This window comes from Alcanivorax sp. (assembly GCF_002733835.1).
Classification (GTDB): Bacteria; Pseudomonadota; Gammaproteobacteria; order Pseudomonadales; family Alcanivoracaceae; genus Alcanivorax.
Map to the genome: position 1 here is coordinate 1 of NZ_NVWY01000036.1, position 53586 is coordinate 53586.

The 53586-nt window shown below is 59.2% G+C and carries 47 protein-coding genes; 17 read left to right on the top strand and 30 right to left on the bottom strand.

Annotated elements, in window-relative coordinates; all coding sequences use genetic code 11:
* Positions 1 to 130: 130 nt before the first annotated feature.
* The 12 genes from COA55_RS13425 to COA55_RS13480 all read right to left on the bottom strand — a co-directional run bounded on the left by COA55_RS13425 (position 131) and on the right by COA55_RS13480 (position 16563).
* Complete coding sequence (locus COA55_RS13425; RefSeq protein ID WP_290502573.1) at positions 131 to 910, bottom strand: pilin; 780 nt, start codon at positions 908 to 910, stop codon at positions 131 to 133.
* Positions 911 to 1039: 129 nt separating this feature from the next.
* Complete coding sequence (gene hemE, locus COA55_RS13430; RefSeq protein WP_063519328.1) at positions 1040 to 2101, bottom strand: uroporphyrinogen decarboxylase; 1062 nt, start codon at positions 2099 to 2101, stop codon at positions 1040 to 1042.
* Between the two features lie 161 nt (positions 2102 to 2262).
* The gene (locus COA55_RS13435; protein ID WP_063519327.1) at positions 2263 to 3684 is read right to left on the bottom strand and encodes an FAD-dependent oxidoreductase; all 1422 of its coding nucleotides are present in this window, start codon (positions 3682 to 3684) and stop codon (positions 2263 to 2265) included.
* Between the two features lie 11 nt (positions 3685 to 3695).
* Positions 3696 to 8159 (bottom strand): glutamate synthase large subunit, encoded by a 4464-nt coding sequence (gltB, locus tag COA55_RS13440; RefSeq protein ID WP_063539115.1) that lies wholly within the window; start codon positions 8157 to 8159, stop codon positions 3696 to 3698.
* A gap of 143 nt (positions 8160 to 8302) precedes the next feature.
* Complete coding sequence (locus COA55_RS13445; RefSeq protein ID WP_290502574.1) at positions 8303 to 9856, bottom strand: SPOR domain-containing protein; 1554 nt, start codon at positions 9854 to 9856, stop codon at positions 8303 to 8305.
* Positions 9846 to 10925: a 3-dehydroquinate synthase gene (aroB, locus tag COA55_RS13450; protein ID WP_290502575.1), complete on the bottom strand. Its 1080-nt coding sequence runs from the start codon at positions 10923 to 10925 to the stop codon at positions 9846 to 9848. Before aroB ends, COA55_RS13445 begins: the two co-directional genes overlap by 11 nt.
* 63 nt (positions 10926 to 10988) lie before the next feature.
* Positions 10989 to 11525 carry a shikimate kinase AroK gene (gene aroK / locus COA55_RS13455; RefSeq protein WP_363970633.1) on the bottom strand — a complete coding sequence of 179 codons (537 nt, stop codon included), beginning with the start codon at positions 11523 to 11525 and terminating at the stop codon, positions 10989 to 10991.
* Entirely contained in the window at positions 11522 to 13546 is a 2025-nt protein-coding gene (locus COA55_RS13460; protein ID WP_363970636.1) for a type IV pilus secretin PilQ family protein, read from the bottom strand. Before COA55_RS13460 ends, aroK begins: the two co-directional genes overlap by 4 nt.
* A gap of 167 nt (positions 13547 to 13713) precedes the next feature.
* Positions 13714 to 14241, bottom strand: coding sequence for a pilus assembly protein PilP (locus COA55_RS13465; protein WP_290502577.1), 528 nt, complete (start codon positions 14239 to 14241; stop codon positions 13714 to 13716).
* 14 nt (positions 14242 to 14255) lie between these two features.
* The gene (locus COA55_RS13470) at positions 14256 to 14933 is read right to left on the bottom strand and encodes a type 4a pilus biogenesis protein PilO (RefSeq protein WP_290502578.1); all 678 of its coding nucleotides are present in this window, start codon (positions 14931 to 14933) and stop codon (positions 14256 to 14258) included.
* On the bottom strand, positions 14930 to 15499 hold the full coding sequence (locus COA55_RS13475; protein WP_290502579.1) for a PilN domain-containing protein: 570 nt from the start codon (positions 15497 to 15499) through the stop codon (positions 14930 to 14932). Before COA55_RS13475 ends, COA55_RS13470 begins: the two co-directional genes overlap by 4 nt.
* A complete protein-coding gene (locus COA55_RS13480) occupies positions 15496 to 16563 on the bottom strand; it encodes a pilus assembly protein PilM (protein WP_007148723.1) in 1068 nt (355 codons plus the stop codon). Before COA55_RS13480 ends, COA55_RS13475 begins: the two co-directional genes overlap by 4 nt.
* A gap of 199 nt (positions 16564 to 16762) precedes the next feature.
* Between COA55_RS13480 and COA55_RS13485 the strand changes: the two genes are divergently transcribed.
* On the top strand, positions 16763 to 19327 hold the full coding sequence (locus COA55_RS13485) for a penicillin-binding protein 1A (protein ID WP_290502580.1): 2565 nt from the start codon (positions 16763 to 16765) through the stop codon (positions 19325 to 19327).
* 118 nt (positions 19328 to 19445) lie between these two features.
* Here the strand turns inward: COA55_RS13485 and COA55_RS13490 are convergent, their stop codons facing one another.
* Together COA55_RS13490 and rpmE are read right to left on the bottom strand one after the other, a co-directional pair.
* A complete protein-coding gene (locus COA55_RS13490; protein WP_063520784.1) occupies positions 19446 to 20720 on the bottom strand; it encodes a malic enzyme-like NAD(P)-binding protein in 1275 nt (424 codons plus the stop codon).
* 107 nt (positions 20721 to 20827) lie between these two features.
* Positions 20828 to 21046 carry a 50S ribosomal protein L31 gene (rpmE, locus tag COA55_RS13495; RefSeq protein ID WP_063520783.1) on the bottom strand — a complete coding sequence of 73 codons (219 nt, stop codon included), beginning with the start codon at positions 21044 to 21046 and terminating at the stop codon, positions 20828 to 20830.
* Between the two features lie 137 nt (positions 21047 to 21183).
* On the opposite strand from rpmE, the gene COA55_RS13500 reads away from it, so the two are divergent.
* The 13 genes from COA55_RS13500 (at position 21184) to tatC (ending at position 33714) form a co-directional block, all read left to right on the top strand.
* Positions 21184 to 23358 carry a primosomal protein N' gene (locus COA55_RS13500; protein WP_063539109.1) on the top strand — a complete coding sequence of 725 codons (2175 nt, stop codon included), beginning with the start codon at positions 21184 to 21186 and terminating at the stop codon, positions 23356 to 23358.
* A 142-nt stretch (positions 23359 to 23500) separates the two neighbouring features.
* The gene (gene argS, locus COA55_RS13505) at positions 23501 to 25255 is read left to right on the top strand and encodes an arginine--tRNA ligase (protein WP_290502581.1); all 1755 of its coding nucleotides are present in this window, start codon (positions 23501 to 23503) and stop codon (positions 25253 to 25255) included.
* Entirely contained in the window at positions 25255 to 25890 is a 636-nt protein-coding gene (locus COA55_RS13510; protein WP_290502582.1) for an SPOR domain-containing protein, read from the top strand. Before argS ends, COA55_RS13510 begins: the two co-directional genes overlap by 1 nt.
* A gap of 134 nt (positions 25891 to 26024) precedes the next feature.
* Complete coding sequence (hslV, locus tag COA55_RS13515; protein WP_007150844.1) at positions 26025 to 26567, top strand: ATP-dependent protease subunit HslV; 543 nt, start codon at positions 26025 to 26027, stop codon at positions 26565 to 26567.
* A 2-nt stretch (positions 26568 to 26569) separates the two neighbouring features.
* On the top strand, positions 26570 to 27913 hold the full coding sequence (gene hslU, locus COA55_RS13520) for an ATP-dependent protease ATPase subunit HslU (RefSeq protein ID WP_063537233.1): 1344 nt from the start codon (positions 26570 to 26572) through the stop codon (positions 27911 to 27913).
* Between the two features lie 104 nt (positions 27914 to 28017).
* On the top strand, positions 28018 to 28713 hold the full coding sequence (locus COA55_RS13525; RefSeq protein WP_290502583.1) for a hypothetical protein: 696 nt from the start codon (positions 28018 to 28020) through the stop codon (positions 28711 to 28713).
* Between the two features lies 1 nt (position 28714).
* Positions 28715 to 29467 (top strand): bifunctional demethylmenaquinone methyltransferase/2-methoxy-6-polyprenyl-1,4-benzoquinol methylase UbiE, encoded by a 753-nt coding sequence (ubiE, locus tag COA55_RS13530; protein ID WP_290502584.1) that lies wholly within the window; start codon positions 28715 to 28717, stop codon positions 29465 to 29467.
* A complete protein-coding gene (locus COA55_RS13535) occupies positions 29464 to 30159 on the top strand; it encodes an SCP2 sterol-binding domain-containing protein (RefSeq protein ID WP_290502585.1) in 696 nt (231 codons plus the stop codon). The genes ubiE and COA55_RS13535 overlap by 4 nt, the downstream gene beginning before the upstream one ends.
* Positions 30159 to 31766 carry an AarF/UbiB family protein gene (locus COA55_RS13540; RefSeq protein ID WP_290502586.1) on the top strand — a complete coding sequence of 536 codons (1608 nt, stop codon included), beginning with the start codon at positions 30159 to 30161 and terminating at the stop codon, positions 31764 to 31766. The genes COA55_RS13535 and COA55_RS13540 overlap by 1 nt, the downstream gene beginning before the upstream one ends.
* A gap of 129 nt (positions 31767 to 31895) precedes the next feature.
* On the top strand, positions 31896 to 32231 hold the full coding sequence (locus COA55_RS13545; RefSeq protein WP_063521325.1) for a phosphoribosyl-ATP diphosphatase: 336 nt from the start codon (positions 31896 to 31898) through the stop codon (positions 32229 to 32231).
* Between the two features lie 53 nt (positions 32232 to 32284).
* On the top strand, positions 32285 to 32530 hold the full coding sequence (gene tatA / locus COA55_RS13550; protein ID WP_063518808.1) for a Sec-independent protein translocase subunit TatA: 246 nt from the start codon (positions 32285 to 32287) through the stop codon (positions 32528 to 32530).
* Between the two features lie 58 nt (positions 32531 to 32588).
* Positions 32589 to 32975 carry a Sec-independent protein translocase protein TatB gene (gene tatB / locus COA55_RS13555; RefSeq protein ID WP_290502587.1) on the top strand — a complete coding sequence of 129 codons (387 nt, stop codon included), beginning with the start codon at positions 32589 to 32591 and terminating at the stop codon, positions 32973 to 32975.
* Positions 32968 to 33714, top strand: a complete 747-nt coding sequence (gene tatC, locus COA55_RS13560) for a twin-arginine translocase subunit TatC (RefSeq protein ID WP_290502588.1) — start codon at positions 32968 to 32970, stop codon at positions 33712 to 33714. Before tatB ends, tatC begins: the two co-directional genes overlap by 8 nt.
* 128 nt (positions 33715 to 33842) lie before the next feature.
* Here tatC and COA55_RS13565 read toward each other — a convergent pair whose 3' ends face one another.
* The 5 genes from COA55_RS13565 to pip all read right to left on the bottom strand — a co-directional run bounded on the left by COA55_RS13565 (position 33843) and on the right by pip (position 38720).
* Positions 33843 to 34805: an alpha/beta fold hydrolase gene (locus COA55_RS13565; protein WP_231880789.1), complete on the bottom strand. Its 963-nt coding sequence runs from the start codon at positions 34803 to 34805 to the stop codon at positions 33843 to 33845.
* Positions 34784 to 36607: a DUF4105 domain-containing protein gene (locus COA55_RS13570; RefSeq protein ID WP_290502589.1), complete on the bottom strand. Its 1824-nt coding sequence runs from the start codon at positions 36605 to 36607 to the stop codon at positions 34784 to 34786. The genes COA55_RS13565 and COA55_RS13570 overlap by 22 nt, the downstream gene beginning before the upstream one ends.
* Before the next feature lie 105 nt (positions 36608 to 36712).
* Positions 36713 to 37195 (bottom strand): DUF3015 domain-containing protein, encoded by a 483-nt coding sequence (locus COA55_RS13575; protein WP_063518791.1) that lies wholly within the window; start codon positions 37193 to 37195, stop codon positions 36713 to 36715.
* 167 nt (positions 37196 to 37362) lie between these two features.
* A complete protein-coding gene (gene dtd / locus COA55_RS13580) occupies positions 37363 to 37800 on the bottom strand; it encodes a D-aminoacyl-tRNA deacylase (protein ID WP_290502590.1) in 438 nt (145 codons plus the stop codon).
* On the bottom strand, positions 37797 to 38720 hold the full coding sequence (pip, locus tag COA55_RS13585) for a prolyl aminopeptidase (RefSeq protein ID WP_290502591.1): 924 nt from the start codon (positions 38718 to 38720) through the stop codon (positions 37797 to 37799). The genes dtd and pip overlap by 4 nt, the downstream gene beginning before the upstream one ends.
* Here pip and COA55_RS13590 point away from each other — a divergent pair.
* Entirely contained in the window at positions 38719 to 39171 is a 453-nt protein-coding gene (locus tag COA55_RS13590) for a hypothetical protein (RefSeq protein WP_063518794.1), read from the top strand. The two genes, pip and COA55_RS13590, sit on opposite strands and share 2 nt — an antisense overlap.
* Before the next feature lie 135 nt (positions 39172 to 39306).
* Here COA55_RS13590 and glnG read toward each other — a convergent pair whose 3' ends face one another.
* The 6 genes from glnG to COA55_RS13620 all read right to left on the bottom strand — a co-directional run bounded on the left by glnG (position 39307) and on the right by COA55_RS13620 (position 45962).
* Entirely contained in the window at positions 39307 to 40740 is a 1434-nt protein-coding gene (glnG, locus tag COA55_RS13595) for a nitrogen regulation protein NR(I) (protein WP_063538964.1), read from the bottom strand.
* Positions 40741 to 40827: 87 nt separating this feature from the next.
* Complete coding sequence (gene glnL, locus COA55_RS13600; protein WP_290502592.1) at positions 40828 to 41934, bottom strand: nitrogen regulation protein NR(II); 1107 nt, start codon at positions 41932 to 41934, stop codon at positions 40828 to 40830.
* A gap of 141 nt (positions 41935 to 42075) precedes the next feature.
* Complete coding sequence (locus tag COA55_RS13605) at positions 42076 to 42837, bottom strand: DUF4124 domain-containing protein (RefSeq protein WP_290502593.1); 762 nt, start codon at positions 42835 to 42837, stop codon at positions 42076 to 42078.
* Positions 42838 to 42981: 144 nt separating this feature from the next.
* A complete protein-coding gene (glnA, locus tag COA55_RS13610; RefSeq protein WP_063518710.1) occupies positions 42982 to 44388 on the bottom strand; it encodes a glutamate--ammonia ligase in 1407 nt (468 codons plus the stop codon).
* A gap of 229 nt (positions 44389 to 44617) precedes the next feature.
* On the bottom strand, positions 44618 to 44869 hold the full coding sequence (locus COA55_RS13615; RefSeq protein ID WP_063518709.1) for a sulfurtransferase TusA family protein: 252 nt from the start codon (positions 44867 to 44869) through the stop codon (positions 44618 to 44620).
* A gap of 7 nt (positions 44870 to 44876) precedes the next feature.
* Positions 44877 to 45962, bottom strand: a complete 1086-nt coding sequence (locus COA55_RS13620; protein ID WP_063518708.1) for a tRNA (5-methylaminomethyl-2-thiouridylate)-methyltransferase — start codon at positions 45960 to 45962, stop codon at positions 44877 to 44879.
* A 170-nt stretch (positions 45963 to 46132) separates the two neighbouring features.
* Here COA55_RS13620 and COA55_RS13625 point away from each other — a divergent pair, with 170 nt between their 5' ends.
* Entirely contained in the window at positions 46133 to 47080 is a 948-nt protein-coding gene (locus COA55_RS13625; protein WP_290502594.1) for a metallophosphoesterase, read from the top strand.
* Positions 47081 to 47128: 48 nt separating this feature from the next.
* Here the strand turns inward: COA55_RS13625 and COA55_RS13630 are convergent, their stop codons facing one another.
* The 3 genes from COA55_RS13630 to COA55_RS13640 are packed head-to-tail and all read right to left on the bottom strand — an operon-like array spanning position 47129 to position 50267.
* Positions 47129 to 48115: an alpha-L-glutamate ligase-like protein gene (locus COA55_RS13630; RefSeq protein ID WP_063518706.1), complete on the bottom strand. Its 987-nt coding sequence runs from the start codon at positions 48113 to 48115 to the stop codon at positions 47129 to 47131.
* Positions 48115 to 49650, bottom strand: coding sequence for an inactive transglutaminase family protein (locus COA55_RS13635; RefSeq protein ID WP_290502595.1), 1536 nt, complete (start codon positions 49648 to 49650; stop codon positions 48115 to 48117). Before COA55_RS13635 ends, COA55_RS13630 begins: the two co-directional genes overlap by 1 nt.
* Complete coding sequence (locus tag COA55_RS13640; RefSeq protein WP_290502596.1) at positions 49650 to 50267, bottom strand: RimK/LysX family protein; 618 nt, start codon at positions 50265 to 50267, stop codon at positions 49650 to 49652. Before COA55_RS13640 ends, COA55_RS13635 begins: the two co-directional genes overlap by 1 nt.
* Before the next feature lie 265 nt (positions 50268 to 50532).
* On the opposite strand from COA55_RS13640, the gene typA reads away from it, so the two are divergent.
* Complete coding sequence (gene typA / locus COA55_RS13645) at positions 50533 to 52341, top strand: translational GTPase TypA (protein WP_290502597.1); 1809 nt, start codon at positions 50533 to 50535, stop codon at positions 52339 to 52341.
* Between the two features lie 410 nt (positions 52342 to 52751).
* On the opposite strand, the gene COA55_RS13650 is transcribed toward typA, so the two are convergent.
* Both COA55_RS13650 and COA55_RS13655 read right to left on the bottom strand, forming a co-directional pair.
* Complete coding sequence (locus COA55_RS13650) at positions 52752 to 53087, bottom strand: DUF2007 domain-containing protein (protein ID WP_082872493.1); 336 nt, start codon at positions 53085 to 53087, stop codon at positions 52752 to 52754.
* A gap of 13 nt (positions 53088 to 53100) precedes the next feature.
* A complete protein-coding gene (locus COA55_RS13655) occupies positions 53101 to 53436 on the bottom strand; it encodes a DUF4377 domain-containing protein (RefSeq protein WP_197468575.1) in 336 nt (111 codons plus the stop codon).
* Positions 53437 to 53586 lie beyond the last annotated feature (150 nt).

Consider the following 53586-nt stretch of genomic DNA (forward strand, 5'->3'; position numbering starts at 1 on the left):
GGCCTCGCGTTTGAAATCATCGCTGAAGTAGCGCTTGGCTTTGTATTTCATGACACCTTCTCTCCAAATGAAGGTGTCTACTTTTTCCGGGGCATTCCATTTTCGTAGCTCGTAGCTCGTAGCTCGTAGCTCACTCAGCGTAGGTACAAAACCCCTGCGCCCCCAGGTTCACCGTGGTAGAGCACTCCCACTCAATACGCTGCATGCCCCCTTCCACCGGCCAGGTGGTTAGCTGATGGCCATCCAGACGGCCCGCCAGCTCCAGTTTCAACATGCCACCATCCAGTAGATACGCCCGCTTTATGCGTTTGCCGATCACCTGCTCCTGGGCCACCCCCATATCCGTCAGGCTGTCTGGCCAGGTGCCACCGGACAGATAGTATTCCGTCATATGCATGCGCAAGGCATTGACCGTGCTGAAGGTCTGGGCCAGTTCGGAACGATCCCGGCTGCTGCTGAATAACTCCCAGGTTTTCGGGTCAATCCCAGGCGGCGGCGCATCCCTGGGTTCACTGGGTGATGCCGGGGTTTCAGGAATGGCGACACGCCGGGCAAGGGCATCGATGTCCCCTTCGTAGCGGGCGCGCAGGGAACAGCGACTGCCCGTCCAGCGTTGCCCCTGCAGGGACGGCGTCTCGGTTTGCAGCTGGCTCAGGTAAGCGTCCCGGAGCAATGATTCCGGCCTGTCCTGTTTCTTGTAGGCCTGCTGGCGCTGCCGGTATTCATCCGTGGCCGCGATCACACTGAGCAAGCTGACGTGAAGCTCTTCGGTCATCAACTGTAGGGCACGGCCACAGACTTGCTGCTCGGTTTCTCCCTGCCCGGCCCGCTCCACCTTGGCAAGGGCCAGTGACATGGCCATGACCGGCGCCCCCAGCACCAGTAACATAGCCGCAATAACAATACGCATCCCTTCCCCCCTTTGCTTCCCTTACAAAGCTGTCTAGCAAGACCAAGCAACCCCGAAGCAGCACCAGCATGGCGACGCGCTATTTTTTGTTTTTAGCGTCCGCCGTCATGCGCCTGGCATCCAGCGTTTCTATTTCTGGCTCAACTCCACCACCGCCTCAATAAAGACCCTGGCGTGCTCCGGATCCACCTGCGGTGTAATACCATGCCCCAGATTGAAAATATGCCCGGGATGATCACCAAAATCATCGAGGATACGTTTTACTTCAGCCCGGATCGCCTCAGGCGAGGCGTAAAGCACGGCCGGATCCATGTTGCCCTGCAGGGCGACCTTGTCCCCCACGCGCCGACGCGCGTCTCCAATATTGATAGTCCAGTCCAGCCCCAGTGCATCACAGCCGGTGGCCGCCATGGATTCGAGCCACAAGCCGCCGTTCTTGGTAAACAGGATAACGGGCACCTTCCGGCCCTCGTTGTCACGGATCAGGCCGTCCACAATCTGCTGCATGTAACGCAGGGAGAATTCTTTATAGGCTTCTGCCGACAGCGCTCCGCCCCAGGTATCAAAAATCTGTACAACCTGGGCGCCATGACGAATTTGCGCGTTCAGGTAAGACGTCACTGACTGGGCCAGCTTGTTCAGCAGGGCATGGGCCACGTCAGGCTGACTGTAGACCATGGCCTTGAGATGGCGGAAATCCTTGCTGGAGCCGCCTTCCACCATGTAGGTGGCCAGCGTCCAGGGGCTACCGGAAAAGCCGATCAGAGGAACGCGGCCGTTCAGGGCTCCACGAATGGTGCTCACCGCCTTCATCACGTAACCCAGATCGGTTTCCGCATCGGGAATCGGCAAGGCGGCCACATCCGCCTCAGTGCGCACCACCTTCCTGAATTTCGGCCCTTCCCCGGTTTCGAAGTACAAACCCAGCCCCATGGCATCGGGGATGGTCAGGATGTCGGAGAACAGGATCGCCGCGTCCAGCGGGTAACGCTCCAGCGGCTGCAGCGTCACTTCACAGGCCAGATCCGCATTCCTGCACAGATCCATGAAGGACCCGGCATGTTCACGGGCAGCCCGGTATTCCGGCAGATAGCGACCCGCCTGGCGCATCATCCAGATGGGGGTGCGGTCTACCGACTCACGGTTCAAGGCACGGAGGAAGCGATCGTTTTGCAGGGGAGCGAAAGTCATTGTCAGTCCTAAATCCTGGCGGGACGCCCTATGCCTGAGGCCGGACGCTCAACCCGCTTCTGATAGCATTGCGGCTCCGCAAAGAGTCTCTGCGGAGCCGCAACATTTCTGGCACTACTGTTTTAAAGCGTCTGACGTCAGGCGTCCAGCCTTAGGCGTGATTAAACATCCAGGTAATCAAGGATCCCTTTGGCCGCTTCACGGCCTTCCCAGATGGCCGTCACCACCAAGTCGGAACCACGCACCATGTCACCACCGGCAAAGATCTTCTCATTGCTGGTCTGGAACGGGAATGCCTGCTCCTCGATCGCCATAACGCGGCCGGAATCATCGGTGTTGATGCTCTTCGCATCAAACCAGTCCGCCGGGCTGGGGCGGAAGCCGAACGCCACGATCACCGCATCCGCCGGCAGAATTTCTTCACTGCCCGGGATCGGCTCAGGGCGGCGGCGACCATTGTTATCCGCCTCACCCAGCCGGGTTTCCACTACCTTGACGCCAACAACCTTGCCATCTTCACCCACCACTTCAATGGGCTGACGATTGAACAGGAATTGCACGCCCTCTTCCTTGGCATTGGCCACTTCCTTGCGAGAACCCGGCATGTTTTCTTCATCACGACGGTAGGCACAGCTGACACTTTCCGCCTGCTGGCGGATAGAGGTGCGGTTGCAGTCCATGGCGGTATCACCACCACCCAGCACCACCACACGCTTGCCCTGCATATTGATGAAGTCGGCTTCGTCTTTTTCAAAGCCCAGGTTACGGTTGGCATTGGAAATCAGGAACGGCAGCGCTTCAAACACGCCGTCCAGCTCTTCACCCGGGAAGCCGCCTTTCATGTAGGTATAAGTACCCATGCCCATGAAGACCGCATCGTATTCGTCGAGCAGCTCATCGATGGTGATATCCTTGCCCACTTCTACGCCCAGGCGGAATTCCACACCCATGCCTTCAAACACTTCACGGCGCTTGGCCATGACCGGTTTTTCCAGCTTGAACTCGGGAATGCCGAAGGTGAGCAGGCCGCCAATTTCTTCATAGCGGTCGAACACTACCGGCTTCACACCGCTACGTACCAGCACATCAGCACAGCCAATGCCGGCAGGGCCTGCACCGATCACCGCCACTTTCTTGTCGGTCCACACCACCTTGGACATGTCTGGGCGCCAGCCCATGGCCAGCGCCGTATCGGTGATGTACTTCTCGGTGGCACCAATGGTCACTGCACCAAAACCGTCGTTCAGGGTACAAGCCCCTTCACACAGACGATCCTGAGGACATACCCGGCCACAGACTTCCGGCAGGGAGTTGGTCTGGTGACTCAGCTCCACCGCTTCCAACAGGTTGCCTTCGCTGATCAGCTTCAACCAGTTGGGAATGTAGTTATGGACCGGACACTTCCATTCACAGTACGGGTTACCGCAATGCAGGCAGCGGTGTGCCTGATGCTCTACTTCCCGGGTTTCAAACGGGTAGTAAATTTCTTCGTACTTGTGTTTGCGGTCTTCAATGTCCTTTTTCTTCGGATCGTGCCGGGGCACGTCGAGAAACTGGAAATTATTGCTCAAACGTTCAGCCATGGTATCCCCCGTTATGCCGGATTGGCGCGCGTGCTCTGCAGCAGGTTTTCCAGGCTTGCGGCCTTGGGCTTAACCAGCCAGAACTTGCGGCTCATGGCATCAAAGTTGTCCAGAATGTACTGGCCCCATTCGCTACCAGTCTCTTCCACGTAATCTGCGATTACGCCGCGCAGGTGACTGCGGTGAGACTCGGTGGCTTCGGAACTGATGCGATGCAATTCGATCAGCTCCGGGTTGATGCGGTCGAAGAAATCATTGTCTTCGTCCAGAACGAAGGCGAAACCGCCGGTCATGCCCGCACCAAAGTTGTGGCCAGTGCGGCCCAGCACGGTGATGGAGCCACCGGTCATGTATTCGCAGCAGTGATCGCCAGCGCCTTCCACGATGGCGTGTGCCCCGGAGTTACGCACCCCGAAACGCTCGCCCGCGGTGCCGGCAGCGTACAGCTTGCCGCCGGTGGCACCGTAGAGGCAGGTATTGCCGATGATGGCGGTTTCCTGGCTCTTGAACGGGCTGCCATTGGGCGGACGAATCACCAGCTTGCCGCCGGCCATGCCTTTGCCCACGTAGTCGTTGGCGTCGCCTTCAATATACATATGCAGGCCGCCGGCGTTGAACACACCGAAGCTCTGCCCGGCGGTACCGGTAAAGCGAACCTTGATCGGCGCGGTCTCCATGCCCAGATTGCCGTGCTGCTTGGCAATCTCACCGGACACACGGGCGCCCACGGAGCGATCACAGTTGGTGATCTCGTAATGGAACGAGCCACCAGATTTACTCTCGATGGCGGTGCCCATGTCAGCCACCATCTTCTGGCTCAGCACAGCCTTGTCGAACGGCTCGTTGCGGGTCACCTGACAATGGGTGGGCTTGTCTGCCGGCACCAGGTCATTGCGCAGAATCGGGGTCAGGTCCAGCTTGCCCTGGCGCGCGGTTTCGCCTTCCAGCACTTTCAGCAGGTCGGTACGGCCGATCAGCTCGGGGATGCTCTTCACACCCAGCAGCGCCAGCAATTCACGCACTTCCTGAGCCACAAAGGTGAAGTAGTTGATCAGCAGTTCCGGCGCACCAATGAAGTGCTCCTTGCGCAGATCTTCACGCTGGGTAGCCACACCGGTAGCGCAGTTGTTCAGGTGACAGATCCGCAGGTACTTACAGCCCAGCACGATCATCGGCACGGTACCGAAACCGAAGGACTCGGCCCCCAGAATCGCCGCCTTGATCACGTCCAGGCCGGTCTTCAGACCGCCGTCTGTCTGCAGGCGAATCTTGTCGCGCAGGTCGTTACCCCGCAGCGCCTGATGCGCTTCCGCCAGGCCCAGCTCCCAGGGGGAACCGGCGTAGCGGATGGAGGTCAGCGGGCTCGCCGCGGTGCCACCGTCGTAACCGGAAATAGTGATCAGATCCGCGTAGGCTTTCGCGACACCGGACGCCACCGTACCGACACCGGGTTCGGACACCAGCTTCACAGACACCTGCGCATCCGGGTTGACCTGCTTGAGATCAAAGATCAGCTGGGACAGATCCTCAATGGAGTAGATGTCATGGTGCGGCGGCGGTGAAATCAGAGTAACACCGGGCACGGAATGGCGCAGGCGCGCAATCAGCGCATTCACCTTGCCACCGGGCAGCTGGCCACCTTCACCGGGCTTGGCGCCCTGAGCCACCTTGATCTGCAGCACTTCGGCGTTGACCAGATAATGCGGGGTCACACCGAAACGGCCAGAGGCGATCTGCTTGATCTTGGACACACGCTCGGTGCCATAACGGGCCGGGTCTTCCCCGCCCTCGCCTGAATTGGAACGGCCACCCAGACGGTTCATTGCCGTGGCAATGGCTTCGTGGGCTTCCGGGCTCAACGCCCCCAGAGACATACCAGCGGAATCGAAGCGCAGCAGGATATTTTCCAGCGGCTCCACTTGATCCACGTCGATGGCGTCCACGTCATCGCGCAGGGCAAACAGATCACGCAGGGTCGCCACCGGACGCTTGTTAACCAGCTCGGCGTACTCTTTGTACGCGTCGTAGTCGCTGTCCTGGGTGGCGCGGTGCAGGGCGTAGATCACGTCCGGATTGAAGGCGTGATATTCCTTGCCGTGGATATACTTGAGGATGCCGCCCGCATCGATGGGCTTGCGTTGCTTCCAGGCATCCTTGGCCAGGTTTTGCTGGTCTTCCTGGAAATCCTCGAAGCCCGCACCTTGAATCCGGCTGGGAACACCTCGGAAACACAACTCTACCACTTCGCTGTTGATGCCGATGGCTTCAAACAGCTGGGCACCCCGGTAGGAGGTAATGGTGGAGATCCCCATCTTGGAGAGAATCTTCATCAGGCCCTTGTTGATGCCTTTACGGAAGTTCTTTTGCAGCTCCACCGCATCGCCCAGCAATTCGCCGGAACGCACCATGTCAGCGATCACGTCATAGGCCAGATACGGATACACTGCGGTGGCACCGAAACCGAACAGCACAGCAAAGTGATGGGAATCACGCACCGTGGCGGTTTCCACGATGATGTTGGCGTCGGAGCGCAGACCTTGTTCGGTCAGGTAATGATGCACCGCCCCCGTAGCCATCAAGGCATGGATGGTGAGCTTGTCCTGGGCAATGCCATGGTCACTCAGCACCAAAATCACATTGCCATCGCGTACCGCCGTTTCCGCTTGCTGACACAGATCCAGCACCGCCTGCTTGAGGCCGATCTCGGCGTCATAGTGCAGGCTCAGCTTGGCCGTCTGATAACCCGGACGCTCGATGTTGATCAGGTTGGTGAACTTGGAGTGCGACAGCACCGGGGTAGAAAGAATCGCCCGGTCGGCATGGTCCGCAGTCTCTTCGAACACATTACGCTCGGCGCCCACACAGGTTTCCAGGCTCATTACGATGGCTTCGCGCAGCGGATCGATGGGCGGGTTGGTGACCTGGGCAAACTGCTGGCGGAAGTAGTCGAACAGGGAACGCTCGCGACGGGAGAGTACCGCCATAGGCGTATCATCGCCCATGGAGCCGGTGGCTTCCTGGCCGGATTCTGCCAACGGGCGCAGCACCTGATCACGCTCTTCAAAGCTGATCTGGAAGAATTTCTGGTAGCTGAGCAGATCCTGCGGGTCCACCTCATCGGTACGCCCCACTTCGTGGTCGTAGTCCGCTTCGATGCGCAGCGCGTTGCTTTTCAGCCAGTCACGGTAGGGGTGACGCACTTTCAGACGGTTATCGATGTCCTTGGTGTGCAGCACCTCGCCGGTTTCGGTGTCGATAGCCAGAATCTGGCCTGGCCCAACACGGCCCTTGGCCACCACGTCTTCCGGCTTGTAGCTGTAAACGCCGATTTCCGAGGCCAGGGTAATAAAGCCATTCTTGGTAACCACCCAGCGGGCCGGGCGCAGACCGTTGCGGTCGAGCATACAGACAGCGTAACGGCCGTCCGTCATTACCAGACCGGCAGGGCCATCCCAGGGCTCCATGTGCATGGAGTTATATTCGTAGAAGGCACGCAGATCCGCATCCATGGTTTCCACGTTCTGCCAGGCAGGCGGAATCATCATGCGCACGGCACGGAACAGGTCCATGCCCCCGGCCAGCAAGATTTCCAGCATGTTATCCATGCTGGAAGAGTCCGACCCGGTGCGGTTAACCAGCGGGCTCAGTTCTTCCAGGCCCGGCAGCAACTCATTCTCGAACTTGTTTTCCCGAGCCAGTGCCCAGTTCCGGTTACCCTGCACGGTGTTGATCTCACCGTTATGGGCCAGGTAACGGAACGGCTGGGCCAGCGGCCACTGGGGCAGCGTGTTGGTGGAAAAGCGCTGGTGGAAAACGACAATCGCCGTTTCCATGGCGCTGTCGCCCAAGTCCGGGAAGAACACCGGCAGATCCACCGGCATCATCAGGCCTTTGTAAGACATGACAGAGGCGGACAGGGAACAGATATAGAAGTAGCCGTCGTTCTCGATGGCTTTTTCCGCATGGCGACGGGCAAAGAACAACCGACGGTTCAGCTCCTGCTCGGAGTTGCCGTCTGCCGCCACCATCACCTGCCAGAACCCCGGCAAGGACGCACGCGCCAGATCACCCAGGCAGGCCGGATCGGTAGGCACTTCGCGCCAGCCGAGCACGGCAACACCCTGGGCTTCCAGGGCCGCATTGATTGCGCTCTTCTGCTGCTCGGACTGATCCGCGTCCGGGTGGGTAAATACCATCCCCACACCGTAATTGTCCGGCAACGTAATGGATTGCTCTTCCGCGACCTTGCGGAAGAAAGAATCGGGTTTCTTAAGCAACAGACCGCAGCCATCACCGGTTTTTCCGTCGGCATTAATGCCGCCCCGGTGTGTCATGCACGTAAGTGCTTCAATAGCAGTTTGCAGAAGCTCGTGGCTGGCCTGGCCCTCCATATGGGCGATCAGACCAAAACCACAGTTGTCCCGGAATTCTCCGGGCTCAGTGAGCCCCCGCACCAGCGTTGAGTTCTGCTGCATGAAAACCTTTCCTCTTGAAATTCAGAGACTTACAGAAGGCAAATGGCGTCAAGAAAACGGTGACGGCAAAAAAGGGATATGCATTCTACACATTGCGCGCTTGGGCGACAAATTGAACAGTCACCCAAGGCGCTTTTTCATGCTTAAAGTTCGCCGCGAACATCGCCCATCTTGCGAGGAAAAGGCCCCGCTGAGCGTAACTTTGCTGGCAACGTCGACTTTGCATCAAGCGCTGCCTGGCGGCTGGAATAGTCCCCGGCGAGCACCAGAAACACGGTTTTTCCATTCCGTTTGGCCGGATAATAGGCGCCCTTACGATCCAGCTGATCCAGCACCGCACGGGCATTGGCCTCTTGGCTGGTGGCGGTAATCTGCAGAAACCAGCGATTGTCATCCAGCGCCGCGAGCCAGGCCGCCTGATTATACCCTGAGGTTTCGGCTGGTGCTTTTTCTTGCTCCGATTGCGAAGCAGCTTTGCTCTCCACCTTTTCTGGCTTCACTGACGCAGATTCATCCGGCTTGTCAGGTGCCGGCGCCACCGCCACTTCCTGTTGAGCCTGAGCTGGAGAAGATTGCATAACCGGATCAGTCACTGGCGCCAGCTGTACATTGCTGTTCGGCGCAGCCTCAACCTTGCTTTCTTCGTCTTCCGGCTCCGCCCCGATATCCTCAAGACGCGCCACCGGCTCCATGGTCGGCTTCAGCGGTGTAACCCCGGGCTCCTGGGGCGCAATCTCTTGCTGTTTCGACGGCACCGACTCCGGCACAGGCAAAGCCAACTCGCGGGAATCCTGCGCCGCATCCTCATCATCACCGCCAGAAAGCACTGACCACAAGAGGATCACCACCAACAACAGGCCCACAACAGCAGCCCCGTGACGCCAGGGAGCAGTGGCACGGGACGCTGGCGCCGTATCAGCCGGCGGCACAGGCGCTTCGGCATCAACATGATTATCGTCATCTTCATCATCGCTGGAGCGCGCGGAAAAGCCCGGCATATCACTCATGTCGTCATCGGTCTCACCCGCTTCATCGGCGCTGTCCTGGCTGTGCGTGGCCGCCCCCACCGGCACCGCCGCAGCGGACCCCCGGGTACCCTGCAACAGCCCCAGCAGAGCACCCGGCAACCCCTCACTACGGTGCGCCAGCCGCTCTGATTCGTCCTCATCCAGCTCCTCGCCAACAACAAACCAGGCAAAATCCTGCACATCATCCGCATTCAATGTTGGCAGATCCAGCACGTCATCCACGGTAAAGTCCACGGACTTGAGCGCTTCGACGGTGCCCGGCAGCCCCCCAAACAGGTAGCACAACCGCGCGCCCAGTTTCTGCTTGAGGGCCGCCATGGTGGTCAGCGCATCCGCTCTCACGTCTTCACTGTTATCCACCACCACCACCAGGCGACCATCACTCAGGGTGTCACGCAGCATTTGCGGCAGGTCAGCGCGGTCAATATCGAAATGACGCAGCAACGCGTCGACCACCACATTGGCATCATGGGGCTCACTGCCATCGATGCGAACCACTTCCATGTCGGCCAGCAGCGCCATCACTGCCTGCCCGAGCAGAGTAGACACACCGCTGCCCGTGTCGCCTTCTATAGCCACTACCGAGCCCAGCCCGGCATGGGCGGTCATGGCATCCAGGAAATCCCCTCGCGAGGCCCCGCTATAGAAACGTTCGTCATCATGCTCCACAAAAAGCCTCCAGCGTTTTTTGCAATGCCGCTTCATCATAGTCGGCTGTTACCACAGCCTTACCCAGCGCGTGCAACAGCACAAGGCGTAACTGGCCGTTATGAACCTTCTTGTCCATGGCCATTAGATCGACAAATTGTTCCGGCGTCATATCTTTAGGGGCCGCCACAGGCAGCCCCCAGGCGGACAGCAACGCCACCACGCCCGGCTCCAGATCATCCGGCACCCAGCCAAGCTCAGCCGACATCCTGATCGCCATCAACATGCCCACGGCTACCGCCTCGCCATGCAACCACTGACTGTAGCCCGTAGCCGTCTCGATCGCGTGCCCGAAGGTATGCCCCAGATTCAACAGGGCACGATTGCCCTGCTCGGTTTCATCGTCCGCCACCACCTGCGCCTTGTTTTCGCAGCTACGGAAGATGGCCTCGGAGATGACCGACTCTTCTCTGGACAACAGCTTGCTGTTATTGGTTTCCAGCCACTGGTAGAAATCCGGATCACGGATCAGGCCATATTTGACGACTTCCGCGTAACCGGCAGCCAGCTCCCGCTCCGGCAGAGTACCGAGAACGTCGGTATCGATCAGCACAAGTCTCGGCTGATGAAAGGCCCCGATCATGTTCTTGCCACGGGGGTGATTTACCGCCGTCTTGCCCCCCACGGACGAGTCCACCTGTGCCAGCAGCGTGGTCGGCACCTGAATAAAATCCACACCACGCTGATAGCAGGCCGCCGCAAAGCCCACCATGTCACCAACCACACCGCCTCCCAGCGCGATCAACGTGGTCGTGCGCGAATGACGTTTAGCCATCAAGGCATCGAAAAGGGTTTCCAGGGTGTCCAGGGTCTTGTATTTCTCACCGTCAGGGAGAATCAACGTATCGCACTGGATCGCGGAGAACTGCGCCTCCAGCGCCGCCAGATAAAGCGGGGCGATGGTTTCATTGGTGACAATCATCACCTGATTACCGCGTACCTGCTCGGCCAGGGGGAAAGACGACAGCAAGCCGGCCCCGATATGAATAGGGTAACTCCGCTCGGCCAAGGCCACCTGAAGTGTGCGCATTACAGCTCCCACAAACGATAATTCAGCAAAACAGACCAGAGATCAGCCCGGCAATTGCCTGCATTATCCTTGTGGGTGAGAGTCCAAACAAGCGAGCACGTCGTCGGCGACTTTTTTCAGGTTGCCAGATGCGGTCGAGACAACATGGTGAGCCACCTGCCGGTAGAGCGGATCGCGCTCAGCGAACAGGGCCTCAAGCCGCGCCCTGGGGTCTGCCGTTTGCAGCAGCGGGCGGCCTTTGTCATTGCGGGTGCGCGCCAGCTGAACCTCTACCGGCGTCCACAGGTAGACCACACAACCGCGCTCATGGAGAAAGGTACGATTTTCCGGGGTCACCACAACCCCACCCCCGGTCGCCAGCACGATGCCGGACTCCCGGGTCAATTCGTCAATAACATCCTGCTCTCGCCGCCGGAAGCCCGCCTCGCCTTCCATATCGAAGATCCAGGGAATGTCCGCACCGGTCTTCTCCTCAATGACACGATCAGAGTCGAAAAACGGGCGATCCAGCAGCTGGGCAAGATGCCGGCCCAGGGTGCTTTTACCTGCACCCATGGGCCCGACAAGAATCAAAGGAACAACAGAATTAGTCTTGATCACCGATTAGCCAAAGCATCCTTCATCAACCGTGGCGTAATAAAGATCAGCAGCTCCTGCTTGTTATCACGATTGACGGTCTTCTTGAACAGGTTACCAATCCACGGCAAGTCACCCAGGAAAGGCGTCTTGGTCACGGAATTGATCTTCTCCTGCTGGAAGATACCACCAAGCACCACCGTCTCGCCATCATTGACCAACACAGAGGTTTCCACCCGATTGGTATTGATCGCGGCAGAGCCGTCGGAACTGAAGGAGTCGTTATTCACTTTCAGCGTCATGATGATATTGCCATCCGGCGTGATATGCGGGGTTACCTCCAGGCGCAGCTCCGCTTCCACGAAGTCGATGGAAGTGGCACCGGAGGACGTGGCCACCTCAAAGGGCACCTGCTGGCCGGACGCAATCACCGCCGGCTGCTGATCCGCTGTCAACACCTTCGGCGTCGCCACCAGCTCACCATGGCCTTCCGCTTCCAGCGCAGAAAGCTCAAGCTCAATCAGGCCGGAGGCGAGAGAGGTGAAGCCGACAGCAAATCGCGAAGCACTGGCAGAATCCACACCCAGATCAACGATCAGGTCATCACCGTTCTCCGCCTCTTCAAACTCAAAGTCATCCGGCCCAAATTCCACATCATCGGGGTGCCCCGTACCAGGGTCAGGGTACGCAATGGTGGCATCAATATTGGTCTGATGCAGATTACGCAAAGACTGCAAACGGCCGGACACACCATAAGTTCGCCCATCTTCGAGCATTTGTTCCGTGTCAAAACCGAGCCCCCCCCAACGAACACCAAACTCGTCAGTGACATCATTCGTGGCCACCACAACGCGGGCTTCGATAAGTACCTGCTGAACCGGAATATCCAGCTGATCAATCAGCTCACGGATTTCCTCCAGCTTTGCCTGGGTATCCTGAACAATCAGCGTATTTGTGCGCTGATCCACAACCACGGAGCCACGACTTGAGACCAGCGCCTCGCCCTTACCCCCAGCGTTGGAAATCAACCCTTTCAACTCTGACGCGTTGGCATAGTTGATATTGATGTACTGGGTACGCAGCGGCGCCAGGGCCTCAATTTTCTTCTGGCTTTCCAGCTCCAGTTGTTCACGGGCGGCAATCTCATCCGCAGGCGCAACCAGCAGGACATTCCCCACCTGGCGCTTATCCAGCCCCTTGGTTTTCAGAATCAATTCGAGCGCCTGATCCCAGGGCACATTCTGCAAGCGCAAAGTAATGCGGCCACTAACGGTGTCAGAAGCAACCAGGTTCAGGCCGGTGAAATCAGCAATCAGCTGAAGCACAGAACGGACCTCAATATCCTGAAAATTCAAGGACAGCTTTTCACCCGTGTACTCAAAAGCGTCTTTTTTCTTTCGTGCCGCTTCTGCCTTGCTAACCGGTTTAACATTAATGCTGAATTCGTTGTCCGCCTGATAGGCCAGATACTCCCATACCCCGGTCGGCTCAATAACCACCATGGTGCTACCCTCGGCTGACTGGGTCTCCACCATCTTGACCGGCGTCGCAAAATCAGTCACATCCAGTTTCCGCACCAGCTCATTGGGCACGCCAGCCCCGACAAATCGGGCCACAATCTTGCCGCCCTCTTCCTTCACATCGACGGGAATCGAGGGCTCTGACAACTTGATAATCACACGACCTTCGCCGCTATCACCACGCCGAAAATCAACACCGGTTACCGCCGCTTCACCACTGTAATCATCACCTTGAACCGCCTGGTTCTGCTTATCCACCTGATCGTTACCCAACAGAACGATCAGATCACTCCCTTCAGCGCGGGTAGAATACCCGGTTAACGATTCCAGATTAAAAATCAGTCGTGTCCGGTCTTTTGCTTCAACGATGGTCACACTGCGGGCATTGCCCGAACCGAGATTTTGCCGCTTGCCAGCGATATCCGTATCGGCCCCAACAAGATCCAGAGCAATCCGGGCAGGCTGCTCAATACTGTATCCCTTTACTTCAGGCACCCCCCCCTCAAACTTCAAGCGCACTTCCATTCCATCACCGGACAGAGAGTTCGCCTCGATCGACTTCAGTGTATCTGCGCCCGCAACCATAGAGAGAACCGACAGCACCCCTACAGAAAACAGCCCCGCCAGACGCCGGGAAGCGCTCTTTTTTATTGTCAATTTTGCACATTTCATAACTGGGTCCCCAGCGACTATTATTCGGAAATCGAGACGTTACTGGCGCGTTCCACCCAGCCATCTCGACCATCCGGTACGATTTCAATCAAACTTACCTTGGCTTCGTTAACCTGCTTGACCAAGCCAAAATTCTTCCCCATATGGCTACCCGGTTTGACCCGAGTCACCGCCCCCGAAGGGTCAGAAACAAGCGCCTGGAGCGGCTCGCCAGGCTTACTAATGGTGCCAACCATTTTTAGCGTATCCAGCGAGAAACGCTCCAGATACTCTTTCGGGCGCCCCATATCCGGCTCTACCTTGCGACCATCCGGCACCACCAGCAGCTCCTGATCCTGCGGCGGACTGAATGGAGAGCGAAGCTTATGCGCCGCATACGAATAGGAGGCAATAGGCTTGAATTCAGGCGGCGGCTCAATCCGCCCCCGAGGCCTTGCCTTGATTTCCTGGAGACGCGCATCCAGCTCCGACAAATTGGCGCTGGAACCACAGCCGGCAAGCCCGAACAAGGCAACGCAAGCAACAAAAAGAAAGACTATTTTTTTCATTATCTCACGCCCCCTTATTTATTCTTGCCAGAAGAATTAGCACCACTCGCTGCACCATCCTTACTGGAATATCGGTAGGTTTTGGCCGTGATATCCATTCTCAGCAACCCCAAAGCAGCCAGATTCTTATTGCTCTCTGATGGCCGCGTAATAGTGAAATCATGCAGAGTCACAATACGAGGCAACGACGCCACACCCGACACGAATGAACCAAAACCATGATAGTCACCGATCACCTGAATATTGATTGGAAGCTCTGCATAGAACTCCTTTTCAATTTCATTTCTCAGTTCGATATTTTCAAATTCCAGCCCGCTTCCCAGCCCCGTATGGGTAATATCTTCAAGCAAGCCAGGCACCTCGGTATCTTTCGGCAGCTGTTTGAGAAGAGCCCCAAATGTCTGCTCCATTTCAGCCAACTGCTTACGGAACTGATCAAGGTTATGAGCCTCAAAGGCCTTCTTTTCGTACGCCTGCAACAAGGTAGATTCTTCGCGCTGCTGCTGATCAAGCGCCTGATTTGCGTCACTAATCGACAGGAAGTATCCAAGCGCAACAACCGCTACCAAAACCAAAACAGCAGCACCAATTTTGATTGGCGTGGGCCACCCTCCCACATTCTCGAAATCCAGACTGTTGAGTTCATCCATCAACTCGCCCAGATCCAAATTTTTCAGCTCAGAGGCTTTCATTGTTTTTCTCCCTCTTTATTGCTGCTCAGAGAAGCCTGCTTGACGGTTAGTGTGAAACTGTTGGCTTGAGAGCCATCCTCAAGCGCCGTCACATTCTGCAGATTTGCACTCTGGAACCAGGATGATTCATCCAGGTTGCGCATCAGACGGGAAATTCGGTTGTTACTTTCGGCCACACCATCAACGGTATAGAGGTCTCCGACTCGCTTGATTTCATTGTAGAAGACCCCGTCCGGAAGCGTCTTCACCAATTCATCGAATACGTAAACGATGGTCGGCCGGTTGCCCTGCAGATTCTGAATAACCTCCATTCTCGCCACCAACTCATCACGGCGAGACCTCAGCTCCTTGATCTCTTTGATCTTTTCATCCAGTTCTGCAGAACGGGTCTGAATATGGCTATTGCGAGCACGCTGATCGGTGATTTGCTGATCCACGTACCCTTTCCACATCCAGAAAATGCATCCCCCCACAATCGCCGCGAGAACCAACATCATGACGAATTCCTGCTGACGCTGCTTGCGGCGCTCTTCGCGCCAGGGCAACAGGTTAATTGTTGTTGTCATTGGTCAAAGCTCCTCAATGCCAGGCCGCAGGCAATCATCAATGCCGGGGCATCATTGGCAATGGCAGAGGCACTCACCTTGTTTGCCAACGCCATGTCACTGAACGGATTGGCCACAGAACAGCCCGCCCCCACTTTCTCCTGAATCAGATCACCCAGATCGGCGATCGAGGCAGAGCCACCTGCCAGCAGGATGTAATCCACTTCATTGAACTGGGTGGAGCCATAGAAAAACTGCAGGGAACGATTCACCTGCTGAACGATGGCGTCCTTGAACGGCTGCAGCACTTCGCTTTCATAATCATCGGGGAGCTCGCCGGTTTTCTTGGCAAGGCCAGCCTCTTCCATGGAAATACCGTAGCGGCGCTGGATTTCCTCGGTAAGCTGCTTGCCACCAAAGAGCTGTTCACGGGTATAAACACTGCGCCCCTGATGGAACACGTTCAACGTGGTCATGGTGGCGCCGATATCAAATACCGCCACGGTTTCCAGCTCATCCGAGTTCGGCAAACCAGCCTGGATCAACTGGAAAGCACGCTCCATGGCGTACGCTTCCACATCCACCGCTTTCGGTTGCAGGCCACCGATTTCCAGTGCATCAGTGCGCATCTCCACGTTTTCGGTACGTGAAGCCGCAACCAGCACCTCTACCCGCTCATCGTTATTTTCCACCGGCCCCACGACCTGAAAGTCCATGCGAACTTCATCCATGGGATAAGGGATATACTGGTCGGCCTCGGACTTGAGCTGCATTTCCAATGCATCCTCGTCCAGATCCGCATCCATTTCGATGAGTTTGGTGATCACCGCGGAACCGGACACCGCCACCGCCGCGGTTTTCACCCCGGGGCGCGCACGGCTGACCAGGCGGGCAATGGCATCGCCCACACCTTCCACGTCGCTGATGTTTTTCTCGACAACCGCATTGGCCGGCAGAGGTTCAACCCCATAGCTCTCGACCTTGTAGCGGCCCCCTGATTTGGACAGTTCCAGCAGCTTGACCGCCGTGGAGCTGATGTCGATCCCCAGTAGTGTCTGGGCCTTTTTTCTGAGGAAAGGCAGCACTGTCGTCGTCCCGTCTGGTTATTATTGAAGTGTTTTTTCTTGCTAAAGATACACTTACACGTTTTTTATGTCGAATTACTTTAGGAGTTAGTAATAGCAGAACAGATATTAGATCACAACAAGCATTCCACCATATAATGACCCACTTCACGGGCCGGCTAGGCCTTTCTACCGATCCCAGCCAGTAGTTGCCGAAAACATGCGTTTACCCTCCTGGATCCGATACCTGCTGTTACTCCTTATTGCCGGCGCCGGCGGGGGCCTGACGGCGCTCGCCGCCTGCTACCTCTATCTGGCTCCCCAGCTACCCCCGGCAAGCCAGATTCGCGAGGTGGAATACCAGATCCCCCTGCGCATCTACAGTCGCGACATGAAGCTGATCGCAGAATACGGGGAGAAACGCCGTCAGCCAGTGACTTACGACGAACTGCCGGAACCGCTGATCCAGGCGGTACTGGCGGCGGAAGACGAACGCTTCTTTCGCCACAACGGCGTAGACCTGAAAGGCCTGCTGCGCGCCTTTGTGGAATTGGCCCGTTACCGGGAAATCCGCTCCGGGGGCTCTACCATCACCATGCAGGTCGCCCGCAACTTCTTCCTGGACCGGGAGCAGCGCTTTCTGCGCAAATTCAACGAAATCGTGCTCGCCATCCAGATCGAACGGGTCCTCAGCAAGGAAGAAATCCTTGAGCTTTATCTAAACAAGATTTACCTGGGGCACCGGGCCTACGGCGCCGAAGCGGCTTCCCAGGTTTATTACGGCAAGTCCGTGGGCGAACTCAGCCTGCCCCAATGGGCCATGATTGCCGGGCTACCGAAAGCCCCTTCAGCCTATAACCCAATCACCAACCCCCAGCGCGCCCAGGTCCGACGCAACTGGATTCTGCATCGCATGGAAGAGACCGGCGCCCTCACCGCCGAGCAGCGCGAGCTGGCCCAGGCCGCCCCGGTCAGCGCCCGCTTCCATGCCGCCTCACCGGAAGTGGACGCCGCCTATCTGGGTGAAATGGCCCGCTTGCAGGCCATGGAATTGGTGGACGCCAATATCTACACCGACGGCATCCGCATCATCACCACGGTAGACAGCAAGCGCCAGCAGGCTGCGGTCAATGCCCTGCGCAACGGCCTGCACAGTTATGACGAGCGCCACGGCTACCGCGGCCCGCTGGCACAGCTGGACATCAGCGACGCCCCGGCCCTGCCCACCCCCTCCGACGCGGACAGCGAAAAGCCCCCGGAAGACAGCACCGACAAACCCGTCGCTGCCGAAGAGGCTGAGCTGGAAAAGACCATCACCGGCCTGGACCCGGATGTCGCCGCCTGGGCAGAACGCATCAAGGACCAGCGCCGCATCGGCCCCCTGCAGCCGGCTATCGTTACCGCCGTGGGCGACAAGGACGCGGAAATCCTGTTCCGGGACGGCAAGCGCAGCCCGCTCGCCTGGAATGATATTCGCTGGGCCCGTCCCCAGCTCAACAACAAATACGTGGGCAAGGAGCCCACCCGGGCTGCCGACGTCCTCAGCAAAGGGGACGTCATCTACGTCCGCCCCGCCGGCAGTGGCGATGAGCGTCACTGGCGCCTGGCCCAGCTACCCAAGGCACAATCCGCCCTGATCTCGCTGGACCCATCCAGCGGCGCCATCGTGGCCCTGCAAGGGGGCTACAGCTTCTCTACCTCCAACTTCAACCGGGCCGTACAGAGCGAGCGCCAGGCCGGCTCCGTGTTCAAGCCGTTCATCTATACCTCAGCCATGGAAAACGGCTTCACCCCGGCCTCCATCATCAACGATGCCCCGGTGGTCTTTGACGACGACAAGCTGGAAACCGCCTGGCGCCCCACCGGTGCCAGCGGCAAGTTTTATGGCCCCACCCGCATGCGCGAAGCCCTGTACCGCTCGCTGAACCTGGTTTCCATCCGCATTCTTCGCCAGGTCGGCATCAGCCAGGCCATGGGCACCCTGAAGCGCTTCGGCCTGCCGGCAGACACCTTCCAGCGCGATCTGTCCCTGGCACTGGGCAGCGCCAGCGTGACCCCCATGGACATCGCCTCGGCCTACAGCATCTTCGCCAACGGCGGCTACCGGGTTACCCCCTGGAGTATCGTGCAAATCGAAAAGGACAACGGGGACGTGCTCTGGAAAGCGCCAGAGGTGGTTTTCTGCGAAAGCCCCTGCCGGCCGCCGCAAACCGATAACGCCCCCCAAGGCGGCATGACCGAAGTCGACACAGCCAATAGCGACAGCGATGACAGCACCACCCAGCCCCGCCAGCCACCGCCGGTCATGGCCCCGCGCGTAATCGACGCCCGCATTGCCTGGCTAATGAACTCCATACTGCAAGATGTGGTACGCCGTGGCACCGGCCACCAGGCCAACGGCCTGGGCCGCCGGGATCTGGCCGGCAAGACCGGGACCACCAACGATCAGGTGGACGCCTGGTTCTCCGGCTACTCGCCGGACCTGGTCGCCACTGTCTGGGTTGGCTTCGACAACCCCGCCTCTCTGGGCTGGGGTGAGTATGGCGGCAAGGCCGCCCTGCCCATCTGGATGGATTACATGGGGCCGGCACTGGAAGGCGTCCCTGACCGCCAACTGGAGCAACCTTCCGGCATCGCCACCGTGCGCATCGACCCGGACAGCGGCCTGCTGGCCCGCCCGGAGAACCCGGACGCCATCCGCGAGTATTTCATCCAAAGCCAGGTGCCCGACATGGAGCCGGCACGAGGACCAGGCGGGCACAGTGCACCGGAGCAGATATTTTAAAGAGATGCACCACGCAACATGCATCACGCAACACGGAAAGGTGTGAAGCGTGTTGCATGATGCTTGCAGCCATAAAAAAACCGCCGAGAGGCGGTTTTTTTATGGCTGGCGTTTCCTGCTACAACTCCGGAAAGATCTCGTCCAGCGAATTCAGCGGGTAGTGCGATGGATACCCCTTACGGGCCACACCGCAATCTACCGCTGCCTTGGCCACAGCCGCAGACACCTTGCCCAGTAAACGCGGATCGTTCGGCTTGGGGATAATATAATCAGCACCAAACGTCAGCGGCTCGCCGCCGTAGGCATCCAGCACCTCCTGCGGAGGCGCGGTGCGTACCAGCTCGGCGATGGCATGCACTGCGGCGATCTTCATCTCCTCGGTGATGGACGTGGAACGCACATCCAGCGCCCCACGGAACATGTACGGGAAACACAACACGTTGTTCACCTGATTGGGGAAATCCGAACGACCGGTCGCCACAATCGCATCCGAACGCGCCGCCTTGGCCACTTCCGGGCGAATTTCCGGGTCCGGGTTGGCCAGCGCGAAAATGATCGGCTTGGGCGCCATCTTCTTGACCATCTCCGGCGTGAGCATGTCAGGGCCAGAAACCCCGATAAACACATCGGCGTCTTCAACCGCATCATCCAGAGTGCGCTTGTCAGTATCGTTGGCCAGCGCCGCCTTGTACTGATTCAGGTCATCGCGACGGCTGTGGATTACGCCCTTGCGGTCCAGCACCAGGATATTTTCCTTGCGCGCGCCCATTTCGATCAGCAGACGCACGGACGCCACGCCGGCGGCACCGGCACCCACGCAAACGACCTTGATATCTTCGATACGCTTGTTCTGGATTTCCAGCGCGTTAATCAGGCCGGCACCCACCACAATGGCCGTACCGTGCTGGTCATCATGAAACACCGGCACTTCACACTGCTCTTTGAGGATCCGCTCGATCTCGAAACATTCCGGCGCGCGGATATCTTCCAGATTGATGCCACCAAAGGTGCGATGAATGCGCATCACCGTATCGATAAACGCCTGGGAATCTTCCGCGTCTACCTCGATATCAAACACATCGATACCGGCAAACAACTTGAACAAAATCCCCTTGCCTTCCATCACCGGCTTGGAAGCCAGCGCGCCCAGATTGCCCAGGCCAAGAATCGCGGTGCCATCGCTGATGACTGCCACCAGGTTGCCCTTGGAGGTAAAGCGGTAAGCCAGTTCCGGCTCCCGGGCGATTTCACGCACCGGCTCCGCCACACCCGGGCTATACGCCAGGCTCAGGTCTCGACTGGTCGCCGCCGGCTTGGTCACCTCGACGCTGATTTTCCCTGGCCGCGGTTTGGCGTGGTATTCCAGGGCCGCCGCTTTTAAATCCTCGGACATGCTGGTCTCCGCTTCCCTAGTTGGGATATACAGTGTGTACGCAAGTACTTAACGTAAAAAGCACCCGGCAGGGTGCTTTTTACAATAGGCGCTGTGAAGACGCCGTATCAGTCCTTCTTGCTGCGCATCATGCCAAAGCGCTGCTTGAACTTGTCGATCTGGCCGCCGCTGTCGGCCTGCTTCTGCTTGCCAGTGTAGAATGGGTGACAGGCAGAACAAACGTCCAGGTCCATGGCGCCACCCTTGGTGGAACGGGACTCGATAACGTTGCCACAGCTACAGGAATAGGTCGCTGTCTGGTAATCGGGATGAATCTCTGGTTTCATTGCTAAGCTCCATTTTGTGTCGCTACCGGCCTCTACGACAGGCACCACACGGCTTGCGCCTGGGAAAAAGAAGGCGAATCATAACAGCTTGTCCCCATTCCGCAAGCGCAAAGCCGCCGCTGGCTCCAGGAAATTCCGTGTCACCGAAAAACACCCTGCAAATTGCCCTGCCCGTGCCCCTGCCCGGGTGTTTTGACTATGTTCTGCACGGCACCGTGGTACCCCCCCGGGGCAGCCGGGTCAAAGTCCCCTTCGGGCGGCGCACCCTGGTCGGCCTCGTACACGGCCACGCCCCCAGCGATTACCCGAAACTCAAGGCCGTGCAGGCGGTACTCGACGACGAACCGGTGATGCCCGACGAGCTCTACCAACTCTGCGAGCGCGCAGCCCGCTATTACCATCACCCGCTGGGCGAAGTACTCAATTACGCCCTGCCCACCCTGCTGCGCCAGGGCAATGAGGCCCAGGCCAGCCTGGAAAAACGCTGGCAGATCACCGAACGCGGGCAACACGTCAGCGACGACCAGGTCAGCCGCGCCCCCCGCCAGCGGGACGCCCTGCACACCCTACGTGACCACCCGAAGGGGCTGAGCAGCGCCATGCTGGCGGCGCTGGAGGTAAGCCCACCCGCCTTGGCCAGCCTGCGCGACAAGGGCTGGGCCGAGCAAATCCAGGTAGACACCCGACCAGACGTAACCAAAGAGACCCTGGCCCAGGCCCCACTGGCAGCCAACGCCGAGCAACGCGCCGCCATTCAGGCGATTCAGGACGCTGACAGCTTCACCCCTTTCCTGCTCGACGGCATCACCGGCAGCGGCAAAACCGAAGTCTATCTGCAAGTCATGGCACCACTGCTGGCCGCCGGCAAGCAAGTCATGGTGCTGGTGCCAGAAATCGGCCTGACCCCGCAAACCGTGCAACGCTTCAAGCAGCGCTTTGCCGTCCCGGTGGTCACCCTGCATTCCGGGCTCACCGACCGGGAACGGCTGGACAACTGGCTGGCGGCCCGGGAGGGCCAGGCGCGCATCATCATTGGCACCCGCTCCGCCATCTTTACCCCCATGCTCAATCCCGCCCTGATCATCGTGGACGAAGCCCACGATAGCTCCCTGAAACAGCAGGACGGCTTTCGCTACCACGCCCGGGATCTGGCCACCTGGCGCGCCCAGCAGCTGGGCATCCCGGTGGTTCTGGGCAGCGCCACCCCGGCCCTGGAAACCTTGCATCTGGCCCGGGAAGGCCGATTCCAGTGGCTCAGGCTGTCACAACGGGCCACCGATCAGAGCCGCCCGCCCATCGAAATCGTCGATGCCCGGCTGGCCGCTCCCGGCAACCCGCTACTGCCGCTGTCGCTGCAGGCGCTGAAACAATGCGTGGAGGCCGGCAATCAGGGACTGGTGTTCATCAACCGGCGCGGCTACGCGCCGATGATTCTCTGCCACGACTGCGGCTGGCAGGCGGAATGCAAACGCTGCGACAGCTTTCTCACCTGGCATCGCAGCGACCGCGCCCTGCGCTGTCATCACTGCGGTTACCAACAGCGCGTCCCCAGCCGCTGCCCGGACTGCGGCTCCAGCGCCATCCAGGAAGCCGGCAGCGGCACCGAAAAGCTCACCGAGCTACTGGAACAATCCCTCCCCGTGCCGGTAATCCGCATCGACCGGGATGCCACCCGCCGCAAAGGCGCCCTGGATGCGCACCTGGCGCAAATCCAGAAAGGCGAACCCGCCGTCATGGTCGGCACCCAGATGCTGGCCAAGGGGCACCACTTCCCCAAACTGACGCTGGTCGTGATTCTGGACATGGACGCAGGCTTTCTCAGCGCCGACTTCCGCGGCCCGGAGCAAGCCGCCCAGCTGTTATTGCAAGTGGCCGGGCGCAGCGGCCGCGAAGGCCAGGGCCGAGTCATCCTGCAAAGCCGCCACCCGGACCACCACCTGCTGCAACTGGCCGCCAGTGGCGACTACCCACAACTGGCCACTACTTTGCTGGAAGAGCGGCAAATGGCCGGCCTGCCGCCCCATGGCCACCTGGCCCTGTTCCGCTGCGAAGCCATGGCCATGGGCACCGCCATGAACTTCCTGCAGCAGCTCAGCACCATTACCGTGCCGCCGGATGTCCATATTCTTGGCCCAATTCCCGCCCCCATGGAAAAACGCGCCGGCCGCTTCCGTACCCAGTTACTGCTGCAATGCGCCCAACGCGCGCCCCTGCACCAGGCCCTGAACCTGTTACTGGAGCAGGCCCGCAAGCTCCCCGAAGGCCGCCAGTGCCGCTGGCACCTGGATGTGGATCCGATCGACATGCTGTGACAACGCCACACGCAGCACGCGGCATGCAACACGCCGGAGCCCCGCATGGTGCGTGTTGCGTGAAGCGTGCTGCGAATCCTCGCCTTTTCCCGTACAATCGCCGGCCAGTCAAACGGCCCAGAGCCCTCCACAAAAGAATGTCATGAAAGAACGCCTGATATCCCTCATTGAAAGCGCCCTGGACACCCTGATCGACGACGGCACCCTGCCCGCCGACGCCAAGCGTCCGGTGCAAATCGACCGCACCAGGGACAAGAGCCACGGCGACTTTGCCACCAACATCGCGCTGATGCTGGCCAAACCCGCCGGCATGAAGCCCCGCGACCTGGCAGAAAAGCTGATTGCCGCCCTGCCCAGCGACAGCGCCGTGGCCAAGGTGGACATTGCCGGGCCCGGTTTTATCAATTTCTTCCAGGCGGACGACTGGCTCACCGGCTTGCTGGAGTCCGCCCTGGCCGACGACTTTCTCGGCATTGGCCGGCCAGAGCAGCCCCAGACCGTGGTGGTGGACTACTCCTCCCCCAACCTGGCCAAGGAAATGCACGTGGGCCACCTGCGCTCCACCATCATCGGCGACGCCGTGGTGCGCACCCTGGAGTTTCTCGGCCACACCGTGATCCGCCAGAACCACGTGGGCGACTGGGGCACCCAGTTCGGCATGCTGCTGGCGTATCTGGAAGAACAGAAAGCCGAAGAAGGCGAGCGCGAGCTAAGCCGCGAGCTGGCCAACCTGGAAACCTTTTACCGGGCCGCCAAACAACGCTTCGACGAATCCGACACCTTCGCCGACCGCGCCCGCGCCCTGGTGGTAAAACTGCAGTCCGGCGACGATTACTGCCTGAACCTGTGGGCAGAATTCAACCAGGTATCCCTGAGCCACTGCCAGGCCATCTACGATCGCCTCGGCGTCAGCCTGACCCCATCGGACGTGCGCGGCGAAAGCGCCTACAACGATGACCTGGCCCAGGTCGTCGCTGACCTGGACAGCAAAGGCCTGCTCAGTGAAAGCCAGGGCGCCCAGTGCGTCTTCATGGACGCCTTCAAAAACAAGGAAGGCGAACCACTACCCGTTATTGTGCGCAAAGCCGACGGCGGTTATCTCTACGCCACCAGCGACCTGGCCGCCCTGCGTTACCGCGCCGGCACCCTGCAGGCCGATCGCATGCTGTACTTTGTGGACCAGCGCCAGGCACTGCATTTCCAGCAAATGTTTACCCTGGCAAAGCTGGCCGGGTTTGTCCCCGAACAGACCGAACTGGCACACATGGGCTTTGGCACCATGAACGGCCCGGATGGCCGCCCGTTCAAGACCCGCGACGGCGGCACCGTCAAACTCATCGACTTGCTTGATGAAGCCGAAGAGCGCGCCTACGCGCTGGTGAAAGAAAAGAACCCGCAGCTGGACGAGGACGCACTACGCACCATCGCCCGCTCGGTGGGCATCGGCGCAGTGAAATACGCTGACCTCTCGAAAAACCGCAGCAGCGACTACATCTTCAACTTCGAACAGATGCTCAGTTTTGAAGGCAACACCGCGCCTTACCTGCTGTACGCCTACACCCGCGTGGCCAGCGTATTCCGCAAGGCCGAACTGGACATGGCCAGCGTGAGCGGTGACTTCCTGCTTAACGAAGCAGCAGAACAGGCCCTCGCCGCACGGCTGGTGCAATTTGCGGAAGTCCTCCAGAGCGTGGCAGACAAGGGCCAGCCGCACCTGCTCAGCGCTTACCTGTACGATGTGGCCGGACTGTTTTCCAGCTTCTACGAGCACTGCCCGATTCTCAGCAGTGAAGACGAGGGCATCCGTAACAGCCGCCTGAAGCTGGCCGCCCTCACCGCCCGCACCCTCAAACACGGCATGGAACTGCTGGGCCTGAGCCCACTGGAGCGCATGTAATGGCGAAGAACACCCGGCGCGGCGCCAGCCGCGGCCCCGCCCGCAAGAAGCAACCCCAGCGCCAGGTACCCGGCTGGGTCTGGCTGTTTACCGGCCTCATGGTCGGCCTGTTTGTGGCCTTCCTGTTCCATCTGGGCAAGACCCAGATGGCACAGGGTGACAGCAAACCGGTGGCCAGCAGCAACGACAAACCGGCTCAGGCCAAGCCCGAACCGAAACCGGAACCCAAGAACGAACCCGGAGAGGATTCACCCCAGTTCGATTTCTATGCAGTGCTGCCGAAGATGGAAGTGATCGTGCCGCAGAACGAAACCGACAACGGCACAGGCACCACCCGCAAACCGGACACCAGCAAACCGGCCAATACCCGCAAGCCGGAAACCAACACCCGCAACAACGAAAAATACCTGTTGCAGGCAGGCAGTTTCCGTCGCAACGAAGATGCGGACCGCCGCCGGGCCGAACTGATCCTGAAAGGCTTCGAGGCCAGCATCCAGTCAGTCAATCTGGACAGCGGCGACAGCTGGCACCGGGTCATGATCGGCCCCTACAACAACCTCAACGCCATGCACCGCGCCCAGGACCAACTGGCCGGCAACGGCATCGAGACCCTGCCGATCAAGATGAAAAAATAAAACGCCTGATGCATAACGCCCAATGCCGGACGTAACCCCGTCTGGCGTCGGGCATCAGGCATCCTGCTTTTCCTCCTTGAAATCCCCCACCTGTGCCCACACTTCCTTTGCTACGCGTAAAAAGGAGAATTCCCGTGGAGCAGTATCGCGGTACAACCATTGTTTCTGTTCGCCGAGGTAACAACGTGGTCATCGGTGGCGATGGCCAGGTCAGCCTGGGCAACACTGTCATGAAGGGCAACGCCCGCAAGGTCCGTCGGCTTTTTCACGGCAAGGTGATTGCCGGTTTCGCCGGCGGCACCGCCGACGCCTTTACCCTGTTTGAACGTTTTGAAGCCCAGCTGGAAAAGCACCAGGGCCATTTGGTGCGCGCCGCCGTGGAGCTGGCCAAGGACTGGCGCACCGACCGCGCCCTGCGCCGTCTGGAAGCCCTGCTGGCGGTAGCCGACAAGGAAAGCTCGCTGATCATCACCGGCAACGGTGACGTGATTGAGCCGGAAAAAGATGGCCTGATTGCCATCGGCTCCGGCGGCCCCTTTGCCCAGTCCGCGGCCACCGCCCTGCTGGATAATACCGACCTGCCGGCCCGCGATATCGTCGCCAAGGCGCTCACCATTGCCGGCGACATCTGCATTTACACCAATCACAACCACACCTTCGAAGAGCTGGACGGTTAACCATGGCTTCCCTGACACCCAAAGACATTGTCTCCGAACTCAATCGCCACATCGTCGGTCAGGACGCGGCCAAGAAAGCCGTGGCTCTGGCGCTGCGTACCCGCTGGCGTCGCATGCAGCTGCCCGCCGAAATGCGCGCGGAAGTGGCCCCCAAGAACATTCTGATGATTGGCCCCACCGGGGTGGGTAAAACCGAAATCGCCCGCCGCCTGGCCAAACTGGCCGACGCCCCCTTTATCAAGGTGGAAGCCACCAAATTCACCGAGGTGGGCTACGTGGGCCGCGATGTGGAATCGATCATCCGCGACCTGATGGAAATGGCCATCAAACTGCTGCGCGACAAGGAAATCGCCCGTGTGGGCAGCCAGGCCGATGATGCCGCCGAAGAACGCATTCTCGACGCCCTGCTTCCCGCCGCACGCGCAGAAGACGGCAGCGCCAACGACAGCACCGACAGCAAAACCCGCCAGATCTTTCGCAAGAAACTGCGTGAGGGCGAGCTGGACGACAAGGAAATCGACGTGGACGTGGCCAGCCAGCCCGCCGGCGTCGACATCATGGCACCCCCTGGCATGGAAGAAATGACCAGCCAGCTGCAGCAGATGTTCTCCAAGATGGGCGGCAACCAGCAGCGCAAGAGCCAGAAACTCAAGGTGCGCGAAGCCTATCGACTGATCCGCGACGAAGAAGCCGCCCGTTTCGTCAATGAAGACGAGCTGAAAGTGCAGGCCATCGACGTGGTGGAAAACAACGGCATCGTGTTCATCGATGAAATCGACAAGGTGGCCAAGCGCGGCGAAGGCGGCGGCACCGATGTGTCCCGCGAAGGGGTACAGCGCGATCTGCTGCCGCTGATCGAGGGTTCCACCGTTTCCACCAAGTACGGCATGGTGAAAACCGATCACATCCTGTTTATCGCCTCCGGCGCCTTCCACCTGTCTCGTCCCAGCGACCTGATCCCCGAACTGCAGGGCCGCCTGCCAATTCGCGTGGAGCTCAGCCCGCTGAGCCCGGACGACTTCCAGCGCATTCTCACCGAGCCCAAATGCTCGCTCACCGAGCAATACAAGGCGCTGCTGGAAACCGAAGGCCTGAACCTGGAGATCAGCGACGACTGCATCCGCCGCATTGCAGAAGTGGCCTGGCAGGTCAACGAGCGCACCGAAAACATCGGCGCCCGTCGCCTGCATACGGTGCTGGAAAAACTGCTGGAAGAAATCAGCTTCGACGCCGACTCCCTGGCCACCCAGTACCACGACAAGCCCCTGGTACTGGACGCCGAAGCCGTGGATCGCTACCTGGGCGAACTGGCCGACGACGAAGACCTGAGCCGGTATATTTTGTAACGCCCAACGCCACGCCCAATGCCTGATGCCCCCCCCCTGCGTCAGACACTGGGCATCAGGCATCCGGCGTTCTTTCTGCTATTATCCCCGCCGGAGGGAACACCATGACCGCCGGCGAACAACTTCAGCACTATCTCGAGCGTTTTTTTGCCCTGCGCCAGCACGGCGACGATGCCGTCTTTATCGCGCGGCTACGCCGCCTGCAAGACTGGCAGGGCAAGCGTCTCAGACACACCCATGCTCACCTTCTTGATGACCCGGCAACCGCCGAGGGAGTCCGCTTCCTGCTGGAAGAAGTCTATGGTGGCCGCGAGCTGCTGCCGGTGGCACGGGAAATCCGCCGCGCTCTGCCCAAGGCCATGAAACTGCTACCGGATAAAGTCATGGCCACCTCCGCCAGCGCACTGGAAGCGGCCATCCTCACCCAGGAGCTGGACGAAGCAGTCACCGACATCCTCGGCGAGCAGCTTGATCAACCCATCGATGAAGCCACCTATCTAGCGGGATTTCGCCAGCCGAGCCATCACCAGAATCGCCAACAGCAGCTGCAGCTGGTGGCCGAACTGGGTCATCGACTGGATCGCTATATCCGCTCGCGAATGCTCCACGCCACTTTCAAAATGGTTCGCAAACCGGCCCATGCGGCGGGCTTTGCGAACCTGTATGATTTCATGGATCGCAGTTTCCGGGTGATGAAACCCGTTCCCAGCGTTGGCTTGCTGCTGGAGCAGCTGGCCACCCGGGAAGACGCCATCATGGAAAAGGTTTTCGCCTGTCACCCATCGCCTTTCGAGAATTGATATGTCCGACGACAGCAAGGTCACACACTTCGGCTACCAGCAGGTGCCATGGCAGGAAAAACAGCAAAAAGTGGCCGGCGTATTCCGCTCCGTGGCGGGCAAATACGATGTGATGAATGACCTGATTTCCATGGGCAGCCATCGCATTCTCAAGCGCATGACCATCGAGCTGGCCGGCATTCGACCGGGCCACAAAGTGCTCGACCTGGCTGGCGGCACCGGCGACCTGGCCATCAAATTTTCCCGGCTGGTGGGCGAAACCGGCCAGGTGGTGCTGGCCGACATCAACGACGCCATGCTCGACGTGGGCCGCGACCGTCTGTTCGATGCCGGCTGCAGCCACAACACCCAGGTCACCCAGGTGAACGGCGAATGCCTGCCCTTTGAAGACAACAGCTTTCACTGCATCACCATTGCCTTCGGCCTGCGCAACATTACCGACAAGGACGCGGCCCTGCGCTCCATGCTGCGGGTCCTCAAGCCCGGCGGCCGCCTACTGGTTCTGGAGTTCTCCACGCCCACCAACAAACACCTGGCCAAAGCCTACGACGCCTACTCCTTTGCCGTGTGGCCCAAGCTGGGCAAGCTCATCGTCAACGATGCCGACAGCTACCAGTACCTGGCAGAATCCATTCGCATGCACCCGGATCAAGACACCCTGCAAGGCATGATGGACACCGCCGGCTTTGCCCGTACCGAATACTTCAACATGATCGGCGGCATCGTGGCCCTGCACAGAGGATTCAAGTTTTGAGCCTGAAAGACCAGTCACGCTCTCCCGGCCTGCTGTCCACCACCGCCCTGGCCACCGTGGAGCGAGCCATCAACACCGCCCTGCGTTCCGATCCGGCCAGCGCCGATCGCCTGGCCGTACACGCCGGGCGCCTGATTGCCATTGAAGTCACACTGCCCCCCATGGCTATTTACGGGCTGATCGTGGAAGACGGTGTGGAACTCTACCACCGCAGCGACGCCACCCCGGACGTGGCAGTGAAAGGCAGCCCCATGGACCTGGCCTCCTTGCTACTGAACTGGAAAACCCGCCCCGGCGTGATCGGCGGCCCCGTGGACATCACCGGCAACCGGGATTTTCTGCAAGAGCTACAACAGATCGCCAACGACCTGCAGATCGACTGGGGCGCCATTCTGGAGCCTGTCACCGGTTCCGAGCTGGCCCAGCAACTGGATTACAGCGCGCGCCGCCTGTTCGGCTGGGCGAAGCAAGCCGCCACCCGCCTCACCGAACAACTGGGCGATTATGTGGGCAACGAATCCGGGCTGATTCCCAGCCGCCGTGACGTTTACGAATTCGGTCAGGACGTGGATGAACTGCGCATGGACGTGGATCGTCTGGATGCCCGCATTCAGCGGCTGAAAACCCGCGCGCCGTCCACATCATCCTCTTCGCCCTCATCGCCACAGGATTCCGGGAGCGCAACACACTGATGCCACCGATTACCCGCATACTGGTGGTGATCCATGTGATCTGCCGCTACCGGCTGATATCCCTGCTGCCCGCGCATCCGGCCAAGAGCCTGTTCCTTGTCCTCCAGTACCTGGTGCCCGCCAGCTGGCTCGGCACCGGCGAGCTGAGCGAAGGCGAACGCCTGCAAAAAGCACTGGAACGGCTGGGCCCGATCTTCATCAAATTCGGCCAGCTGCTGGCCACCCGCCAAGACATGCTGCCGCCCGAGTGGACCGCCGCCCTCGCCCGCCTGCAGGATCAGGTTGCCCCTTTCGATGGCGAGCAGGCCAGAGCCCTGGTGGAAGCCAGTCTGCCGCAACCCTTTGATGAGGTGTTCCGCGACTTCGACAGCACGCCCATGGCCGCCGCCTCCGTAGCACAGGTGCATGCCGGCACCCTGCACAACGGCCAACAGGTGGTGGCCAAGGTGCTGCGCCCCACCATTCGCCCGGTGGTGGAGCGGGACCTGAAGGTGATGGCCTTCGGTGCCCGCTGGCTGGAACGCCTGTGGCGTGATGCCCGCTATTTCCGCCCGGCCCGGGTGGTACAGGACTACCGGGAGATCATCCTCGGCGAACTGGATCTGGCCGCCGAAGCGCGCAACAGCGAAACCATGCGCCGGCATTTTCTGTTCAGTCCGCTGCTGCACATTCCCGCCATTCATCTTGAATTGTCCAGCCCCACCGTGATCATCATGGATCGCATCCATGGTATTCCGGTGAACGATATCGAGCGCATCAAGGCCGCTGGCATCGACCCAAAAGTGTTGGCCGAGCGCGGCGTGGAGATTTTCTTCGCCCAGGTCTTCCGCTTCAACTTCTTCCATGCGGATATGCACCCGGGCAATATTTTCGTTAACCCCGAACACCCGGAGTCGCCCCAGTACATGGCCGTGGACGCCGCCATCGCCGGGCGCCTGTCCAAGGACGACCTGAACGTACTTGGGCGCATGGTGCTGGCGGTGATGCGCGAAGACTACAGCGCCCTGGTGGATGCGGTGATCCGCGCTGGCTGGAATACGGCTCCCATCGACCGGCCCCGGTTTGAACGGGCAGTGATCGATATCATCGAGCCCGTCCGCTCCGCCCAGCTGGATCAACTGGAATTCGCGCCCCTGATCATGAAACTGTTCGATATGGTTCGCGCCTACCATATCGAAATGCCGGTGCAGTACATCCTGCTAATGAAAACCCTGGTTCACATCGAGGGACTGGGGCGCAGCATTTATCCCCAGCTGGATATCTGGAACACCGGGCGCCCCTTGCTGGAAGCCTGGATGCTGGCCGAATACGGCCCCAGCGCCACGCTGAAGAAGCTGCAGAATCGCCTGCCGGAATGGACCGCCCAGCTTCCGGACATGCCCGACCTGCTCCGCGACGGGCTGGAAAGCCTGCGCGACCTGCCCTACCAGCAGGACCGCCTGGAAGCCCGTTTCGAACAACAACTGGTCCGCCATCGCCACAAGCTGTTTGCCGGCCTCGCCGGGCTCGGCTGTGCCGGCGCCGCCCTGTGGCTGGCAACGCCCCATTTCAGCTGGCCACTGGCTGCTGGCGCCGTGCTGCTGGTGAGCTGGAGCTGGCGGCGCTAGACTGTGGGCCTGCACAAACACCGTGCTCAATGTTCGTAGGAGCTTGCTTGCAAGCGAACCATCACCCTTCGCCAGCAAGCAGGCTCCTGCATAAAGACCGCTAGTTCGACCACGAAGAATACACAGCCTATGTCAGATATACTCAGCGAGCTGCACCAGGTACTCGAATCGCGCAAGGGCGCCGATCCGGATAGCTCCTATGTGGCCAGCCTCTACGCCAAGGGCCTGAACAAGATCCTGGAAAAAGTCGGCGAAGAAGCGGTGGAAACCATTCTTGCGGCCCGGGATGCCGAAGTCAGTGGCGACAACCAGGCACTGATCAGCGAAACCGCCGATCTATGGTTCCACTCCCTGGTGATGTTGGCCAAACTGGGCGAACACCCGGACAAGGTTCTGGCAGAATTGCAACGACGTTTTGGCCTGTCCGGCCATGATGAAAAAGCCGCACGCAGCGGTAAACACTAACGCACATTAACAACGCACATTAACGCGGCCCCTACTTTTTCGGAGAGAAAACCATGTTTTCCGGCATCAGCATTTGGCAGTTACTGATTCTTCTGGCCATCGTGGTCCTGTTGTTCGGCACCAAGAAACTGCGCAACATGGGCGGCGATCTGGGCGGCGCGGTGAAAGGCTTCAAGAACGCCATGAAAGATGGCGAAGACGAGCAGGACCAGAAACGTCTGGCTGACGACGAGCAGCCTGATAACGAGCAACAAGCCGGGCAAAAAAGCGAACAGAACAAGGAAAAGGACAAGGCCTGATTCCTGTCGCCTTTTCGGCGACACAGTCCGGACCAAATCCTGCTAAACCGAGGTTGCGATGTTCGATATCGGCTTTGCCGAACTCACCCTGATCTTCATTATCGGCCTGGTGGTACTGGGGCCGGAGCGACTGCCCACCGTCGCCCGCACCCTCGGCCACTGGATCGGCCGTGCCCGCTCCACCTTCAACCACCTGAAGAACGAGCTGGAACGTGAAGCCGTGACCCAGGACATGCAGGAGCGCATGGAAAAGCAGATGCGCCAGATGGGGCTGGATGAAGACAGCATCCGCGAAGCCAAAGACAGCCTGCTGAGCCCGGAACAAATTGCCCGCTCACGGGCACCGCGCAGCGAACAGCCCCATAGCGACGCCCTGAACGCGGATGACGCCGACACCACCCAGCGCACCAACGACCAGCCCCAGGACTCCACCCGCCATGACTGATGCCAGCAACGACGCCGGCCAGCCGCTGATTGCCCACCTGCTGGAACTGCGCAATCGCCTGCTCAAGGCCATGGTCGTCATTTTTATCGTTTTCCTGTGTCTGTTCGCGTTTTCCCGCGAGCTCTACACCCTGGTGGCCAAACCGCTGATGGACGCCATGCCTGCCGGCACCAACATGATTGCCACCGGCGTGGCCTCGCCCTTCCTGGCGCCGTTCAAGCTGACCCTGTACCTGAGCGTCTTCGCCGCCATGCCGTTCATTCTCCACCAGGCCTGGGCCTTTGTGGCTCCCGGTTTGTACAAGCATGAAAAGAAATTGGCGATACCGCTGCTGGCCAGCAGCGTCCTGCTGTTCTATGGCGGCGCCGCCTTTGCCTATTTCGTGGTATTCCCGTTGATGTTCCAGTTCTTCACCGCCATCGCCCCGGAAGGGGTGGCCGTGACCACGGACATCAGCAGCTACCTGGATTTTGTACTGGCGCTATTTCTGGCCTTCGGGCTGGCGTTCGAGTTACCCATTGCCATCGTGCTACTGGTGAGCACCGGGGCCACCACGGTGGAAAAACTGAGCAAGGCCCGCGCCTATGTGGTGGTGGGTTGTTTCGTGATCGGCATGCTGCTGACACCACCGGACATCATCAGCCAGACCCTGCTGGCGATTCCCATGTGGTTTTTGTTCGAGATGGGACTGCTCGCCGCCCGGATGGTAAAGAAACAGGCTCAGGCCCCGTCAGCGTAACGCCATCCTGGCTAATGCTGAGTGATGGACCGGAATAACTCGCGTGGGTCGAATTAGCCGCGAAGCGGCGTAATCCGACATCCAGAGATGGGTAGCACTGAAGGCCTCCGGGATTGGCCCAACCGGTCCTAGAACCGGTAACCACTGCCTGGAGCAGGAATCGGCGCGGGCACAGGAAACGCCGGCGGCTCCTCCCCCCCTCCCTCAGCGGGCGACTCGGGCGCCTCTTCCGCTTTCGCCACCTCGGCAGCACAATCATTGTCCTGCATGAAATCCACCAGGCGCTGCTGCACCGCCGGGTCCCGGGTACTTTCCGTGTGTCCGCCACGCAGCTTCTGGAAGGTTTTGGGTTGCGTCGCCGCGGCATACAGCCGCTCGCCGTGAGCGTAGGGAATCACTGGGTCATCTTCACTGTGCATCACCAGCAAGGGCGTCGGGGCAATGTGGGCCACTCGCTCCTCCGGGTCCAGCGCGCGGTCCGGCATGGTGGGCACCACCATCCAGCGCAACGGCCACAGCAACCAGCTACGCTTCATTACGTCACTGGTGATATCCCGGTAGCTGGCAAACGCCGCCTCCAGAATCACGCAATCTGCCGCCCCGGCATTGCCCTCTTCGCCCAATACGCTGGCGGCCATGGAGGCGCCCAAACTCTGCCCGAACACCACCAGCGGCGCACCATCCGTGCGCCGGGCATGGCGCAGCCAGTCCAACCCCAGCTGCACATCATCGAAAACGTCCGGCAGCTTCGGCTTGCCTTCCGACAGCCCGTAGCCCCGGTAATCCAGCAAAAAGACGTTATAGCCCCGTGCCGGCAGCCACTGCACATTGGCCAGATGGGTGCTGATATTCTGGGCATTGCCGTGCAGGAAATAGACCGTGCCACGGGCCGGCGCATCATCGGCCGCCGGCAGCCACCAACCATGGATACGCATGCCGCGCGGATGTATCAGTACAATATCTTCGTACTGCAGGCCCTGATTTTCCGGGTTCTGTACCCACGGAGACATGGGGTAGAAAAACAGTTTGCTGCACCCTGCCAGCAGCAGGCCCAGCAGCAACGCTGCGCTTAATCGTAATACCATCGCCATTGGAGTTTGAACTCGTCATCGTAACCGCCCCGCCGGTTCTCGCGCTCCAGTGAAGCGCGCAAGCCGTGCTGCCGGGTCATTGCCCACTGCACCGCAAACTGGGAGGAGGATCGATATTCATCGTTGGTGAAATAATGCCCCACACTGCCTAACTGCCACTGCCAGTCGCCACGGTGATACAAAATGCCCGCATCCAGACCGGCCCCCGGGGTCAGGAAGGTGCCGAACTCGCTATTATTCTCCATTCGCACGCTGGTTAACAGATATGGCTGCCAGTTCTCCCACAGCCAGCTGCCGCCAGCGCCACCCTGAATGTAGCGCACCAGCCGGCGCCGGCCCGCCCAGGCTCGCTCCAGCCCGCCCTCCACGTACCAGCTCAGGGGTTTCATGAAGCGGTTTCGTGGTGCCAGCGAACGGATGCTCACCACATCCAGCTCTTCCAGTTTGACCTGCCCGGACTCGGTACTGCGCAGGGTCATGTCAAGCCCTTCGATCTGCGCACCGCGGAGGAAGCCGTATTGATTGTCGAGCAAGTCATGATAGGTCAACCGATAGGTCAACTCGCCGAAATCCAGCTCGCCTTCGCGCTGACCGCCACTGACGCCCAACATCTGCGTTCCGTGCCCTTTTTCCGGCGGTTCCGGGTTCTCTGTTTTCGGAACCGGGGCGGCAGGCAGGCTGTTCATCAACGTTAACAGGGCAAACGATTTTTTCGCCACTTCCGGGGTTCGCTCTTCCTTGCGGTGGGCCAACCTGATGTAGCGATAAGCTACCGCCGCCATAATCGCCCGGGTTGCTTCCGGTTCAGCCATGAAGGCAGGCGATTCGGCCAGGTCAGGATTATCAGCCAGCGCCCTTGCCATTTTTTGCTGGGATCCATCCAGCTGTTTACGCAGATTGTCCAGCTCCACGGATTTGGATGGCCGATAATGGCGGCTGCTAATGATGTCGCGCTCATCCAGTGCCCGCACCGTATTGACCGGCACTTCGGCAAACCGCAATTCACTGAGTAATTCGGACCCCGGGCGCGCCACTTCTACCAGCTCGAGCAGGCGAAATGAGCAGTTCTCATCAAAAAAGTAGTAATCAAAATTGATGTCTTTCAGTTCCCACAAATGATCAATCAGCCAATCGATTTCTGACTGATCCAGATCCAGGGTGTATTCCCACATATCCCGGTTTTCCATGTGTGAATATTCCTGGATTTTCTGCACATAGGGCACAAGGGCAAAGCGACCCGGGTAGCCCCCTGCCAGACCGCGATAGATATAAAAGAAAGAATTATCGGCTTCGCTTGAAACCGCGCCAAAGTTTACCGCCCACGACAACCAGACAGCGCTATCTTCGCCTTGATCCAGCCTTAACAAGGTATGTCCGAACATGGACGAAGGGCTGTTCAAATAGGCGGCGGGGAACACCAGCACCGCGCGATTGGCATGAATCGCGTCGCGCCATTCGTTGTAGTCATCGCAGTGTGAAAAGGGTGCCTCGTCTTGCCAACCCAGCTGCTCGGACAGAAAACGATAGCGCGCAGGAAAACGGCAACGCGCCGGCGATTGCGCAGCACGAAGTGCCTGCTCCGTCGCCTCAAGCTCGGCTAACGGATCGGCCTTACCGGAATCGGCGAAAAAAAACGTATCGTCGTCCACATAACTCTGATGCTTGTCACGCAGGGTCGCACCGGGATTGATATGTAATAACGCCTGCCAGCGGGACGATTCCGCCAGTTCAGACAGGGAAGGGGTTGCAGCAAACGCCGGCACAAACCAGCACAGCAGCACACAGAAAAGACCAGTGCGCATCCGGATTCATCCGTCTCAATTACAAGCCGACAAAAGTGTCAGAAAAGAGGGCCCTAAAAACAAAACCCCGCCAGAAGCGGGGCTCTGATGGATCTTTTGTGCTGATTAGGCCAGGTACTTGGACAACGCCTGATCCTGTTTCATCACGTCAGTGATGCTTGCCATTACTTCAGCGGCAGTCACGTCCTGGTTCGGGAAAATGGTCGCGAAGTTTTCGTGCATCAGCGCGTTGAAACGAGCGCGGTCTTCAGTCTGAATACCCATGGAAACAGACAGAGCAGTCAGGGCTTCACCGTCGCCGGTGGCCATGTCCTGCGCCACTTCTTCCATCACACCCGTCATGCCCAGCAGGCTTTGGCCGCTGTAGGTCAGAGCGCCGCTGGTATCACAACCGTTGGTCCCTGTGGTCATGCCGAAGGTGGCGTTACCGGTAGTGCCGTTAACCAGTGTCGCCAGAAGATGCATCGGCATGCCGGATTTGCCTTCAAACAGCATGTTGCCCCAGCCACAGCCCGGACCACCCGGCGCCACAGCCATGGCAGATGTTGAAGCGCCCAGCAGAGCGGCAGCGATAAGTGTCTTTTTCATCCTGAATTCCTCCAAGTTTTTATGAATCTTCCCTGGGGATGCAGCCTTTCACTGGCCACGATGCCTGCCAGCAAAATGCCGGCAACGCTCTCCCCGTTACCTTTGCAGGCAACTAAACTCATCATAAACAAGGGGAACCGCTTTGCAATAAGCTTATTCAGAATAAATCACATCTCAAGCATAAAGGTAACCGGGCCATCATTAACCAAAGAAACCTGCATATCCGCAGCAAAGATCCCCGTAGCCACGGCAACGCCATAACCACCCAATTGTTCGACACAACACTCGTACAATCGCCGCCCCGAAGCCGGTTCCGCGGCACTACTAAAGCTCGGGCGTCGCCCCTTCCGGGTATCCGCAACTAAAGTAAATTGAGAAATCGCCAACAAGCCCCCTGCCACATCTCGCACATCCTGATTCATCTTCCCCTGATCATCTGCAAAAACTCTGTAGCTGACAATGCGTTCCGCCATCCGCTTGACCAGCTTTTCGTCATCATGCTTTTCAATGCCGATAAGCAGCACCAAGCCTTTATTGATAGCCCCCACGGTCACTCCGTCCACATCAACGCTGGCCTTGCTAACCCGCTGCATCAACACTTTCATTGCTCACCCCTTCTATCGAGTCGCATTACCGCCTTCACCAGCGCCTGGGCCACGCCCTGGTCCATGGAAGAATGCCCTCCTCCCTCAACCCAGTTGAGCACACTGTTTGGCAGCACCTGATGCAACGCCAGCGCCTGCTCCGGCGGGCAGACAAAATCCCGGCTGCCATGCACAATTTCCACCGGCACGGCACTGCCGGCACAGGCCTCAAGCAACGGTTGCTCCACAAAGCCCTCAGCAAGAAAATAATGGGTTTCCTGGCGAGCCATGCATAACTCGTCATCACTGCCCAGGCCCGGTGGCTGGGTCGGCATCAGCGCCAGGGTGGATTCCCAATTACACCAGGCCCGGGCATAACGGCGAGCGTGCTCGCCTTGCAATCCCTGATGATAACGCTCCAGTAAACTGCCGTTGCCCGGCGGCGCCTGCTGCTGCAAGACTTGCCAGGCCTGCGGGAACATCCTGGCCGCCCCGGCTTCGGTATAGAGCCAGTCGAGATCCTGGTGACGGCATAAAAAAATGCCACGCAGCACCATGCCAGTAATATGCTGTGGAAACGCCGCCAGATAAGCGAGCGCCAGTGTGGCACCCCAGGAACCGCCAAATACCATCCAGCGCTCGACGTGTAGCGCCTGTCGAATCTGTTCGAGATCGGCCAGCAAATGGCTCAGGGTATTATCCTCAATGGATGCCAGTGGCCGGCTTTGACCGGCACCGCGCTGATCAAACAGAATAATCCGAAACCGTTGCGGATCGAAAAAACGTCGCAGCGCCGGAGAGCAACCGCCACCGGGGCCACCGTGCAGCACCACCACAGGAATACCCTGCGGATTACCGCTCTCTTCCACATATAACTGATGCCCCTGCCCAACCGGAAGGTAGCATTGCCGATACGGCTCGAGAAAAGGAAATAACGCCATGAGTCAGGTTCTGACAGGAAGAAGAATTTCAGCATACCTGCTGTTGATTTTGCTGCAAGGGCTCCTGGCCGCTTGTGACAACACGCCCCCGGAGCAGGCCATCAAGGATGCCCTTGCCGAGATCGAAACCGCCATCGAGGACGGCGACACGGGCACAGTCATGGGCCGCCTAAGCGATAACGCGACCGTTGAAAGACGCGGCAGAACCCTGCAGCGCAAGGAGATTCACCGCACTCTGGTGGGGCTGTTTTTTCGCTACCCGAACCGCAACATCACTTTTACACGCATCCGGATTGATCTGGACCCGGTGACACAGGAACAGGCCCGGGTGCAATTTACCGCACTGGCCTGGGGTGGAAAAAATGTGCTCCCGGATGATGCCGACAGTTACCAGATAGACAGCCATTGGCTGCTGGACGGTGAGTGGAAAATTGACAGCCTGACCGAATAACGCCATCCACTATTGCGGCCCTGCACTCCAAACGAAAGATCCAACCGAAAGAGGCCACGCCCAACGTATAAACGTATAGGCGCGGCCTCCTGTATGGCTGATCCGAAACCCGGGCACGCGAACGGCTAACGGCTTTCAGTCCTCATCGCCACCATTAAGCTGGCTTTCCATATCCAGCTCCTTGATCTTGCGTGTCAGGGTGTTGCGCCCCCAGCCCAGCAGCGCCGCCGCGTCACGCTTGCGCCCGCCGGTGTGCTGCAGGGCCACTTCGATCATGGTGCGCTCAAAGCCCGGAACCGCCTGCTCAAGGATACTGCGCTCCCCCTGGGACAGCGCCCGGTCGGCCCAGTTGCGCAGCGACTTGAGCCAGTCGCCGCTCACATCCGCACCTTTCGCTGCGCCGGTTTCTTTCAGCTCCGGTGGCAAATCGTCCACCAGCACTTCCCGGCCGGATGCCATCACGGTCAGCCAGCGACAGGTGTTTTCCAGCTGCCGCACATTGCCCGGCCAGGTTTGCGCAGAAAGGTATTTTTCCGTGTCCTTGTGCAGAACTTTCGGCTCCACCCCCAGCTCACTGCCGGCGCGCTGCAGAAAATAATTCGCCAGGCGGGGAATATCTTCCCGGCGTTCCGCCATGCGCGGAATATGGATGCGGATCACGTTAAGGCGATGGAACAGATCCTCACGGAAATCGCCTTCCTTCACCAGCTTTTCCAGATCCTGGTGAGTGGCGGCAATAATGCGCACATCCACATGGATCGGCGTGGTCCCGCCTACGCGATAAAATTCGCTTTCCTGCAGCACCCGCAACAATCGGGTTTGCGCTTCCAGCGGCATGTCGCCGATTTCATCCAGAAACAAGGTGCCGCCGTTGGCCTGCTCAAAACGCCCCACCCGCTGATTATTGGCGCCGGTGAAGGCCCCCTTTTCATGGCCGAACAGCTCGGACTCGATCAGGTCTTTGGGAATGGCTGCCATATTCAGCGCGACGAAATTTTTCTCGCGCCGCATGGAGTGGCGGTGCAAAGCGCGAGCGACCAACTCTTTACCGGTCCCGGACTGACCATTGATCAGCACTGTCACATTGGAATGACTCAGCCGGCCAATGGCGCGAAACACTTCCTGCATGGCCGGGGCCTCACCGATGATTTCGGTGGGTGCTTCTTCAACCGGTTCCGGAAAGTCGCCACGGGACTCTTCCCGATGCTTGATGGCCCGGCGCACCAGAGCCACGGCTTCATCCACATCGAACGGTTTGGGCAGATATTCAAACGCGCCCCCCTGATAAGAGGCCACCGCAGAATCCAGGTCAGAATGCGCCGTCATGATGATCACCGGCAGATCCGGATTCTTGCGCTGCAGAATTTTCAGCATCCGCAGCCCATCCGTGCCGGGCATGCGCACGTCGCTGATCAGCACTTCCGGCTCCTGCCCACCCTGCTCCAGGGTATTGAGCGCTTCATCCGCATCTTCAAAGCAGGTCACCGCGTAGCCTTCCTGGCCCAGCGCCTTTTCCAACACCCAGCGAATGGAGCGGTCATCATCCACAACCCAAATACTGACACTCATGACCTGCTACTCCTGTTGTTTCCATCGCCACCGCAATCAACGGCCGGCTTGTATGGCGTCGCTCTGTTCAAAGCAGCGCAATTTACGCTATGTCGGTTTCTCTGTTTCATCCAGTTGCTCCATGGGCAGCAGGATGCTGAATACGGTTTCGCCCGGCTGGCTTTCGCACTCAATCAGCCCCTGATGCTGACTGATGATGGACTGTGCAATGGAAAGCCCCAGCCCGGTGCCGCTGGCACGGCCACTGACCATGGGGTAGAACAGGGTTTCCTGCACATCCTCGGCAATGCCCGGGCCGTTATCGATAATGTCCATGCGCAGCACTAACCGGTGACGCTGGGCGCCGATGGTGAACTGGCGCAACACGCGGGTACGCATGGTGATGCGCGGTGCCGGCGTCTTCGATTCCAGCAACGCCTGGGTGGCGTTGCGGATAAGGTTCAGTAATACCTGAATCAGCTGGTCCCGGTCGGCAATCACGTCCGGCAAGCTGATGTCATAGTCACGCCAGATCGCCACTCCGCGAGGGTATTCCGCCAATAGCAACTGGCGCACATGCTCCAGGCACTCGTGCACATTTACGGCACGGAACTCCGGCGGCTTACGCGGGCCGAGCATACGATCTGCCACCGACCGCAGCCGGTCGGCTTCATCGATAATGACCTTGGTATACTCGGTCAGCTCCGGGTCAGGCAGCGCCCGCTCCAACAACTGAGCCGCACCGCGGATGCCACCCAGCGGATTCTTGATTTCATGGGCCACACCCCGCACCAGTGCCCGGGTAGCCTGGTGCGCATGGATCAGTGCTTCTTCACGACTGATCCGCAGCAAGCGATCCAGCGACTGCATTTCCATCAACAGACACAAAGGCTGGCCCGGCTCGTTAATCGGGCTGACCGAATAATCCACCATGATTTCATGGCCCGGCGCCACCGACAGCCGCGCCTCACGCTGGGTGAAGGGGTGCTCATCATCAATGCACTGCTGAATGGCGAGGCGCGCCTCTTCATCATCGAAAAAGTAATCGGGCAGAGGCTGGCCGACGGCGCGGCTGGTACTGGTCGCCAACAGCATTTCCGCCGCCGGGTTCAGGTAGCGCACGCACAGGGCATCGTCCAGCATGATCACTGCGGTACGCAGGTGATCCAGTAGTCGTTTGTGCAACGTAATGTCACCCATCAGAAATTGGCCCATAACAGGGCATAAGCAATTATCAGGCCACCTGTAGATCAGCCCGACAAAGCTGGTATCAGCGGCCTGCAGCACAGGCGTAAAAGCCTGCTATTGATGAGTTTAAAGGGAAGGAAGGGCAAAGCGCACCATTGAGGTGCACCATTAGTTGTTGCGGATGCGCCGATTCGGTTTTGCCGGCTGCGCAGCTTTGCCCCGATCTGCACCACCGCCCACGCTGGCAGCGCCCCCGGTTGACGCACTACCCCCCACATTGGCCGAGCCACCACGGTCGGCTGCACCACCGACTTGCGCAGCACCACCGTTACTGCCACCACCGGGGAAATTGCGGAAGTCACTGACCGTGCTGCGGTGAATGTAAACTTCCACCGGCTCGGAGGTGATACGGGTTTCGCCATCCTCGCCCACCACTTTCACGATCAGGTTATGTACCCCGCGTTCCGGCGCATCCAGCTGCAGGGCGGGCTGCTCCGCGCCATTATCCAGCAACACCAAATTATCGCCGGGCTGCAGCCCAGGTTGCAGGTTCACGGACACATACACAGCATCAGTCGGGTTACGCAGTGTGGAGCCGCTTTCCGGGGAGGTAATGGTCAGCGATGTGTACTCCTCCACCGTGGGGTCCGCCGCCTCTTCCTCTGGCGCCGACACCGCCTCCGGCATTTCCACCTTCTTGATCGGCACTGTATTGGTGGTTTTCAGTTTCACTTCCTCGGAGCGGCTGTTCTCTCCGGGCTGATCCGTGAACACCACATTGCCTTTTTCATCAGTGGTCCGGTAAATCTTCGACGCCGGCGCATCAGAGGCCTCTGTCCGGCTGGCCCCGTCTTCCTGTTCCGCGGTGGCCGCCAGGCTTGATCCAGAGATCAACCCCAAGGCAACAACGGCAATCAGCGACTTCTTCATTGTTATCTCCCTATGACTGTCCTTGATTCTGGCCTGACTGCTGCGCCCAGAAAAGGGGTAAGTGCACAAAATAGCACGCTTTTTTCAGGCAAAAAAAAGCCCCCGACTAGCGGGGGCCTCTTTTCTGCTGCTTCCCGAAGGAAATTAGCAAGAGTAGTACATATCGAACTCAACCGGGTGCGGGGTCATGTTCAGACGCTCGATCTCGCCACGCTTCAACTCGATGTAGCCTTCCAGCATATCCTTGGTGAACACGTCACCTTCGGTCAGGAAGTCCATATCTTCTTCCAGGCAATCCAGCGCCATGGTCAGGGTGTGCGCCACGGTGGGGATGTCTTTCGCTTCTTCAGCCGGCAGGTCGTACAGGTCTTTATCCATGGCATCGCCAGGGTGCATCTTGTTCTTGATGCCGTCCAGGCCAGCCATCAGCAGGGACGCAAAGCACAGGTACGGGTTCGCAGACGGATCAGGGAAGCGAGCCTCAATACGACGGGCCTTGGCGCTGTTCACGAACGGAATCCGGATGGAAGCAGAACGGTTACGGGCAGAGTAGGCCAGCATTACCGGGGCTTCAAAGCCGGGCACCAGACGCTTGTAGGCGTTGGTGGAGGCGTTGGTGAATGCGTTCAGGGCGCGGGCGTGCTTGATGATACCGCCGATAAAGTACAGCGCTTCGTCAGACAGGCCAGCATAGCCGTCGCCGGCAAACAGGTTCTTGCCGTCTTTGCCCAGAGACACGTGCACGTGCATACCGGAGCCGTTATCACCGATCAGCGGCTTGGGCATGAAGGTAGCGGTTTTGCCGTAGGCGTGAGCCACGTTGTGTACGCAGTACTTGAGGATCTGTACTTCGTCTGCCTTGGCAGTCAGGGTGTTGGCGCCAACGCCGATTTCACACTGGCCTGCGGTGCCCACTTCGTGGTGATGCACTTCGATGTTCAGGCCCATGGATTCCATGGCAGAACACATTGCGCCACGCAGATCGTGCAGGCTGTCTACCGGCGGAACCGGGAAGTAGCCGCCTTTCACGCCCGGACGGTGACCGATGTTGCCACCTTCAAAATCTTCATGGGATACCCACGCCGCTTCTTCAGAGTGGATGTTGTACATGGAACCCTGCATGTCGGACTTCCACTGCACGGAATCAAATACGAAAAATTCCGGCTCCGGACCAAACAGCGCAGTGTCAGCAATACCGGTGGATTTCAGGTATTCCTCGGCACGACGAGCAACGGAGCGCGGGTCGCGCTCGTAACCTTGCATGGTGTTCGGCTCAAGAATGTCACAACGCAGGTTCAGGGTGGCAACGTCAGTGAACGGGTCCAGTACAGCGGATTCGTCATCCGGCATCATGACCATGTCGGATTCGTTAATGCCTTTCCAGCCAGCGATGGAAGAACCATCGAACATTTTGCCGTCCTGGAAGAAATCTTCATCGATTTCGCCAACCGGAAGGGTTACGTGCTGCTCCTTACCACGGCTATCGGTGAAGCGCAGGTCCACCCATTTCACATCGTTTTCTTTGATCAGTTTGAGGGTCTTAACAGACATTATCTTGCGTCCTCCTAAGGAACAGCGGGTTTGTCTCTGACTCGTCGTACCGCTCTGGGTAAGGGCAGCACAAGGAGCCGGTATTCTCGGCCACTGGGCCAGCTTTGCCAATAGGGAGGCAAATACCGTGCCAGCCCTTTTTTAGCGCATTCTCCGCCTAAATCGCAGAAACCAGGGAAGATGATTCATTTTGGTGCACAGCAACGGTGCACTCAATAAGTGCGAAGCACTAAAACAGTGCACCGTTATCTTCGCCCACTTGCAGCACCACAAAAACTTCGTTGCCCTGCTCGCCCATTTCCAGCACCTCGTGGCCGTTAATTCGGCACCAGGCCGGGATATCGCTCAACGCGCCAGGGTCGGTGCAGACCACTTTCAGCGTATCGCCAGTGGCCAGGGTTCTTACCTTATTCTGGGTCTTGATCACCGGCATGGGGCACAGCAGCCGACGCACATCCAGTTCGTTAAGGGGAGAGGTCATCGTCGAATCAACCCACATTCCAGCTGGCCAGTACCGCATCCGGCTGTGCCGGCGCCACGGTAATCTCCCGGGCGACCCCATCAGGGCTACGCACTTCCAGGGTCACCGTCTCGTCAACCCGCCCCTTGGAGTAACGGGCCACAATGGCAGCCGCCTGCTCCAGCTCCGCCTCGCTGCCAAACTCACCATCCACCAGTGCCAACGGCCCCGGGCAGCTCACCGTAGTAAGGCTGGTGAACTGGTAGCGATAGCCTTCCAGAAAGCGGTTTTCGCCTTCTTCTCGGCTGATGATCAGCTTGTAATGGGGCTGCGGACGCAGGTGACGCCCCACTTTCAGTAGCATGATGTCGTCCAACTCGTAACGGCGCTCGTTGCGAGCCTTCCACAGGTCGGCCAGCTTGTTGGAATAGGATTCATCGGTCAGGAAACAGCAACCGCCGGCGGGCTGGGCAAAGTCATCCAGCCCGAACTTGGCGGCCAGCGCCATCTGCGGCTTGCGATTGCGGCCAGAGAAGTCGTGCAGCTCGTCCCGGTTAACCCAGCCTTCGCGCTCGGGCAGGGTGGGCGGCAGGTTCTGGGCGCACAGCGGGCGCAGCAAGCGGTCATCCGCACCGGACTCCTGGCTGATGATCGGCATGGTCTCCTTGCGCTGGCTCTTCGGGCGCTGACCGATCACTTCACCGGTAACAATAAAATCGAAGCCCCGGTCACCCGCCAGTTCGCGGGCCTTGTTAATCATCAGCGTGGCCTGGTTGACCATGAAGATCTTGCAGTCCAGACAGGGATTCAGGTTCGCGCCGTAACCGTGTTTGGGGTTGAGCACCACATCCTTGTACTCCTCGGAGATATCAATGATGTGCATCTTGATGCCCAGCTGCTCCGCGACCCACAAGGCGTTGTTGCGCTTTTCCTTGTCCTTGTCCTTTTTGCGGATGGCATGGGTATGCCCTTCCACGCAGAAGCCGGTGTAGAAGTTAACCCCTTCCACCTCGATGCCCTGCTCCTGCATGACTTTCACCGCCAGCATGGAGTCCAGTCCACCGGACACCAGAGCAATGGCGCGGCGCTTGATTGGTTGGCTTGCCTCTGTCATCGAAAAACCTGCGTTGCTGTGGGGACAGCTCAAAAATTGGGCGGCGCAGTATAGCAATCGCGGGCCAAGGGCGCATCCTCCCGATGGCCGCCGCACCCACCGGCTGTCACTTCACCGTCATGCCGGTCCGCCACACTCGGCCACCCATGTAATTGAAATTGCTTTGCTTTATGCGCTCAAGACTTCGCTGGCTGCTGATGGCGTCACTGTTTTCCCTGATCGCTGCTTCGCTGGGCTGGTGGTGGCATACCCCCCACGGCCCCTGGCTGGTTCATCAGGAGCCCCTGGCCGGGCAGCGAATCTGCGCTGTGGGAGATGGCGGCTGGGGCAATGCACCGTCCATGGCCGTGGGTCAGGCGCTGGTGAACCTGGAATGTGACCAGGTCCGCTACCTGGGCGATCTTGTCTACCCGGATGGCATCACCAGTGCCGACGACCCCTTGCTGGAAAGCCGCTTTCTCACTCCCATGAAACCGGCCATGGACGCGGGCATCCCTTTCTATCTGGTGCTGGGCAACCATGACTGGAAAGGCAGCGGCGAGGCCTGGCTGGAAGTGGCGCGACGCTACCCGCAAGTCCACTTTCCTCACTTCTATTATTTTGAACAATGGCCGGACGCCTGTGCCTTCAGCCTGGAGACCACCTGGTTCGAAAAATGGTATTACTTCCGCCGCCAGAGCAGCTGGCTGGAACAGGCCAAGGATACAGCTCGCCAGCACGGCTGCCGCTTCAGCCTGGGCTTTGCTCACCACCCCATGTTCAGCACCGGCTCCCACGGTGACGCTGGCGAGATGATCAACCTGTCACTCAAGCCCAAACTACTCGGCCACCTGGACTTGCTGGTAGGCGGTCATGACCACGTGCTGTCCGACGAGGGAGAATACCAGGGCACCCGCCAGCTGATTTCCGGGGCCGCCAGCATCAACAACGACCTGGGCCCTCCCAGCAAGCAGCAACGCTTCACCCGTGCCACCCACGGCCTGGCCACCATTGATCTGCGAGACGATAGAGGGACAATGCGAGCGGAGTACCGGTTCTACAGTGTGCTGGGCAACCCACAGGACCCATTGATCACACTACTCTGGCAGGGCAACCAACAGGGGAAAGGGATTCGCTGAAGCGGCTTGCAAAGGCAGGAAAGCGACAGGCTTGCCGCTTGCTCACGGTTACTCTTCTTGCGCCGCCACCGGGCCGGCCACCGCAAACTGTTGTTTTGAGAATGCCACACGCTCAGCCACCGGACGGGTTTCGTCTTTCAGGGCCTCAAGCTGCTTCTCGACAATCTGACAACGGCGCAACAGACCATCGTCCATGGCGATCTGGATATTCAGGCCCGGGCGGGCATTCAGCTCCAGCATCATCGGACCATGCTCATGGTCCATCACCAGATCCACCCCCAGATAGCCCAAGCCGGTCAGGTCGTAGCAACGGGCCGCCAGCTCCAGACACTCCTGCCAGTCCGGCACGGTGAGCCCGGCCACCGGGTTCGCAGTATCCGGGTGACGCTCGATTTTCAGATTATGCCAGGTGCCACCCAGAGTGACCCCGGACGCCAGGTCCAGCCCCACGCCAATGGCGCCCTGGTGCAGGTTTGCCTTGCCCTGGGATTGCCGGGTAGGTAGGCGCAGCATGGCGGCTACCGGATACCCCTTGAGCACGATGATGCGGATATCCGGCACCCCCTCGAAACTGATCCGGTTGAACAGTTCGGTGGAACGCACCCGGTATTCGATCAGCGCCTGGTCGCGATGACCGCCCAGGGAATAGATACCGGAAATGATCCCGGAGATATGGTGCTCCAGCTCTTCGGTGGTGATGATGCGCCCGGAGGCGGAGCGGAAATAATCCTCAAAACGATCGGCAATCACCATGATGCCGTCACCGCCAGCGCCTTGTGCGGGCTTGATTACAAAATCCCGGTGCTGCTCCACCACCCGGTGCAGGGTACTGATCCCTTGCTCGGTAGCGATGGTGCCATACATGTGCGGCACCCGGATGCCCGCATCCAGCGCCATCTGCTTGGTCTGGATCTTGTCGTCCACCAGCGGGTACAGGCTGCGCTTGTTATAGCGCAGGATATAATCGCCGTTGCGCTGGTTAATGCCCATCACTCCACGGGCGCGCAAAGCCTTGCGGGTTTTCGACCAGAACATCAGCGCTTATCCCCGTCCACCATGGCACGGAACCGCAACAACTCGGTGAGGCGATAGCCCCGGTAGTGCCCCATCAACACCATGATTGCGGCCAGGCACAGCAACACGCCCGGGAAGGTGAACACGAAATACACCAGCGGCTGCCACACCATCAACAGGTGACAGAAGATGGCCGCCACCAGCGTGCCCAGCGCCACCTTCAGCGACTGGGTACCACCGCGCTCTTCCCAGACGATGGAGGTCCGCTCGATCACCATGGTCAGGATCACCATGGGGAACAGCGCCACCGACAGACCCGAGCCCATGCCCAGCTTGTAGCCCAGCAGACTGATCAACGCCATGGCAATCACCACAAAGGTCAGCACCACAGAAAGCCGGGGCAATAACTGTAATTTGAGATGCTCAAGATAGGAGCGCACCGACAAGCCGATGGCGGTGATGGAGGTAAACAGCAATACCCCCCAGACTACCTGCGTCTCACGGAACGCCAGGGCGATCAGCACGGGGGTAAATGTCCCCAGGGTTTCCATGCCGATCAGCGAACGGATAAACAGCACCAGCATGACGCCCACCGGAATCATTACCAGAATGCGATACAGTTGCTGGGCAGGTAACGGCAGTTCGTAAAGGGAGAAATCGATAAAACTGCTCACGTCTTTCAGACGCAGGGACTGGGCCAGTTGCAACGCGCTCATTTCATTTTCGTGCACGCTGAAGCTCACGTCCGCAGACTTGCCGCCCTCGATATTCAGCAGCGGCCCTGGGCCGCTCCACCAGACCAGACGATCTTCCGGCAGGCCCTGCTGGCCATTGAGCGGATTGAAGTACAGCCATTTCTTGCCGTTGAAGCTGCGCAGCCACAGCTCCGGCTGCTGCTCCTGGCTTTCCGCCAGGCGTAGCGTATGCACGGGCTCGGCCGGGATATGCGCCACCGCCAGCAGCAAATCAATGACATTGGCCCGGTTCTCCGGGCTCACATCGCTGCCCAGCAGCAACTGGACATTATCGTTCTCCAGTTCATTGACCCGCTTGATGGTCTCGCTGATAAAGGTTTCCACATCCGCCGAGTGCTGGCGAATCGGTTCCAGCAGCGCGTCGGCGGCCAGCTTATCCGGGCCATCCAGCGTAGGAGCCGGGCGGAATTGGGGGCCGGGATCATTTTCCGGGGCATCCGCATAGCGCGGAGTCAGCATGAGGCGGTAATAAAGGTACTGGCTGCCTTCGGCGCGACGGGACGACCAGGTCACCTGCCGGTTGCCCTTCTCCACATTCACGTTCACGCCGTAATTGTTGGAGATAAAGCTTTCATTGAGGGTGGTATAACCCTCTCCCAGCGGCGGCACGAACATGCGCACCTTGACGGGCTTGTTGGCCTTGGCCGAGAAAGACACTTGGGCATCGACCACCCACACCGGATCTTTCTCGTCCTGGCTCAGCGGCACATTTTGTACCAGCAACTGGTAAGCAATACTGCCGCCCCCCAACAAAAGCAGGAAAACGGCAAGCAGCCGCGCTTGCAACTTCACAGAACCCATTATAGCGCCTCGGCAGCCTCCATCGTCTCGTCGTCGCTCTCGACAACCTTGTCTTCACTATTGTCTTCACTGGCCTGACAACCGGGTTCGCCCACCGCCATTGATAGCGACGGATCCACCAATGCGCCCAGGCCCTGCAGCGCTTCGGAACCCATCAGCAACGGATAACGAAACTCGCTGCGGTCTGTCAGGTTAACGTCAATCTGTTCCTGGCGCTTGCCCATGCAGACAGTCAGGGTCACCACCGGACGACGGCTATAGTCCCGATCACCCGGCGACACACTCTCTGCCCGTCGCTTGATACGCACATGCCCCGATAAAGGCAGCTCCACATCATCCCATTGTTCCGTGGTAATACCCCAGTCTTCCCGATCATCGCGGTCGATGGCCAGGTCGAATTCGACCATTTCCACGCCATCGCGCTCAAACGTACGGATATAACGGGCGCTCAGGGAGGCTGAATCTGCGCCGGTATCCAGTTTGGCAGGCACGGTAATGCCCAACTCCTTGATATGCACGTTTTCGTGCAAGCCATAGATCATCTTGCCGGAAGACAGATCAGCCATCACCGCAAAGGGCGACAAGACCAACAGCGAAGCAAGGAGTGTACGCATCATAACAACCTGATTGTAAAAGCATTACAGCCCGATCACGGAGCCACCGGCTCAGCCTCTGACCCGCCCCCCGGAAAATGGTTGCGCCATTCTAGGCGATCATCGGGCCTATCGCAGGCTCAACCGTGAAATTTTGAAGTTGTTCACAATTGCCAATCTTACGATAAAGGCTGACCGGCGGGCTATCACCCACACGCTACGCTGCTATAATGCGCGCCCCTGCGAAACCGCTGGCACGGTTTCGCCCACCATATTTGGAGCAACACTAGTGATTGAACGTCTGCGCAATATCGCCATCATCGCCCACGTTGACCACGGCAAGACCACCCTGGTGGACAAGCTGCTGCAACAGTCTGGCACCCTGGGAGATCGCGCCGGCGACATCGAACGGGTCATGGACTCCAACGACCTGGAGAAAGAGCGGGGCATTACCATTCTGTCCAAGAACACCGCCATCCAGTGGAATGACTATCGCATCAACATCGTGGACACCCCCGGCCACGCCGACTTTGGCGGGGAAGTAGAGCGGGTCATGTCCATGGTGGATTCCGTGCTGCTGCTGGTAGACGCAGTGGACGGCCCCATGCCGCAGACCCGCTTCGTGACCCAGAAAGCGTTCGCCGCCGGCCTCAAGCCGATCGTGGTCATCAACAAGATCGACCGCCCCGGTGCCCGCCCGGACTGGGTAATGGATCAGGTTTTCGACCTGTTCGACAACCTGGGCGCCACCGACGAACAGCTGGACTTCCCGGTGATCTATGCTTCTGCCCTGAACGGTATTGCCGGCATGGACGCGGATGATCTGGCGGACGACATGACTCCGCTGCTGCAAGCCATCGTCGACAAGGTGGATTACCCGAACGTCGATGCGGAAGGCCCCTTCCAGATGCAGATCTCCTCTCTGGACTACAACAGCTACCTGGGCATCGTCGGCATTGGCCGGGTCAAGCGCGGCAGCATCAAGGCCAACAGCCCGGTGAAAGTGATCGGCGCCGACGGCAATGTCCGTAACGGCAAGATTCTCACCATCATGGGCTACCACGGCCTGGAGCGCGTGGATGCCACCCACGCCTCCGCTGGCGAAATCGTCTGCATCACCGGCCTGGATCCGCTGAACATTTCCGACACCCTGTGTGATCCGGCCAATGTGGAAGCGCTGACCCCGCTGAGCGTGGACGAGCCCACCGTGAGCATGTTCTTCCATGTGAACACCTCACCGTTCGCCGGCCAGGACGGCAAATTTGTCACCAGCCGCCAGATTCGCGAGCGCCTGGAAGCGGAACTCAAGCACAACGTGGCCCTGCGCGTGGAAGAAACCGGCAGTGCCGACCAGTTCCGCGTCTCCGGCCGTGGCGAACTGCACCTGTCGGTACTGATCGAAAACATGCGTCGCGAAGGCTTCGAGCTGGCCGTGGGCCGCCCGCAGGTGATCATCCGTGAAGAAGACGGCGTGAAGCAGGAACCCTATGAAACCGTGATTGCCGATGTGGAAGAGCAGCATCAGGGTTCCATCATGGAACAGCTGGGTCTGCGCAAGGCGGAGATGACCAACATGGAGCCAGACGGCAAGGGCCGGGTGCGCCTGGAATTCCTGGTGCCCAGCCGTGGCCTGATCGGCTTCCGCAGCCAGTTCCTGACCCTGACTTCAGGCACCGGCATTCTCAACAGCACCTTCAGCCACTACGGCGAGTTCAAGCCCGGCGACATGGCCAAGCGCATCAATGGCGTGCTGGTGTCCATGGTGAAAGGCAAGGTGCTGGGCTTCGCCCTGTTCAACTTGCAGGAACGTGGCCGCATGCTGATCGACCCGAACGTGGATGTGTACGAAGGCCAGATCATCGGCATCCACAGCCGCGGCAACGATTTGGTGGTCAACCCCACCAAGGGCAAGCAGCTGACCAACATGCGCGCCTCCGGCACCGATGAGAACATCGTCCTCACCCCGCCGATCCGCTTCAGCCTGGAGCAGGCGCTGGATTTCATCGAAGACGACGAGCTGGTGGAAGTGACCCCCAACTCCCTGCGTATTCGCAAGAAGCTTCTCACTGAAACCGAGCGCAAGCGCGCCGGGCGGTAATTAAGAGACGCACCACGCTGTACGCATCAAGCGCCACGCCTAAAAACGTGGCGTTTTTTGTGGTTCGCCGCGTATTAGAGAGAATAACCCGCGTCTCGCCCGCGGATGGGTTTATCGCGAATACCCGGCTCTTCGCCAAACGCTCAACGCCGGATGCCTGACGTAAAAGCACATAGCCGGAGAGGCTTTCGATATTGCGGCATCTTCTTTGAGGGCCATCATTCTGGGAATAACCTGGCAATGCACTTTGCGCAGAAAGCATGGCGGCCAAGGTTTTCAGCGTTTGAATGCAAGCATCAGTCGTCGGGCATCCGGCGTCCAGCGGTTACCAGCCCAAGGTAATGAGACAAGGCCTGAAGCCTGCTGATCACTCCACTCCGCGATACATCTTTTTTGTGTCCGGTGCACCGTCAACGCAATAACATCAACACCAGCACCGCACCGATCACCAGCCCCACTATCAAACCCGCCATAAACCCCTGCCCGGCCAACGGTGCCACCCCGGCAGTGGACCCACCCTCCTCCTGATCGGCAGGCTGACTGGCCTCGAATTCAGCAATCACCTCCCGGGCCCGCGCCTCATCGTTGGCAGCCACCCACACTGTCGCCAGGCCCGCCGCCGGCAGCTCCCCCATACCGCCCTGCAACATATCGCCCTGCACCTGGGCCATGATGCCCACCTGATCCAGCAGGTTGGCCAACATATGGGCTTCAATCATGTGCCGTGCCTGAAACACACATTTCACCAGCTCATCTCCACTACGGATTTACCGGTTTTTTTTCCACCACTTCCAACAGCGTATAACGCAGGCTGCTGCCATCCGCAGGCGGCGACGCCACCTCTTCGACCTTTACACGCAAGGTGTACTGAAACCCCTCTTCATAGGCAAAGCCTTCTATGTGGTTATAGAACAGCTGCCAGTTGGCGTCGCCCTCTTCCTTCACTCGCAGGCACTCCATGGCTCCAACACCGATACACGCCGTGCCGTAGGGCGCCACATAAAGCAGCTGCCCAGGCTTGTCCTGCGGCGTCGGCTCACCGCAAGCCGCCAATAAAAACAACAACGCCAACATCCCGCGTTTCCACATCATCATCCATGTCCTGTTATTCTTGGTGCATTAGGGAACCTCTGAAAAACTCCTTGCGTACTCAGTCTTTCAGGCTGGTTCGCAATCTAGGCGCGCTTTTGAAGGTGTATGTCCATCCATCGAAAAAGCGCAACAACGAGTGCGGGCCAGCCTGAA

What these genes read in the sequence shown, in the direction of transcription:
- COA55_RS13425 (WP_290502573.1), bottom strand. Translation starts at nt 910, where the DNA reads ATGCGTATTGTTATTGCGGCTATGTTACTGGTGCTGGGGGCGCCGGTC.
- hemE (WP_063519328.1), bottom strand. Translation starts at nt 2,101, where the DNA reads ATGACTTTCGCTCCCCTGCAAAACGATCGCTTCCTCCGTGCCTTGAAC.
- COA55_RS13435 (WP_063519327.1), bottom strand. Translation starts at nt 3,684, where the DNA reads ATGGCTGAACGTTTGAGCAATAATTTCCAGTTTCTCGACGTGCCCCGG.
- gltB (WP_063539115.1), bottom strand. Translation starts at nt 8,159, where the DNA reads ATGCAGCAGAACTCAACGCTGGTGCGGGGGCTCACTGAGCCCGGAGAA.
- aroB (WP_290502575.1), bottom strand. Translation starts at nt 10,925, where the DNA reads ATGCGCACACTTCAGGTGGCCTTGGCCGAGCGGAGTTACCCTATTCAT.
- COA55_RS13460 (WP_363970636.1), bottom strand. Translation starts at nt 13,546, where the DNA reads ATGGAAGTGCGCTTGAAGTTTGAGGGGGGGGTGCCTGAAGTAAAGGGA.
- COA55_RS13465 (WP_290502577.1), bottom strand. Translation starts at nt 14,241, where the DNA reads ATGAAAAAAATAGTCTTTCTTTTTGTTGCTTGCGTTGCCTTGTTCGGG.
- COA55_RS13470 (WP_290502578.1), bottom strand. Translation starts at nt 14,933, where the DNA reads ATGAAAGCCTCTGAGCTGAAAAATTTGGATCTGGGCGAGTTGATGGAT.
- COA55_RS13475 (WP_290502579.1), bottom strand. Translation starts at nt 15,499, where the DNA reads ATGACAACAACAATTAACCTGTTGCCCTGGCGCGAAGAGCGCCGCAAG.
- COA55_RS13485 (WP_290502580.1), top strand. Translation starts at nt 16,763, where the DNA reads ATGCGTTTACCCTCCTGGATCCGATACCTGCTGTTACTCCTTATTGCC.
- COA55_RS13490 (WP_063520784.1), bottom strand. Translation starts at nt 20,720, where the DNA reads ATGTCCGAGGATTTAAAAGCGGCGGCCCTGGAATACCACGCCAAACCG.
- rpmE (WP_063520783.1), bottom strand. Translation starts at nt 21,046, where the DNA reads ATGAAACCAGAGATTCATCCCGATTACCAGACAGCGACCTATTCCTGT.
- argS (WP_290502581.1), top strand. Translation starts at nt 23,501, where the DNA reads ATGAAAGAACGCCTGATATCCCTCATTGAAAGCGCCCTGGACACCCTG.
- COA55_RS13510 (WP_290502582.1), top strand. Translation starts at nt 25,255, where the DNA reads ATGGCGAAGAACACCCGGCGCGGCGCCAGCCGCGGCCCCGCCCGCAAG.
- hslU (WP_063537233.1), top strand. Translation starts at nt 26,570, where the DNA reads ATGGCTTCCCTGACACCCAAAGACATTGTCTCCGAACTCAATCGCCAC.
- COA55_RS13525 (WP_290502583.1), top strand. Translation starts at nt 28,018, where the DNA reads ATGACCGCCGGCGAACAACTTCAGCACTATCTCGAGCGTTTTTTTGCC.
- ubiE (WP_290502584.1), top strand. Translation starts at nt 28,715, where the DNA reads ATGTCCGACGACAGCAAGGTCACACACTTCGGCTACCAGCAGGTGCCA.
- COA55_RS13540 (WP_290502586.1), top strand. Translation starts at nt 30,159, where the DNA reads ATGCCACCGATTACCCGCATACTGGTGGTGATCCATGTGATCTGCCGC.
- COA55_RS13545 (WP_063521325.1), top strand. Translation starts at nt 31,896, where the DNA reads ATGTCAGATATACTCAGCGAGCTGCACCAGGTACTCGAATCGCGCAAG.
- tatA (WP_063518808.1), top strand. Translation starts at nt 32,285, where the DNA reads ATGTTTTCCGGCATCAGCATTTGGCAGTTACTGATTCTTCTGGCCATC.
- tatB (WP_290502587.1), top strand. Translation starts at nt 32,589, where the DNA reads ATGTTCGATATCGGCTTTGCCGAACTCACCCTGATCTTCATTATCGGC.
- tatC (WP_290502588.1), top strand. Translation starts at nt 32,968, where the DNA reads ATGACTGATGCCAGCAACGACGCCGGCCAGCCGCTGATTGCCCACCTG.
- COA55_RS13565 (WP_231880789.1), bottom strand. Translation starts at nt 34,805, where the DNA reads ATGGCGATGGTATTACGATTAAGCGCAGCGTTGCTGCTGGGCCTGCTG.
- COA55_RS13570 (WP_290502589.1), bottom strand. Translation starts at nt 36,607, where the DNA reads ATGCGCACTGGTCTTTTCTGTGTGCTGCTGTGCTGGTTTGTGCCGGCG.
- COA55_RS13575 (WP_063518791.1), bottom strand. Translation starts at nt 37,195, where the DNA reads ATGAAAAAGACACTTATCGCTGCCGCTCTGCTGGGCGCTTCAACATCT.
- dtd (WP_290502590.1), bottom strand. Translation starts at nt 37,800, where the DNA reads ATGAAAGTGTTGATGCAGCGGGTTAGCAAGGCCAGCGTTGATGTGGAC.
- COA55_RS13590 (WP_063518794.1), top strand. Translation starts at nt 38,719, where the DNA reads ATGAGTCAGGTTCTGACAGGAAGAAGAATTTCAGCATACCTGCTGTTG.
- pip (WP_290502591.1), bottom strand. Translation starts at nt 38,720, where the DNA reads ATGGCGTTATTTCCTTTTCTCGAGCCGTATCGGCAATGCTACCTTCCG.
- glnG (WP_063538964.1), bottom strand. Translation starts at nt 40,740, where the DNA reads ATGAGTGTCAGTATTTGGGTTGTGGATGATGACCGCTCCATTCGCTGG.
- glnL (WP_290502592.1), bottom strand. Translation starts at nt 41,934, where the DNA reads ATGGGCCAATTTCTGATGGGTGACATTACGTTGCACAAACGACTACTG.
- COA55_RS13605 (WP_290502593.1), bottom strand. Translation starts at nt 42,837, where the DNA reads ATGAAGAAGTCGCTGATTGCCGTTGTTGCCTTGGGGTTGATCTCTGGA.
- glnA (WP_063518710.1), bottom strand. Translation starts at nt 44,388, where the DNA reads ATGTCTGTTAAGACCCTCAAACTGATCAAAGAAAACGATGTGAAATGG.
- COA55_RS13615 (WP_063518709.1), bottom strand. Translation starts at nt 44,869, where the DNA reads ATGACCTCTCCCCTTAACGAACTGGATGTGCGTCGGCTGCTGTGCCCC.
- COA55_RS13620 (WP_063518708.1), bottom strand. Translation starts at nt 45,962, where the DNA reads ATGACAGAGGCAAGCCAACCAATCAAGCGCCGCGCCATTGCTCTGGTG.
- COA55_RS13625 (WP_290502594.1), top strand. Translation starts at nt 46,133, where the DNA reads ATGCGCTCAAGACTTCGCTGGCTGCTGATGGCGTCACTGTTTTCCCTG.
- COA55_RS13630 (WP_063518706.1), bottom strand. Translation starts at nt 48,115, where the DNA reads ATGTTCTGGTCGAAAACCCGCAAGGCTTTGCGCGCCCGTGGAGTGATG.
- COA55_RS13635 (WP_290502595.1), bottom strand. Translation starts at nt 49,650, where the DNA reads ATGGGTTCTGTGAAGTTGCAAGCGCGGCTGCTTGCCGTTTTCCTGCTT.
- COA55_RS13640 (WP_290502596.1), bottom strand. Translation starts at nt 50,267, where the DNA reads ATGATGCGTACACTCCTTGCTTCGCTGTTGGTCTTGTCGCCCTTTGCG.
- COA55_RS13655 (WP_197468575.1), bottom strand. Translation starts at nt 53,436, where the DNA reads ATGATGATGTGGAAACGCGGGATGTTGGCGTTGTTGTTTTTATTGGCG.